Genomic DNA, 57,671 nt, shown 5'->3' with positions numbered 1-57,671 from the left:
CTCCACTTGCCATCGTGAAATGTGAAACGTATGTGGGCGTATTCATGTATTATAGTATACATATGAACTTTTCGGAGGAGGAACAAGTAATGGGAATCTTATCGAGGTTTAGAGACGTGATGAAGGCAAATGTGAACCACATGCTGTCTCGGGCGGAAGACCCGGAGGAGAGCGTGAATGAGTATATACGCAACCTGAGCAGTGATCTGGGTCAGGTAAAAGCGGAGACAACGGCGGTGTTGTCGGATGAGAGCCGGGCGAAGCGAGCATTGGATGAGTGCAGCGCCGAGGTTAAGAAATTACAGCGGTATGCTGAGAAATCAGCGGAGTCGGGAGACGAAGACAAGGCACGTAATTTTCTGGAGAAGAAAGTGAAGTTGGCTGACAAATTGAACGAATTACAAGCCGCCTATGAACGTGCTTCCGCCAAAGCCAAGATGATGAAGCATATGAACGATAAATTGGTTGCAGATCTGGGGCAATTGGAGGCACGGCATGCAGAACTAAAAGGTCGCATGGCAGATGCGAAGGCGCAACAACAGGCCAACGAACGGAATGCATCTGCGGGCAGAGCTGATGCTGCATTTAAGGCCATGGAAGACAAGGCGAATCAGGCGCTGAACGAAGCAGAGGCTTTGGCAGAACTTCGAGCTGGGGCACAGGAAGATGATTTGGACGAATTAATTGCCCAGTTGGAGAGGGACATGAACGCAGATGCGGGTAATAATGAGAATGCGTCGCAAGTGCAGAGGAAGAACTCGCAGCAATTCAGGAGAAGTTGAAGAATAAGTAACACGTTATATCATTTCGTTAACATTGAGGTGAGCAGATGCCGGTTATTGAATATAAATGTCCAAACTGCGGCAGTGGTATGATCTTTGACAGTGTGTCAGGTGCATTATCCTGCCCCAGCTGCGGCCGCCAGGACAACATAGAGCAGATTCCCGATCCCTTGAAAAGACAAGTATTCACCGAAAATGAGGTCAAGGAATACCACTGTAACAGCTGCGGAGCTGACATTGTGACAGAACCTGAGACCAGTGCGACGACCTGCAGTTTCTGCGGTGCAGCGGTTGTACTCAGTGATCGGCTGACGGGCAATCTGGCCCCTGCGATGGTGATTCCCTTTTCGATCAATAAGGATCAAGCCAAACAGGCTTTCAAAAAGTGGTGCAAAAACGGCCTCTTGACTCCAAGTGGCTTCATGTCCGCTGATCGGATTCAGAGCATTACCGGCATGTACGTCCCGTTCTGGTTGTACGAGTTACATAACAAAATCGAAGTGCATGGTCGTGGCACCAAGGTCAGATCCTACACCCAGGGCGACTACCATTACACGGAAACACAGCATTTCGATATATACCGCCGAATTCGGCTGAATTACGTGAACCTGCCCATCGATGCATCGGAGAAAATGAAGGATGAACTGATGGATAAGCTGGAGCCTTTCCCATATAACCAGCTGAAATTGTTCAAGACCCCGTATCTGGCGGGGTACATTGCGGAAAAATACAGTTATACAGACGAGGAACTTTTTCCACGGGCCAAGGATAAAACGAGATCGTACATTGATTCTTATATTGCCTCAACCGTATCCGGATATACCAGCGTGAGCTATACAGACAAACAGATTGATACTACGCTCAAAAATGCAGACTATGTGCTGCTCCCGGTTTGGATGGTCAACTATGACTATAATCGTGCACAATACACATTTGCCATGAATGGTCAGACAGGGAAAGTGGTCGGTAAACCGCCGATCAGCAAAGCCAAAGTGGCTGGATGGTTCGCAGGGGTATCTGCGGTTTCGTTGCTGTCACTGAAGCTGGTTTCCTGGATGATGGGAGGTGGATTCTTATGAGAAAAAGAACCTCTCTGGCCGTGATGGCTACGCTCATTTTACTTATGATAACGCTTGTTGCTCCGTTGATTCCCATGTCATCGGCATCCGCAGCGGAGAACAAAAATCTCATCTACGATGAGGCCAACCTGCTGAGTGAGCAGGATAAGGTTGAGCTGAATGCACTTGCGAATCAGTATGGCGCGGAACGGCAGACGGACTTTGTTATTTTGACAACAAATAATATAGAGAATCAGGATGTTGTGCTTTTAACAGAAGATTTTTATGATAAGCAGGGGCTAGGGTACGATAAGAAATTTGGCAATGCTGTCATATTGACGATGGATATGAATAATCGCGAAGTGTATCTGGCTGGATTTTATAAGGCAAAAGAATATCTGAGCGATCAGCGGCTGCATTCTATCCGTAACCGGGTTACCTCTGAATTGTCCAGTGGGGATTATAAACTTGCATTTGAGAAATATATTGAGCTTTCTTACGAATATATGGGGTATGAACCTGGTGTGAATCCGAACAATATTTTGTTTAACGGCTGGTTTCAGTTAGGAGTCTCGGTCGTTCTTGGGGGGATTGTTGTTGGTATTATGACCTATCGTTCCGGGGGGCGTGTCACGGTCAATCGTGCGACTTATGAGGATTCAAGTAATTCCAGTGTAATTGATCGGCAGGATCGTTATATCCGTACGACCGTAACCAAGCGCAAAATTGAGAAGAACAATAACAATGGAGGCGGAGGCGGCGGTGGAGGTACATCGCGAGGTGGTCATTCACACAGTGGGAGTAGAGGGTCGTTTTAATAAAGGAATAACCGGAGTACGTTAAATAGAAGGGATGGAAACGAATATGGGATTTTTCAAAAATCAATTTTCGAATGTGGTGGAATGGGAAGAGTTCAGAGATGACATGATATTTTGGAAGTGGAGCAACCGGGAGATCAAGAAGGGGAGTAAACTTATCATCCGTTCCGGTCAGGACGCCATTTTCCTGAATAACGGTAAAGTGGAAGGGATTTTCGAGGACGAAGGATCATTTAATATCGATTCCGAGATCATTCCATTCCTTTCTACATTAAAAGGATTCAAATTTGGATTCAACAGCGGCATGCGGGTCGAAGTCTTGTTTGTAAACACAAAAGAGTTCACCGTGCGCTGGGGCACACAAAGTCCGGTGTTGATTCCAACACCACAACTCCCGGGCGGGATGCCGATTCGGGCCAACGGCACATTTAATTTTAAAGTAAGTGACTATGTGACCCTGATCGATAAGATTGCAGGCATCAAACAAAGTTATCTGGTGGAGGATGTCAAAATCCGAATCACTTCTGTGCTGGATCAGCTTCTAATGAAGTGGATTAGCCGCGAAGGGAAGGATATGTTCAACCTGCAAGCCAATGCATCGGATATTGCCAAAGGAATTCAGGAAGATCTGGATATGCAGATGATGGACATCGGCATTGGGATTACCGGTTTCCAAGTGATGAGTTTCAACTATCCAAAAGAGATTCAGGATATGATTACAAAGACCGCTTCGCATGAGATGATTGGTAATCTGCAAAAGTATCAACAGGTCAGCATGACAGACGGCATCTCATCTGGTAAAGTACAGGGCGGCGGCGCAGCTTCGGATATGGCGGGCATGATGATGGGTATGAACATGGCCAATGAAATGATGAAAAACATGAACCAGAACCAAGGCCAAAACCAGAACAACAACAATGCCAATTCGTCTCAGAATCAGAATGCCGACCAGAAGCCAGCGGGCAATAGCAACGGTGATTCAACTTCATCTTCATCAACAGAAGGCAACAAGAAGCCAAACTTCTGCCCGAACTGTGGAGCCAAAAATGAAGGAGCCAACTTCTGTCCGAACTGTGGTCAAAAGCTAGGCTAATAAAATAAATACATGAGGGCTAGTCCACTGGTTTAGATATCACGGGGCTAGCCCTTTTTGTTTGGATTCTTATTCAAAGCAACATGACGTAAGGTGGAGAGCAGGTCCATTTATTTTAATTTTGATAAAAGAGTTGACAACCGATCACAAATAATTTATCTTTAACTTAAGATATTTAATTTAAATATAAATAACAACCAAAACAAATATCTTTAATCCATTACACAAGGAGAGATCAAGATGATTATCCCAACATTGACCAGAATTAATGAACTTGCAAGAAAAGCCAAAGAGGGCGGATTGACGGAGATGGAGAAAGAGGAACGGGTTAATCTTCGCCAGGAATATCTGCAAACTTTTCGCGGTTCGGTCAACGACATTCTCTTGAATGCAACCATCTATGATCCGAACGGCGATGACGTGACTCCTGATAAATTAAAACAAGAACAGGCCAATCAAAATAACAACTAGAATACAATTCGCTAGCTCATATATCTTAATTTAAAGATAATGCAAACTTACTATAAACCAATAAACTAACTCATTTAACCAACTCAAATATCTATAACACCTACTCAATTCAAAACATGCTTACCAAACCAAGGAGGAATTAATCATGACTATTCAAACAGCAGGTATTCACCATATTACAGCTTTCGCAGGAGACCCACAGGCCAACGTTGATTTTTATGCCGGAGTTCTGGGACTGCGTCTCGTGAAAAAAACAATCAATTTCGATGCACCTGATGTATATCATCTGTATTTTGGAGACGAACACGGAAGCCCAGGTACCATCATTACCTTCTTCCCATCCGCTGGATCACCACGGGGGAAAATTGGCGGAGGTCAGGTCGGCATCACTTCCTATGTCATTCCTCCTGGGTCGATTGGCTTCTGGCAGAATCGGCTGGAACAGTATAACATTGAGGTAACCAAAACAAGTCGCTTTAATGAACACCTGCTTCAATTCGAAGATGGCGAAGGCCTGCGGCTTGAGCTTGTTGAACGGGAAGAGGGAGCAACCAGCACTTGGTCACACGAAGGCATTCCAACAGATAAAGCAATCAAAGGCTTTGGTGGTGCTGTCCTGTTCAGTGTTAACCCACAAAGAACGATGGATGCGCTTGAGAAAATTTTGGGATTTGTCAAAGTGGGTGAAAATGAAGAGTATGCCCGTTTCCGGTCGAGTGGAGACATCGGTAATGTTGTAGATGTTCCAGTGACCCGTATGGCTCTGGGTATGGGCGGCGCAGGAACCGTGCACCATATTGCATGGCGCGCCAAAGACGATGAAGAGCATGCACAGTGGAGTGAAGCTGTACGTGATTACGGGTACCAACCGACTCCAGTTCGGGATCGTCAGTACTTTAATGCAATTTACTTCAGAGAAGCTGGCGGCATTCTGTTTGAGATTGCTACCGATCCTCCGGGCTTTGCCAAAGATGAACCTGCTGATTCGCTTGGACAAAAATTGATGCTGCCAGAGTGGTTTGAGAAATACCGCCCTCAAATTGAGGACAATCTGCAACCAATCGTGGTAAGAACACCCGAACCTGCTACAACTGCGAAATAATAAGAGTCCTATTACTATATAGGTTGAACTAGGGGATAACAGCGATTGGAAGGTTATTCCCTCATGCTGACGTTACAATATGAGAAAAACCTAAAGGAGCAACGAAGGATGATGGAGAAAAAGGTTACCTGGCTGGAGCTGTTTTACGATCTGCTCTTTGTAGCAGCGGTCTCCAAAGCGGGTCATGTCTTGTTACATGCCGAACATGGAGTAATTACGTTTGAATATTTAATGAAGTTTGTGCTTATTTTTATCCCTGTTTGGTGGGCATGGGTCGGTCAGACCTTGTTTATTAACCGCTATGGTCAAGATATTCTGATCCATCGAATATTCCTCATCCTTCAGCTTCTGTCCGTTATGGTCATGACGGCGAGCCTCTCTACCCATTTTGACCAATACTACCTGTCCTTCTTCATCGGATATATCGGCTCACGGGCATTTACGGCGATTCAGTATCTGACGGCTCACAAGTCAAAAGGCGAGCATCAGCAGCAAGCGGCTCGTTACTTGGGTATCTGTTTCCTTATTGGCATATTGATCTCATCAGGTTCATTGTTCTTCGATTCCTGGTTACGCTACGTGATTTTGTATGCGGGGATTGCTGTGGACATCATACTTCCGTTGATTGGACGCAAAAATCTGGTGAAAGTACCGGTTCAGACCCATCACTTGTTGGAACGTTTTGCGCTCTTTACACTTATCCTGCTGGGTGAATCGGTGGTAAGCATTATCGCTGTGTTGCAAGCCGATCATTGGGATATGAAATCCATTCTGTTTGCCGCCTTTACATCCATATTTGTCATTGCGATATGGTGGCAATACTTCGACAACGTGGAGAAAAAAGTCAGCAAAGAGATTCAGACTGCCGGGCAAGCGATCATATACGGTCATCTTTTCATCTACATCTCCATGAGTATGATTGCTGCTTCAATTCAGCTGTTATATCAGAATCAGTTAAACTATGTGTTCATGCTAGGGTTTGTATTTGGATCGGCGCTACTGTATTTCTTGTCGACCTCACTTGTGTTCCATCGTTACAGACACGCACATCTACGACTCCGGCCACGTCATCTGGCAGTCATGGTGGGGTTACTGGTGGCATTTGTCCTTGTTGATCTGGTCTACCGGGTTCCGGGTTATGTCATCATGGGCGAAGACATGTTATTCTTCCTGGTGTATGCGAAACTTACGACTTAATATAAGTAATATAAAATGAAGAAAAGTCACGGACAATAGGTGTCCGTGGCTTTTTATTATGCCACTAATCCTGGACAAGTTTTAATAATATAAATAAAGCACAAATCTAATTTAATTTCTTCTATAGAATCTGTTAATATGAGACTATGTACAAGTGAATCTACCAGATCTCATAGAATATCTTTTATATAAAATGAGCGTAAGAAACAAACATGAAAACGGAGAGGACAGAAATAACCTGAAGAAGCATAAGCGTTCGCCTTTATCAACGGATTTCTCCCTTAGGAAAAGGGGATCAAGAAATCGGGGGATAAGAGTGATCGAAGGGTTGTTCTGTCATAGTAGTGGCCGAGTGTACGTTTTGTGAGTTCATTTTATATATAGCGATTCGTAGATATGGGGATGACAATCAGGAGGGAAATCATTGAGCACACATCAAATCGGAGTTCCATTGGAAGGGTTTGCAGAGTTTAGTCGTACGGTTGCCGCAGAAGGAGCCGTTTTACTCAGAAATGAAGGCCAAGTGCTTCCACTTCGTGAAAACGAAAACGTTTCAGTTTTTGGACGGATTCAAGTGAATTATTATCGCAGCGGCACGGGTTCAGGCGGTAGTGTCCATGTAGCCTACACAACGAATCTGCTCGATGGTCTGCGCAGCAAAAAGAATATAACGGTGAATGAAGAACTGGCAGCTGTCTATGAGAAGTGGATTGAAGAGAATCCATTTGATGATGGCGGAAAAGTATGGGCGGCCGAGCCATGGAATCAGAAAGAAATGCCTTTGACGGATGAACTGGTTGCACTGGCTAGAAGCAAATCCAGCAAAGCCATTATCGTGATTGGACGTACAGCAGGAGAAGATCAGGATAATGCGGATGCGCCAGGAAGTTACCAACTGACAGAAGATGAGAAAGCGATGTTGAAGCAAGTTACTTCGCAGTTTGAACACACAATCGTTGTGTTGAATGTCTCAAATATCATCGACATGAGCTGGTTAAACGAAACGTATCTACATCCGATCCAAGGCGTAATTTACTCCTGGCATGGCGGTATGGAGGGTGGTAATGCGATTGCCGATGTGCTGGCGGGGGACGTTACACCAAGCGGCAAACTGACAGATACGATTGCTTATTCCATTGAAGATTACCCTTCGACAAGCAACTACGGCAATGAGTTCAAGAACCTGTATCAGGAAGATATCTATGTAGGTTATCGTTATTTCGAAACGTTTCGACCTGAGCGCGTTCAGTTTGAATTCGGTTACGGCCTGTCTTATACGACGTTTTTGGCCCAGCACGAAGAAGCAAAATCCGTGTCCAAAGACGGCGAAACCTACATTGAAGTTCGTGTAAATGTGACTAACTCAGGCATAACATACGCGGGCAAAGAGGTTGTGCAAGTCTATTATGAAGCACCACAAGGCAAACTGGGACAACCGGTAAAGGCTTTGGTGGCTTTTGGCAAAACAGGATTGTTGCAGCCGGGCGAGTCAGAACTTCTGACGATCAGCTTCCCGATCCATGCCATGGCATCCTATGATGATGCAGGTGTTACAGGTTTTGCTTCCGCGTACGTATTGGAAGAAGGCACATACCGACTGCATGTAGGAACCAGTGTGAAACAAGTGCAGCACGTCAGCGTTGATGGCCAGGATGGCTATATTATTGAATCTCTTCAATTGGTGGAGCAACTGCAAGAAGCGATGGCCCCAACTGAAGATTTTACACGGATGAAACCAGGTTTGCGCAAGGAAGATGGATCTTATGAACTGACTTATGCAGAAGTACCTAAACGTAAGATATCCATGGCGAACCGGATTGAGCAGAAGCTCCCGCAAACGCTGGAGCAGACGGGTAATCAGGGCCACAAGCTGAGTGACGTTAAGGCTGGCAAAGTGAGTCTGGAAACCTTCATCGCTCAACTGAGTGATCAGGATCTGGCGGCGATTGTCCGTGGAGAAGGCATGAGCAGTCCGCTCGTTACTTCGGGGACGGCATCTGCATTTGGTGGTGTCAGCGACAGCCTGTTTAACTACGGTATTCCGGTAGCATGTACGGCAGATGGCCCGTCCGGTATTCGTATGGATAGTGGCGAGAAGGCAACACAGGTATCCATTGGTACGTTGCTTGCGGCGACATGGAACAAGGATCTTGTTGAAGAGTTGTATGTGATGGAAGGACAGGAATTGCTGAGAAATCAGGTGGATACCCTGCTCGGACCTGGACTCAATATCCGCCGGAGCCCGCTCAATGGTCGGAACTTTGAGTACTTCTCCGAAGATCCACTGATCTCGGGTGTATTTGCCGCAGCATGTACAAAAGGTATCATGAAGGGTGGTTCCAATGCCACACTGAAACACTTTGCCTGCAACAACCAGGAGAAACACCGTAGCAAAGTAGATGCCGTTGTCTCTGAGCGCGCACTGCGTGAAATTTACCTGAAAGGGTTCGAAATCGCTGTAAAAGAAGGCGGAGCGAACTCCATCATGACTTCCTACAACCCGGTTAACGGACACTGGGCAGCATCAAACTACGACCTGAACACCACGATTTTGCGTGGCGAATGGAATTTTGACGGAATCGTAATGACCGACTGGTGGGCGATTATGAACGATGTGACCGAAGGTGGAGAAGCTGATCGTAAATACACCAACTGGATGATCCGTGCGCAGAATGATCTCTACATGGTTGTACCGAACTACGGCGCAGAGATCAATGGCTGGGACGACAACACGATTGAATCCTTGGAAAATGGAACATTGACTCGCGGAGAGCTGCAACGCTCGGCGATCAACATCTGCAAGTTCATCATGAATGCACCGGTGTCCGGCAGAAAACATGAAATCGTGGAGAACGTCGCTTCGTTCCAAGCGAATGCATCCCTATCTGCTGCAAAAGCCCAGGCTCTGGTTGAGAACGCACAGGTGAAACCTGCGGTTACTGAACCCGTCTACATGAAAGTGAGCGAGGCCGGCCATTATCGGATTATCGTACAGATCATGTCCCCTGAGCCGGAACTCGCTCAAAGTGCATGTAACCTGCTCCTGAATGACCAGTTGGTAACCACCATTCAAACAAATGGTACGGAAGGCAAATGGATCAGACAGAAGCTTGTCAAAGTAGACCTTGAAGCAGGTCTGTATGAATTGAAACTGGACTTCACCAAACCAGGTCTCCAGATTGATTGGATCGAATTCAAGCAGGTTTAGAGGTAATCAGAAATATCTTGTGATAGCAGCAATCGAAAGGTTGTTCTGTCATCAAAAGCAGAATACGTTGCGAATGACAAAGGACACTGTACGCGGGTGTCCTTTGTTGTAACACAGAATAGCTACTGTTATGATAGTGTTATGAGATTCGTAGTTCTGAACAATGGGGTCAGGGGTGTTGCTAGGAATGAGAAATTATAATTTTTTGAGTCCAATCCTGCTGGTTGTGGTGGCGCTGATTGTAAGAGGCCTGGTGACTAACCTGGGAGTTCTTTTCGGCTTATCACAAGAAGTGGCCAGTAATATTGCCATGATAGCCATGATTATTGCTGCACTGATTATGTTTAATCGAATGACGAAGGCTCGGCGTAAAAAATAGAAAAAGCTCGGATAACGAGAAGGTTATCCAAGACACGAAGACACCCTCCGGGTGTCTTTTTTTGTATTGACGTTCTGATCCTAACGTTTTAGACTATTGCTAATAAATAATAACACTATAAATAACAAAAATAACAAAATTCATTAGATGAAGTGATGAAATCCGTTGCGCTCTCTATTTGCTAGCCCATTTCGGTCCCCAAAGGAGAATCCAATCATGAAGATCATTGCCGACAAACCATATATCGCTCAGGAAGGTCAGCCTATGCAGATTGCGATCTGGAAGCTGACCATCGTCAAATAATAATGAAGAAGGACCGCAGGAGCGCTGATGAAGCATTCAGTCGGTCCTTTATGTCATGGATCAGGCTGTGTGCAGTTCGAGTGATGTCTATCGATACGGGTTAACAGTTCTAGAATATTCAATGATGAAGTGAAGGGAGCAATCCTCATGAAGAGACAGCCTGTATTGGAAGTCATTGCTGTGGATGTGGAAGATGCCAAGGCAGCTGAGGAGGGAGGGGCCGATCGGATTGAGCTGGTGTCTGCGATGTCCGAAGGAGGGCTTACCCCCAGTTATGGCGTCATGGAGCATGTGGTGTCCCAGGTATCCATTCCGGTGTATGTCATGATCCGTCCGCATAGCCGCTCGTTCCGCTATAGCGTAGATGACATCCACGCCATGACCCGGGACGTACGCGTGGCGAGGGAACTTGGAGCCGCTGGCATTGTGATCGGCGCCCTCACAGGAGCTGGTGAAGTCGACCTCATATCCTTGCAATCATGTATGGCCGAAGCTCAGGGTTTGGGCGTTACGTTTCATCGTGCAATTGATGTGAGCACAAGCCTGACTGAGGCGCTCAAGACCATTAACACATTGGGCAACGTGGAGCGTGTGCTTACATCGGGAGGGAAACAGACAGCGCCTGAAGCGATGCTAGAACTGAAACAACTTCAGCAATTGGGGCAAACCCTGAACATCGCTGTCATGGCTGGCTCTGGGGTAACCGTAGATGGGATTCAGACCCTCGTCCAACAAACGGGTATCACGGAAATCCATATGGGATCAGGCGTGAGGTACGAAGGCAGCTTCGAACATCCCATTGATCCACATTTGGTTGAAGAAGCCCAGCAGCAGTTATTGCTTGCATCACAGCCATTCATGGACAGTAGTGTACTGAGTAGTGGTCCAAGCAAGGGTGGTCCTATGATATAGGGATGCGCTAAATAAAAGGAGTGATACGCCATGAATTATGAACTGCAACCAGCCGAATGGATTAAGTCCGCAGCACAGGTCAGCCCATCCGAACGCCAGCTGAGATGGCAGGAGATGGAGTTCTACGCGTTTATTCATTTTACGGTAAATACATTTACGGATCAGGAATGGGGCACTGGGGAGGAAGACCCGTTGATCTTCAATCCTTCTGAACTGAGCGCAGCGCAATGGGTGCAGGCATGCAAGGCTGCCGGGATGAAGGGGCTGATTTTGACGTGTAAGCATCATGATGGATTTTGTTTGTGGCCAAGCCAGTTTACAGCGCATACGGTCGCGGCCAGTCCATGGAGGAACGGTGCGGGGGATTTGGTTCAGGAAGTCGCCGATGCCTGCCGTGAGGGTGGATTAAAGTTTGGCGTGTACCTGTCTCCTTGGGATCGGCATGAAGCCACTTATGGAGATTCCGAGAGGTATAACGAGTTTTTCCTCCATCAGTTACGCGAGCTGCTTACGAATTATGGCGACATCTTCTGTGTATGGTTTGACGGCGCGTGTGGTGAGGGTCCGAATGGCAAAAGGCAGGTCTATGACTGGTACGCCTATTATGCGCTTATTCGTGAACTTCAGCCCGAAGCTGTCATCTCGGTATGCGGCCCGGATGTACGTTGGTGTGGCAATGAAGCGGGACACACACGGGAATCGGAATGGAGCGTTGTGCCAGCGCATATGCAGGATAATGAGAAGATTCAGGAGCAATCGCAGCAGGTGGATGATGGTGAGTTTGCAACAAGAGTCAATACACAGGACAGTGATTTGGGGAGCCGAGAGGTCATTCGTTCCCAAGGTGACCAACTGATCTGGTACCCTGCCGAGGTGAATACCTCAATTCGCCCAGGATGGTTCTATCATGCCAGTGAAGATGATCAGGTCAAAACACTGGAAGAACTGCTCGCCGTTTATTACGGCGCAGTGGGGGGCAACGCCACCTTTTTACTCAATCTGCCACCGGATACGCGTGGTCTCATTCATGAACGGGATGTGGAGCGACTACAGGAATTGGGAGATTCACTGCGCACCATTTTCAGGGAAAATTTGGCCTTGCAGGCGCTAGTAAAAGCATCGGAGACGATGGATGAACAACATGCCGTATCGGAAGTGCTGACGGAACGCCGGGAAACGTATTGGTGTCCTCACGAAGGAACGGAGCAGGCTTGGATCGAGCTGGATTTGCACCAAGAAACAACGTTTGACCGGGTGGTGCTGATGGAACATATCCAGACAGGCCAACGGATTGAGCGTTTTACACTGGAGTCGCAGAGGGCAGATGGTGGTTGGGAAGAGTTTTACAAGGGGACGGTGGTGGGGCATAAGCGAATTTGCTGTTTCCCACAGGTCACATCGAGAAAGATGCGTTTAAGCATTCATGAATCCAGATGGTATCCTACGTTGTCGGGGTTAGGCATATATCTGAGCGAGCGGGGAGGGTTGTAAAATGGCGGTGCTAACGTATAAAGGTTCACAATTTATGTATGATGGCGAGCCTATTCGGATTTTGTCGGGTGCCATCCATTATTTTAGAGTGGTCCCCGACTATTGGGAGGATCGGTTACTCAAGTTAAAAGCCTGCGGTTTCAATACAGTGGAAACGTATGTGCCGTGGAATGTTCATGAGCCGCAGCCCGGGCAGTATTGTTTTGAAGGCATGGCTGATCTGGAACGATTTATTCGCATTGCGGGAGATGTGGGTCTGCATGTGATTGTTCGTCCAAGTCCTTATATATGTGCCGAGTGGGAGTTTGGCGGATTACCCGCCTGGCTGCTTGCCGATGATGAAATTCGTCTGCGGTGTAATGATGCAAAATTTCTGAAGCATGTGGATCGTTATTATGATGTGCTTTTGCCCAAATTGAAACCTCTTCTGAGCACCCATGGCGGGCCGATCATTGCAATGCAAATTGAAAATGAGTACGGCAGCTTCGGGAACGACGCGAGTTACCTGCAATATTTACGTGATGGCATGGTAGCACGCGGTATGGATGTGCTTTTGTTTACTTCGGATGGACCGACAGATCACATGCTACAGGCAGGGTCGGTACCAGGGCATCTGGCTACGGTCAATTTTGGATCAGGGACGCAAGGAGCGTTCGTCAAGCTGCGTGAATATCAGGCAGAAGAACCTTTGATGTGCATGGAGTACTGGAACGGCTGGTTCGACCACTGGGGAGAGTCACATCATACCCGAGAAGCCGCAGATGTAGCTGTTGTGTTTGAAGAGATGCTTCGGGCAGGTGCTTCGGTTAACTTTTATATGTTCCACGGTGGAACAAACTTTGGATTTTATAACGGGGCCAACTGTCAGCAGAAGGATCAATATGAACCCACCATTACAAGTTACGATTACGATTCACTGCTCAGTGAATCCGGGGAGCCGACAGCGAAATTTCATGCCGTACGTGATCTTATTGCTCGGTATATCAACGAAGATCTGGGTGAGCTTGTGCTGCCAGAATCAAAGGGAACCATCGCCTATGGGCGAGTTGAGTTGAACCAGCATGCGTCATTACTTACACAATTGGACCGGATATCAGCCCCGGTGCAACGCACGAATCCAGAACCGATGGAGAAGCTGGGTCAGGATTATGGATTTATTTGTTATCAAACCCGAATATCCGGGCCCAGGGAGCGACAGGAACTGGTGGTTCAGGAGGTGCATGACCGTGCGCTTGTGTTTATTGATGGGCAATTTCAAGGTGTGCTCGAACGGGGGAATACAACATTGTCGGTATCCTTTGAAGTGCCGCCAGAGGGCGCAGAACTATTGATCTTTGTCGAAAATATGGGGCGAATCAACTATGGTCCATACCTGAGAGATCCGAAGGGGATTACGGAGGGGGTGCGACATGGCTTTCAATTTCTATATGATTGGACGATTCATTGTCTGCCTTTAACTGATCTGTCTGGCTTGCATTTCAGCGATGTGATTAGCGAAGCAATTAACGAAGCCCAGGGACCGGCATTTTATCAAGGAAAGTTTCATATCACGGATGTAAGAGATACTTTTCTGCGACTGGATAACTGGACCAAGGGAGTTGTATTTGTAAACGGATTCAATCTGGGTCGTTACTGGAATAAAGGACCGCAAAAAACGTTGTACGTACCTGCCCCGCTCCTTCGCAAAGGTGAGAATGAAATCATGGTATTTGAGCTTCATCAGACGTCAGAACTGGCCGTAACGTTTGTGGATACACCGGATTTGGGCTAGAAAAGGAAAATAGTAGAGCCAAACGATTATTGAGAATTGTCGTGTCCGCCGGAAAAAGGTATACGTTGGGTATGGACATTGACTAGGGCGTGTCTGAAAACTCCGAAGGACGCAGATTTTGCCGAATTTTCGTTCCAAGCAAGGAAATTTTCCGCAGGCGTGCCGGGGCACGTCAAGGGAAAGTGACGCAGCAGGGGGCGAAAAGGTGGTAAAAGATGCACTTCAGTGAGTTTTGAGACACGTCCTAAAGGAGAGGATGAGGAAAAATGAAAGTTGGACTCAGCACCTACAGTCTGCAACAAGCACTGGATCGTAAAGAATTAACCGTACCAGATGCCATTCGTTGGATCGCCGATCAGGGCGGGGAACATGTGGAGATTGTACCGATGGGATTCAGTCTGATCGATAATCCGGAATTAATTGATGAGATCAAAGCTGTGGCAAAAGAGGTAGGGATCGACATTTCCAATTATGCCATCGGCGCTAACTTTGTTGTGCAGGAGGACGCCGAAGCGTTGGAGCAAGAGATCCAGAATGTGATGCGACATGTGGATGTGGCTGCCGCGTTAGGTGTGAAGCTGATGCGTCATGACGTGGCTTTCCGCCCTGCACCAGAGGGAACTGTAGCACAGTTCGAGATCGACCTACCGGTACTGGTGAAAGCCTGTCAGCGGATAGCCGATTATGCAGCGGGTTTTGGAATCACAACAAGCGTGGAGAACCATGGGTACTATGTGCAGTCGAGTGAGCGAATTCAGCGTTTGTTACACGAAACGGCGCGGAGCAACTTCAAGACCACACTGGATGTTGGCAATTTCCTCTGTGTGGATGAAGATCCGGTGAGTGCGGTGAAAAATAATATTCCCTACGCGTCGATTGTGCATGCCAAAGACTTCTATTGGAGACCTTCCTACCGAAATCCCGGTGAAGGCTGGTTCCAAACCTCGCATGGCAATTACCTGCGCGGTGCCATTGTGGGCCAAGGCGATATCGACATGCCTGAGGTATTCAGTGTGTTGAAACAAACCGGGTATGACGGATATATCTCGGTAGAATTTGAAGGCATGGAGGATTGCAAAACCGCCTCACGTATTGCTATGGATAACGTCCGCCGCCTATGGGAAGAGGCATAGGGCTGAGTACTTGTTTTAAATGAATAAAATTGAATCAAATTCTAAAGAAGGCGTGAGTAACAGAGGGGAAGCTTGGAACTGTAGGAGCGTTAGCGACCGCCTTTGTCTGCGGATTTCAACCGCTAGAGCGGTCAATAAAAGAAATTTGCAGACAACAGCGGCCGAAAGCCCAAGCATTCACCGTCGTTACATTAAGCCGAATATTATAAATTCTTGAGTCAATTCATATGAAAACGATGGAGGAATCAGCACTATGTCCAAATTGAAAGTCGCCGTCATCGGTGCCGGATCAATATCCGATTGCCATTTGCAAGCCTACGCCAGTAACCCGGACGTTGAAATATACGCGATCTGCGACCTGAATGCAGAACGTGCCGCAGAAGTCGCGAAGCAATATAATGCACCTCATGTGTTTACCGATTATAAAGAACTACTGGCAATGCCCGAGATCCATTCCGTCAGCATCTGTACATGGAACGATTCCCATGCCGAGATTAGTATTGCTGCCCTGGACGCGGGCAAAAACGTGTTATGTGAGAAACCACTCTGCCAAACGGTGGAGGATGCCCTCGAGGTAGAGAGAAAGCCGTTCATCGCAGTGGGAAGCTGCTGCAAGTTGGTTTTGTTCGCCGCTATAGTGACAATGCACAGATTCTGAAGAAGTTTATCGACGAGGGTGAACTGGGTGAAATCTATTATGCCAAAGCCTCCAGTCTTCGTCGTCTGGGCAATCCCGGTGGCTGGTTCTCGGATGTCAAACGCTCCGGCGGTGGCCCGCTGATTGATATCGGGGTGCATGTGATCGACATTTGCTGGTATCTGATGGGCAGACCGAAGGTGAAATCCGTCTCCGCCAACGTGTCCAACCGATTGGGGAACCGCTCGAACATTAACAATCTGTCGTTCTACAAAGCAGCGGACTATGATGCGGAACAGAACACCGTTGAGGATATGGCAAATGCCCTGATTCGTTTCGAGAACGGCGCGAGCCTGCTCGTGGACGTCAGCTTCACGCTACATGCCAAAGCGGATGAGACTTCGGTCAAACTATATGGCGACAAAGGCGGTGCCGAGCTGGAGCCGGAAATTTCGATCATCGGTGAGAAATTCAATACCATTTTGAACATGACGCCACAGGTAGATTTCAAATCTTTCGACTTTATGGGATCGTTCCGCAATGAAATCAACCATTTTATCGACAGCACACAGGGCCGCAAAGAAACACTTAGTCCCGTCGAAGACGGCGTCGAAGTGATGAAAATGCTCTGTGCCATCTACGAATCAGCCCGTCAAGGCCGCGAAATCACGCTGTAAAGGTAGGATTGTATTGCGTTGTTACGCTACGTTGTTACTTTACTGCTCCCGTGGCATTGAAAGTTATGAGCACTTCGCTCCTTTTCAATGAAAAGCTCCGCTAGGGGCGGGATTCGGAGCCGTTCTCTCCGCTCGCCGTTAGAGCAGAGCATGGAGCGAGCGCTAACGAATCTGAGGCGTCTTATTCAAGGATTCGAAGCACTAGCAGAAATCTAAGGAACCTAGCACAAGATATATAAGAATAAACAGCAGTTTACAGCGCTTTTACCACCTAATTTCGGGAAATAACGTGTCTGATGTTCCTTACAATTTAAAAAGAGGACCAAAAGGCTAAATAAGACGCCCTGTGTTTCCTTAGATAATTTTCTACCCATTTGCCAGGAATCAGCCGCTTGGATTTCGAGACGTTATAAACGCGCTGACATCCATCATCGTAAATCTTCCCTGAACTGAGTTGAAGACACATCCTATAGAGACTTACCGTTTACGCCATAACAGAGAGTGCAGAACCAATCCGAAACAACGAATCGCACTCTCTCTGCTCTTGTATTTCCCTATAGAAACGAGGGAAATAAGGAATCCATAGTAATTGGAGAGGGCACCGCACTCGAAATAACAAAGTTACTACGCCCCTTAACAGTTAAACTAAGCGTTTACGCCAAAACGGAGAGTACAGAACCAATCTGAAGAAGCGAAGCGCTCGCCTTTATCACCGGATTTCCAACAATTATAAAGTGAAATAAAAGAAATCCGGGGATAACAGCGATCGAAAGATGGTACTGCACTCGGAGTGACCAGGCGTAACATACAAGGTCTATCTTTTATCTAATCCAGAGGAGATGAAACAGGATGAGCGAAACCAAAGAAACCGTACTGGAGCAGGAAGAGCAGATTGTCGAAGCCGGCGTGCACAATTTTAGCAAAGAGGAAGAGTGGATCAAACCGGAGGATCCGCTGCTGAATGAGCGGTTGGAGTGGTTCAAGGACCAGAAGCTGGGGCTGATGATGCACTGGGGGCCGTATTCCCAGCTTGGTCTCGTCGAGTCCTGGGCGCTGAGTGACGAGGATGGCGATTGGTCGCGCGATGACATTGACTGGACGGATGACATGGAAGACTTCAAGCGGGAATATTTTGATCTGAACAAAACCTTCAATCCGATTCGTTTCCAGCCTGAGGAATGGGCACAGATGGCGGCAGATAACGGGTTCAAATACTTCCTGTTCACCACCAAGCACCATGACGGTTTCTGCATGTGGGATACCAAAACGACGGATTACCGGATCACGGGTAAGGACACGCCTTTTCATACCCATAAGTATGCGGACATCTGTCGAGCATTATTTGACGCTTTCCGGGCCAAAGGACTGGGTATCTCAGCGTATTTCTCCAAAGCGGACTGGCATACCCCTTATTACTGGGCACCGGGCATGGAGCGTGGACGTCATATGTGGCGCGGCCCTTCGTATGATCCCCATAAGTATCCGTGGCTGTGGGAGAAATTCGTGGAGTTCACACATGAGCAGATCATGGAACTGCTGACCAATTACGGGCGGATCGAGTGTCTGTGGCTGGATGCCGGTTGGGTGCGCGAAGGTCGCCATGGTCAGGATATCAGGCTGGGAGAAGTCGTGGAACGGGCGCGTCAGACCACACAACCTTGGCTCCTGTCTGCAGATCGCACCGTGGGTGGACCGTATGAGAATATCGTTACCCCTGAGCAGACCATACCGGAACATCCGATGAACATTCCATGGGAGAGCTGTATTACCGTGGGGAACTCCTTTGCCTTCGGATTCGATGATCAATATAAAACGGGAAGACAGCTGGCACATATTCTGCTTGAAGTCGTGTCCAAGGGCGGTAACCTGGCGCTGAACGTAGGACCACAACCCGATGGGCGTCTGCCAAAAGGGGCAATTCGAGGCATCAAGGGCCTCGGTGAATGGTTAGGTACTCATGGAGAAGGTGTCTATGGAACCCGGATCTGCGGGCCATATTTTACGAAAGATTGGGCTTTCACACAGAAAGAAGAGATCAACACCGTATATGCCTTCCGTTTGTACCGAAACGAGAATGAGACCGTACAACTACAGTTAATCATTCCTTATCTGGAAAAGGTAGAGCGGATCGAACTCGTCGGTAGCGATGACGTACTTTCGTATCAGCAGACGGAAGACGGACTTCTCGTGGAACTGCCACAATCCGCTACAACCGGTGCATTACCCATCACACATACGTTCAGATTGATCACAAGCGCATAGAGATTGTTCCAGTGTGTTCCCCTTCTCGGTGCTGAATCGGTAACTTTTTGAACATGCATGCATAGAATGCCATGTCAATTCCGGGGGAGATATAACCACCTCCGGGATTTTTTTATTCATACATAAGGAACATAATTCCCACCAAAAACAGCTCGTAATCGCTTGCCACACAAGGGTTTATGGAATAAAGAGTAGTCGGAGAAAATTGCAAATTGATAAAAGTTTACCGGGCGATGTATTATCAAATCAAGAAAGCGCTACCTGGTATGAATGTTTACATCGTTTATGTTTAACAAGGAAACGAGAACAGAAAAAAGGATGTTTAAGGGATGTAAATGTAATGTATTATTACACTCGAGGTGTAGGAGGAGTGACGCAAATGAGTCGAGCTACGGAAAGCATACCCGCCAAGATGGAACTCCAGCAGAGGAAACATGTGGAGCCCAAGCGGCAGCATCCATTCATCAAAAGCCTCAAGAAACACTGGGAGCTCTACCTGCTCGTGCTGCCCCCGGTGTTGTATCTGTTGATCTTCAAGTACATCCCTATGGTGGGTGTCCAGATTGCCTTCAAGGACTTCAGTGTGGTCAAAGGAATCTGGGGAAGCCCGTGGGTTGGATTCAAACATTTTGAAGCCTTCTTCCAATCTCCAAACTTCTGGCTGTTAATCAAAAACACGATAGGCATTAGCTTCTATTCCTTAATTGCGGGTTTCCCTATTCCCATCCTGCTGGCGCTGGCGCTGAATGAGATTCGAACGGGTTACTTCAAGAAGACCGTGCAAATGGTCACTTACGCTCCGCATTTTATCTCAACCGTTGTCATGGTATCCATTATCATTCTGATGCTCTCCCCACATGTGGGCGTGGTAGACAAGTTGTTCTCACTGCTCGGCTTCCCAATGACCAACTTCATGGGCATTCCGGAATACTTCAAATCGATCTATGTCTGGTCAGGTGTGTGGCAGGGCATGGGATATTCATCCATCATATATATCGCAGCTCTTGCTGGTGTTGATCCATCCCTGTATGAGGCAGCGAAGATGGACGGCGCATCAAGACTTCGGAAAATCTGGCACATTGACCTTCCAACACTCGTTCCAGTCACCGTCATCATGCTGATTCTGAGTCTGGGCAGCATTATGGGCGTGGGCTTCGAGAAAATATACCTGATGCAGAATCCGCTCAACACAAGCGCTTCGGAGGTCATCTCCACGTATGTGTACAAGGTGGGTCTGATCGGAGCGAATTTCAGCTTCTCCTCGGCAGTAGGGTTCTTCAACTCCATTATCAACCTGATCCTGCTGGTTATCGTCAACGGCATATCGCGCAAAGTATCCCAGAACAGTTTGTGGTAAAGGAGGAGCTTATCCATGTTCAACCTGATTAATCGTAACCGGATCAAGGACCCGCTTGGTGACCGCATTTTTATGACACTTAACTACATCTTTCTGTTCGCCATACTGCTAACGGTGTTTTACCCGCTCTTGTATATCATCAGTTCTTCGTTCAGCTCTTCACGAGCCGTGACATCCGGCCAGGTGTGGCTGTTCCCGGTAGACTTTAACATTAAGGCGTACATCTCCATTTTCAAAAGCCAACAGCTTATGCTCGGTTTCTATAACACGATCATCTATACCGTGGTGGGCACGTTCATTAACGTGGTGCTGACCGTCATGCTGGCGTATCCCTTGTCACGAAAATCGTTCTATGGACGAGGGGTCATCATTATTTTCATGATGATCACGATGTTCTTTGATGGTGGTCTGATCCCCACCTACCTCTTGATGAAGGATTTGCACCTGCTGGATACACGCTGGGCGATGTGGCTGCCCGGGGCGCTCGCAGTATTCCAGGTCATCGTGGCAAGGACTTTCTTCCAATCTTCCATCCCGGAAGAACTCGGGGAGGCCGCCGAAATGGACGGTTGCCGGGATATCCGGTATCTGATCAGCGTAGTTCTTCCCTTATCAAAGCCCATTCTGGCAGTCATGACACTCATGTATGCCGTAGGTCACTGGAATGCGTACTTTGATGCACTGATCTACCTGCGTTCCGAGAAATTGTTCCCTCTGCAATACGTGCTTCGCAATCTGCTCATCCTGAATGCGGCTGATCCGGCGATGCTTGCCAATACCAGCCAACAGATGCGGGACCAAGGTTTCGAACAGGTGTTGAAATATGCACTGATTGTTGTCGCGAGCATTCCAATTCTGATCATGTATCCATTTGTACAGAAGCATTTTGTTAAAGGGGTCATGGTTGGGTCCCTGAAAGGTTAATCCTTGTGAGTTAAGCCCGGTTGCCTCTTGAAAGGAGGTGGAAGGAACACGCCGGCTTCCGGGATCGATTTTTATACACGTGCAGTACAAGTCAATAATTTGCCGTTATGAACAAAAAGGAGGAGTCAGATTGAGAAAATCTTGGATTTCGATGTTGTTTCTGGTCTTTGCTTCGATGGCTTTGTTGTCCGCATGCAGTTCATCCGAGGAATCGGGTGGAAGTAGCGACGGTAGCGGGGAGAGCGGCGGTCCTGTAACCATGACCCTCTTTGCTCCGCAAGGCAAAGCGTCCATGGAAGAGAATGAATTCACCCAATTTATCGAAGACAAGTTCGACGTTACCCTGAAATGGGATCTGGCCCCAACGGACGCCTTACAGGATCGCAGACAATTGCTGCTAGCCAGTGGTGATTATCCGGAAGTGTTTCTTCACGGCAAGTTCACCACTTCAGATCTACAAACCTATGGAAAACAGGGCGTGTTCCTTCCGCTACAGGATCTGATTCAGGAGTATGGTCCGAATCTGACCAAGATTATGGAAGAGAAGCCATACTTCAAAGAAGCCATCACGGCACCGGATGGCAACATCTATGCTTTGCCGATCTTCAATGAATGTTACCACTGCACGTATGCACAGAAATACTGGATCAACACGGAGTGGCTCGATAATCTGGGTCTGAAAATGCCAACCACAACCGATGAACTGTATACCGTTCTGAAGGCGTTTAAGACACAGGATCCAAACGGTAACGGGAAAGCGGACGAGATTCCACTTACAGGCGCACCGAACAAGTATGTATGGAATGGCAACATTGATGCCTACCTGATGAATAGTTTTATATACAATGATAACGACAAGTATCTGATCGTGAACGATGGCAAGGTGAGTTTTGCCGCCAATCAGGAAGGCTGGAAGAAAGGGCTGGAGTACATGAACAAGCTCTATGCAGATGGCCTGATTGATCCGGCTTCCTTTACACAGAACGATCAGGCAATCGGACAACTGGGCAACAAAGAAGGCGATGAAGTGGTAGGTTCCATTACGACGGCACTGGTCAGTTATCTCGTAAATACCTATGACAAAGACATCACCCGTCACCAACACTGGGAGATTGTCCCTCCGTTGAAAGGGCCGGATGGAGTGCAGACGACAGGTGCCACGCAGAGCGTCGGTGAGTTTGAGTTTGCCATTACCAACAAAGCGACAGAAGCACAGCAGATTGCCGCCATCAAAATTGTGGACTACATGTTCAGTGAAGAAGGTGCGCTGTACGCAGAGTATGGACCAACCGAAGGCAAGGGCTGGAAAAAGGCAGATGCCGATGAGAAAAACATCAATGGCGAGCCTGCCAAATACAGTTACTACAACCTGCCTGAGCGTGATCCAAACGTTGTTGTGAACGAGAGTTGGTCACAGATCGGAGCGCATGACTTGTCCAACACATTCCGTAATCTGTTTGCCGAAGGACAGAATCCTTTGGAAGCAGAGGGTTATGGTACACGTCTAGCTCAAGCTACCAATGTGTATGAACCCTATGCACCAAAAGAAGTATACCCTGCGAACGTATTTATCCGTCCAGAGGATACGGAATCAGCTGCACAACTGACTACGGCCATCAAGGATTATGTGCAGACGAATATGGCACAGTTCATTATTGGCAGCAAGAGCATTGATAAGGAATGGGATTCGTATGTCAAAGGCTTCGATGGTCTCGGACTGAGTAATTACCTTGAGATCTACCAGCGTGCCATTGAGAAGAATCAATAATTGAAGGATTGAATATAGAGGCTGTCCCGTCTGTCACCCGTGACCGGGATGGTCTTCTCCTATGACAACCCCACGTCATCCGATATAATGTACTGAATATTTATGGAAAATTAGCGATCAGCACAGATGTTTGTCGTCATTCAGCATGAACAGTAATGGTGGGGGGATCTCGGAGATGAACAACAATTGGTTTAGACGTTTGCTGTTATCGTATCTGCCTGTTTTTTTTATTGTGACGACCATTCTATTCTTTATTTTCTTTCAAGTATTCAATGAACAGAACCGTAGAGAAGCGCTCAAGGCCAATGAATTTCTGGCCTCTCAGGTCACGCAATATCTGGACAACTCCCTGCGCTCCATCGACTTCAAGGTACTGCGTGAGATTTTGACCAACCCTAACTTGAAGAATTATTTCTCGGTATCTGGCAGCGATGATGTGTATGCCGGCATTCAGGCGGTCCAGGTGGTTGATGAATTGAAAATAGAGTATCCGCTGATTGATTCTATTTATCTCGTTCGATACGGGGATGGCACGGTCTTCAGTAACGGGAAGGCTGTTCCGATTGAAGAGTTCCCGGATGCAGACTTTATTGCAGATAGCCGGTCAAGGGATGAACAGAAGTGGGCAGGAGCACGAGCGTTCCGAGCTTTTCCTTCGCAAGCAACTGAGCAGGTGATTACGATTGTGCGAAGTGTAGGAAACGGCAAAGGACTTGTGGTGACAAACGTGGACCTGAGTACCCTGAGAAAATCCATTATGCAGATGTATGATCCGGAATTTACGTTTGTGAACATCTTCAACCGTTCGGGCGACAATCTGTGGGATAGCAGCATGCCAGGAGGGGTTGCAGCTTCTACTAAAACCACATCGGGAGAAGTCTTCTCCGAATTTACGTCGAGTTATAGTGGTTGGAAAGTGCAGACAGGTCTCAATAATGGAAAAATCGTCAAATGGACTCTGCAATTTTATAATATCTGGTTTGCCTTTGCTGTAGTGGTTGTGTTGATCGGGGTGGTGTGGGTGATCTACGTGACCCGTAGAAATTACAAGCCGATTCAGCAGATTGTCACGTTAATTCAGACCGTCTCTTCACAGAAGCAATCCGGACTGAACTATGGCAAAGAGAATGAATTCCGATTCATCCATACAACGTTGGAACGCATGATTGATCAGACGAGACAATATCAGGAGGAGCATGAAGAGAATTTGATTTTGCAGAAAAAAATGTTCTTTCAGGAGTTGCTGGAAGGCACACGAGACTTTACGAGCACAGAGCTGACAGCAGAGATGAAGAAGTTCAAACTGCCTGAGTTGGAGCATCGTTGGGCCGTCATGGTAATTGAAATGGATCGGTATGATGCATTTGTGACGGAGTATCATCATCAGGACCAATCCCTCCTGAAATTTGTGTTATCCAGTATTCTGCAGGAGAGTGCACGTCATGAAGGAACGGAAGTATGGGCTGAATGGATCTCCGATCAGCGTCTGTACGCCATCCTCTGGATTCCGGAAATGGAACAGGCCGATGAGACTGAGCATCGATTACTCGCTGGTTATCTGGACAGAATCGATCAGTATCTGAACTTCACAGTCACCATTGGTGTGGGTCGGGTTGCTGTCGATATTCGGGGGTTGAGAGCTTCATTGAAAGAAGCTGTACACGCGCTGGAGTACAAGGCTGTACTGGGCATAAATCGCATCATTCCGTGTAGCGATGTGCCGAATTCGACCAATGATGTGTATGAGTTCCTGAAGACCATCTCACTGCTGGTACAGGCAATGCGTTTATCGGACGATGTCTGGGAAAAACATTTTGAAAGACTGTTTGAACAAATCAGTGAGTCCGTCCTGTCCCGTCAGGAGATTATGAATACGATCCAATTGTTATTTCAACATTACAATCGGGAATTCGCCGAACTTCCACGGGAGTATCAGGATTCGTGGGCCGCTATATTCACCCCGCTTCTCCCAAGGCTTGAGGGCTGGGAGACTTTAGACGATTTGCGCGAGCTGTGCTGGGAAGGGTTCCGGGAACTGGCCCTGCAGATGAAGACGCTGCAATGTTCGCGAAAACACAGATCTCATATTCTCGAGATTCGAAAATACATTGAAGAGCATTACAATAATCCCGATCTGTCGCTGAACTACCTTAGTGATCTATTCGATATTAATCCGAAGTATCTGAGCAAGCTTTTCAAGGATGAGATTGGGGAGAAGTTTGTGGATCTGCTCATTAGTCATCGCATCGAAAAAGCCAAATTGCTCATGCAGGAGACGGATAAGGCCATTCAGGAGATCAGTGAGGAAGTGGGTTACACGAATTATAATTCCTTCAACCGGGCCTTCAAGAACGTGGTGGGTGTGGCACCAAGTGACTACCGCAAAGCCATGTGATGTAAGTGCACCCGCCTAACTAATTCCGAACGCATAAGGAGAATGTGCATATGGACTATAAAGATGCTTCGCTTCCCATTCAGGAACGGGTTCAGGATCTGATCGGACGGATGACAACGGCAGAGAAGATTGGTCAACTCATTCAGCCGATGGGATGGAAGACGTATGATAAAGCAGCTGATGGTACAGTACAGGTGACGGAAGAGTTCAAAGCGGACATGGAACAGGGCGGTGTCGGTTCTCTGTATGGTGTGCTTCGGGCCGATCCATGGACTGAAGTGACACTTGAGACGGGGCTTACTCCACGGCAGGGAGCCGTTGCCACAAATGTCATTCAACAGTATGCCATGGAGCATTCCCGGCTGGGCATTCCCATTTTGTTCGGAGAAGAATGTTCCCACGGGCATATGGCAATCGGGGCAACAGTTTTTCCGGTACCGTTAATGGTGGGCAGCACATGGAATATGGAGTTATACCGCAAGATGTGTGAAGCGATCGCTGTGGAGACCCGGAGTCAGGGGGGAGCGGCAACGTATTCCCCGGTGCTGGATGTAGTGCGTGACCCGAGATGGGGACGAACGGAGGAATGTTTTGCCGAAGATCCATACTTGATTGGTGAATTTGCAGTAGAAGCCATGAAGGGACTACAGGGTGACCGCCTCGATTCCAACCAGACAATTGTGGCGACACTTAAGCATTTTGCGGCTTATGGCAGCTCAGAGGGTGGACGTAATGCTGCTCCAGTTCATATGGGATTACGTGAATTGCATGAAATAGATCTGTTGCCGTTCAAAAAGGCAGTGGAAGCCGGGGCTTGCTCCGTCATGACCGCGTATAACGAGATTGATGGCGTACCGTGTACGTCCAGTACGTATCTGCTGAATGACCTGCTGCGCGAGCAGTGGGGATTTGATGGGTTTGTGATTACTGATTTTGGTGCCATTCAGATGCTCATCCATGGACATAACACCGCTGAGAACGGGGAGCAGGCCGTGGCACAGTCCCTTCAGGCAGGAGTAGACATGGAGATGTCCGGGTACATGTATCGCAAACATCTCGGTCAGGCGCTTGAGCAGGGATTGATCGAAGAGAAGGATCTGGACTTGGCTGTGTGGCGGGTGTTGGAGATGAAATTCAGACTCGGGTTATTTGAACAGCCTTTCGTAGATCCTGACTTTGCAGAGCAGATCATCGGATGTGAAGACCATACTCAGCTGGCGAGGGAAGTTGCACAAGAGGGGATTGTTTTACTGAAAAATGAGGGAAATACTCTTCCGCTTGCCAAAACAGGTACGAAGTTAGCTGTCATTGGTCCGAACGCGAACCATATCTATAACCAACTTGGGGACTATACCTCGCCACAGCCAAGAGAACAGATCGTCACCGTACTGGATGGCATTACGCGCAAGCTTGGCGCGGATTCGGGTCAGGTGCTGTACGCACCTGGCTGCCGGATTAAAGGCGATTCCAGAGAAGGTTTTGCGCAAGCGCTCGCCTGTGCGGAACAGGCGGATGTCATCGTGATGGTGATGGGTGGTTCCAGCGCCCGCGATTTTGGTGAAGGCACGATCGACTTGCGGACAGGAGCGTCTGTGGTAACCGATGACCCATGGAATGATATGGAGTGCGGCGAAGGCATTGACCGGGCTTCCCTGAATCTCATGGGTGTTCAATTGGAGCTGGTGCAGGAGCTACATAAGCTGGGAAAACCGGTTATCGTGGTCTATATTAACGGCCGTCCCATTGCTGAACCTTGGATTGATGAGCATGTTCAGGCCATTGTGGAGGCGTGGTACCCAGGACAGGAAGGTGGTAACGCAATCGCAGATATTCTGTTTGGCGACGTGAATCCATCTGGCCGCCTTACCGTTTCCATTCCCAAGGATGTTGGGCAACTTCCCGTCTACTATCATGCCAAGCGTACGCGTGGCAAGCGGTATCTGGAGATGGATCTTGCGCCGCAGTATCCGTTCGGCTATGGACTGAGCTACACCGAATTCACATACGAGAATGTAAGGGTATTGCCGGAAGTGATCGGTCCGGAAGATGAAGCGCAGGTGATGGTTGAAGTCACGAATACTGGAACGGTTGCGGGAAGTGAAGTTGTGCAGTTGTACATCACGGATGTGTCGGCTTCAGTCACCCAGGCTGAATTGTCGTTGAAGGGTTTTCGTAAAATCCATCTGGAGCCAGGAGAGACCCAAACCGTTACATTCCCTGTGCAAAAAGAACACCTCGTACTGATCGACTCTCGTCTCCAGTCTGTTGTGGAACCAGGTGAATTCAGACTCATGGTTGGCCGTAATTCGGCTGACTGGACCGCTTGCAGTCTGCACATCCAGAAGGTGGGGGTGGAGGTATGATTCGAATTCAACGATTTATTGAGGATATGAACCGGTCGCAATGGCTGGATACGATCGAGCTTCCAGCGTGGGAGATGCAGAAGGCCAGATACATTCGGCCAGGGGAATACGAGTACGAGCAGGCGGACAAGGCAGTGCAAAGCTTGAATCCGCTGAACAGTGTACACGGAACGACGTATTTTCTGAGTAAATGTGTGGAGATTCCGGACAGTTGGCAGGATCAAGCCATCGGGTTGATTTTTGAGACCGGAGGAGAAGGGCTGCTGAAGGTGAATGGCATGCCTTATCATGGACTGGATCGGAATCACGGATTCGTACCCCTGCCGAGAAGTCGAGTAGGGAATAAGCCGCAGTTGGAGATTGAACTCTACGATCCGATCCCGGAGCCACATGATCCACTCAATCGACAAGCTGTTATTCAGCCGCCTATTCAGGGCATCCGTACAGCATTGGTTCATATCAATCAGCCATTGCAGAGCCTGATGTATAGCGTGACGGTACTCGCCGAGTCGCTCCGGGCATATAACGAGAAGGAGCCCAAGCGGATGGCACTTGTTCAGGCCATTCACCAGGTGATGGATGAGATGTACAATAATCCGGATCGCTGGACTGATGCAGCATGGATACAGAATTTTGAACATGGACTGGTACAGTCGGTACAGCAGGAAGACCCGGAGGAATATCGAAGTGGCTTCATGCATCTGGTTGGACAATCCCACATTGATATTGCCTGGCTGTGGCCTGTGCGAGAGACGGTTCGCAAGTCCAGTCGCACGTTCTCGACCATGTGTACCTTGATGGACACGTATCCGGATTTTGTGTATTCCCAGAGCCAGCCGCAGCTGTATGCCTTCGTGAAAGAGCATTACCCGGAGCTGTACGAGCGAGTTAAAGCACGCATTGCTGAAGGCCGCTGGGAGTTGGTCGGAGGCATGTGGGTGGAGCCGGATCTGAACATTCCGAGTGGCGAGTCGTTGGTCCGGCAGATTCTGTATGGACAGAACTTCTACCAGGCGGAGTTTGGCAGACGCTCCAACATTGAGTGGCTGCCCGATACTTTTGGCTACTGTGCTTCCTTGCCGCAGATGCTGAAGCTTGCGAATATTCCTTATTTTATGACCACCAAGCTGAATTGGAATGACACCAACGCGTTTCCTTATGACCTCTTCGACTGGGTAGGCATTGACGGTACTTCAGTGCTGGCCTATCTGAATCATGGGGTGAACGAGCATACGCGGCCCAAAGATGTGGATGAACATTGGCAATCATTTAAACAAAAGGATGTACATCCTGAGCAGATGTTGCTTTACGGACATGGCGATGGTGGTGGTGGCGTAACCAATGAAATGGTAGAGTTTGCGGAGCGATCCCACTTGATGGTCGGGCAGCCAATCAGCAAATTCAGCACGGCAGGCACTTTTTTTGAAGACATATCGTCCAATAATCCAACGTTGCCAAAGTGGCACGGGGACTTGTATTTGGAACTGCATCGCGGAACGTACACAACTCATGCGAGGAATAAACGTAGTAACCGAAAGGCAGAGGTATTGTACCGGGAAGCGGAGATCTGGGGGCAATTTGCCGGAGCTTGCGCTGCACACACGAAGAATGACCTGGATGAAGGCTGGAAGCTGATCATGCTCAACCAATTCCATGACATTATTCCGGGAACGTCGATTCCTGAAGTATATGTAACGTCCACCGAAGAGTACACGAAGGTATTTACATTAGGTACATCTGCACTGCGGGAAAGGCTGCATATCCTTGCGGAGAACATTGCAACAGATGAAGTCGATGGTCTTCCCTACATTATATTCAACAGCCTCGGCTGGGAACGTGGAGAGAATATCACCATTACAGGCGATGCCCACCTCGCCGGGATGGCTGCATTCGATCGTCAAGGAAACCGTCTGGCTAGTGATCTGGAGCAAAAAGAAGACAAGTATACGTTGCTTGTGCATGTTCCATCGATTCCTGCTTTTGGGTATACAACCATATGGCTGCGCGAGGCATCGGATGTTATCCTTCCAGTAAGGGAAGAAGAAACTTTCCCTTCCACATGGGAAACCGAATTTTACACGCTTGAGTTCAACGACTTGGGAGAGATCACCCGATGGTATGACAAAACGGTAGGACGCGACTGGCTGAAGCCCGGTGATCGGGCGAATGAGTGGCAGTTTTTCCATGACAAACCGACGTACTGGGATGCCTGGGATATCGATCCACGGTTTGAATCTCAGCGGGCAGGTGCGGTGCAGTTGATCTCCAGAGAGGTTGTACAGCGCGGAGCTACGCGAGATGTGCTGCGTTATGTGTGGAAGCTGAATCAATCGGAGATCAGCCAGGATATCATTTTGCATCACCACCAGCGGCGTGTTGATTTCCATACGAAAGTGAACTGGAATGAGAGTCATAAGCTGCTCAAGGTGGCATTTCCGGTGGATCTGGTGGCAGCCAAAGCAGCCTATGAAATCCCGTTTGGAGCGTTGGAGCGTCCAACCCATAACAACACCAGTTGGGAGAAGGCGCAGTTCGAGGTCTGCGGTCATCGCTGGGCGAATATCTCAGAGGGTAACAGTGGTGTGAGTTTGCTGAATGATTGCAAGTACGGATACGACATCAAGGATCGGACGATCCGCCTGTCCCTGCTTCGTGCACCCAAATGGCCAGATGAACATGCCGATCAGGGCGACCATGAATTCACATATTCGTTCCTGCCACATCAGGGAGATTGGCGACAAGCTGCTGTCATTCGCCGCGCGATGGAGCTTAATCATCCGGTAGAGCTTGTGACAGCAAGTCCGTCTTCGGGGCACTTGCCATCTGAACATGCTTGGGTTCAGTTCCATAGTGAGCATGTCATTCTGGATGCAATCAAACCCGCAGAAGATGGATCGGGAACGGTGCTGCGTTTCTATGAGTCATCAGGAGGTAGAGAAACGGTACAGGTCGAATGGGTTAAAAGGGAAATTGAGGCGTCTGTCATTAATCTGCTGGAGGATGAGATCCATCCGTTGGCTTGTCCGAACGGCACATTCGAACTGACATTCAAACCGTATGAAATTAAGTCAGTGAAACTTGTTCCAGTGAATCCAAATACGTAATCTTCAGGAGGTATGACATGAAATTAACGAATAAGATCGGTGTCATCGTGGATAGCTTTGGCGTAGGTGTGCGGGAAGGGTTAAACAAGGCGAAGGACGTAGGTGCAGAAGGTGTGCAGATATACGCCGTCAAGGGAGAGATGGACCCTGAAAATTTGTCACCTGCGGCGCGCAAGGAGCTGAAGAGTTACATCGATTCGCTGGGTCTCGAAATTTCAGCACTGGTTGGTGACCTTGGCGGACATGGTTTTCAGGTCAAGGAAGATAATCCGTGGAAAGTGGAGAAATCGAAGCGGATCGTGGATCTGGCCCTCGATCTGGGTACCAACATCGTCACAACACATATCGGCATTGTTCCACATGACCCTTCATCGGAGGTTTATGCCACGCTGCATGCTTCTTGTGAGGAACTGGGCCAATACGCCAAAAGTGTTGGCGCATACTTTGCCATTGAGACAGGGCCGGAAACGGCTGCTGACTTAAAAGGATTCCTGGATACACTGTCGACCAACGGAGTATCGGTGAATTTTGACCCGGCAAATATGGTGATGGTGACTGGAGATGATCCGGCGGAGGGCGTTCGTCTGCTTAAGGATTACATCGTACATACCCATGTGAAGGATGGTGTGCGGTTGAAGGAAGTCGATCCACGAGACGTATACGGAGCGGTCGGTTATGCGCCTATGGATCACGAAAAAATTGCCGAGATGGTCTCGTCCGGAACGTTCTTTCGTGAGGTGCCACTGGGCGAAGGTGGTGTTGATTTTGACGGATACTTTGCAGCGCTTCAGGAGATTGGTTACACCGGTTATCTGACGATTGAACGTGAAGTAGGCCATCAGCCGGAGCAGGACATTCGTAAGGCGGTTCAATTTATCCAACAATATCGATAGGGAGCTGAGCAGATGAAAGTGGGCCTGAGCACGTATAGTTTGTTGAACGATTTGAATTCGGGTGCGATGACGGTGCTGGATGTGATCGACTGGGTTGCGGCGAACGGTGGAGAGCATATGGAGATGGTACCTTACGGTTATACCGTGGAGGATAATCACGATCTGGCGGATGCGATTCGGGAACGGGCAGCGTCTGCAGGTATTGAACTGTCCAACTATTCGATGCCAGCCAATTTCGTGCAGGAGACGGAAGAGGCGTTTGAAGAAGAGATGGCCCGGGTCAAAAGGCATGTGGATGTGGTACACCGGATGGGTGTAAAACATATGCGTCATGACGTCACGGCGTTTACCCTGCCAAAGGAGAAGATGACCATCGCCTGGTTCGAGGACCATCTGCCGCTGATGGTGCGGGGAAGCCAGATCATTGCGGACTATGCTGCGCAGTTTGGTATCACCACAACCATTGAGAATCACGGCTTCAGCGTGCAGGCGAGTGACCGGGTGCAGCGTGTGCTGCATGCTGTGGACCGTCCGAACTTCAAAACAACACTCGATATTGGCAACTTCATGTGTGTGGATGAGAATCCGATCATCGGTGTCATGAAAAATCTGCCGTACGCTTCTCTGGTCCACTTCAAAGATTTTTACTTCCGTCCTTATGATGAGCATCCGGGTGAGGGTGAATGGTTCACGACAGCCTACGGCAACTTCCTGCGTGGGGCAATCGTTGGACAAGGGGACATTCCGATTCGTAAAATTGTAAAGCTGATCAAAGATTCCGGCTATGATGGCAACATTACGGTGGAGTTCGAAGGCATGGAGGAATGCAAATCCGCATCCAAAATCGCCATGGACAACCTGCGACGCTTCTGGGAAGAGGCGTAACGAAGCATACTAAGGGAATGGATCAAGGGCCACTTTTCGAAGTGGCTCTTATTGTTGATCATCAGGATTCTGGACTGCCCATCGATCCAGGATCATTTCGATGTAACGCATGGTTTCCGTTGTCATACCATATACACGAGCTGACTGATCATCCTCTGGAGTGATATAATCCCAATATTTTTCTGCCAATTCTGCATTCCCTTGAAAAGTCCTTTCAGCATAATCAGAGATTCGGATGGCCAGTAGTCGTGAGGCTTCGGAATCCGGAGGTTCCATCTTGCATGTATGAATATCTTTAAGAATATCGGCCCATTCCATGGATAGTGAATTGTTCTGATTATTCAGAGGTAACGATTCCATTTCTTCAGGTGTAAAAACATCTTGACGGAACCTGCTCGGAGGCTGATCCAGTTCACGGATGAAACCCAACATCTCATCCAGACTGATTGTACCGGAGGCTCTGATGGCATATATGGTTGAAAAAAGAAGATGTTCGACCTTGCTTAATCTCTCCTGCTGTTCCTTGACGACGGCCAGTTGTTGTTCCAACGTATTATTCCATAAAGTGAGGGTACTCTCTGGTTCGGAGCGAGCAGCATCCTGATCGAGGAATTCTCCAATCTCATTCAATTTAAAATGCATTTTCTTCAGAATGGTAATCTGCTGAAGCCGTAAAATATCCTTTTCACCATATAAACGATACTGATTGATCTCGTTACGGGCCGGTCGCAGTAAACCCAGCTTCTCATAATAATGCAGTGTTCGGATGGATACTCCAGTATGTTTGGATAGTTGTCCAACGGTATACAACAGGCAGAGCCCTCCCTCATGATTTATGTATTCTCCACCAGCGCCATGCATTGAGCACCGCCAGAATGATTCCACCGACGAAGATTATCATCATATACAAAATAAATATTTCGGCCAACCCATTATCTTGCGCAGTATAACTTAACAATGCCGGTCTATCACCTGGCACAACAACGAATCGGGCTACTTCCAGGTAAGCGATATGAAATCCGATGGAGGCCCATAAAGATCCGGTCAAACTGCGCAGAAGCTGTAACGTAATACCATAGGTCAAGAGCAGGATCATATAATCCAGGGTTATCCGGTTTCCGGCATCCATACCGACGAGCTCTTGCAATAGGCTGACACTCATCGGAACCAACAGAAAGAGTATGATTTGAGTTACATAAGCGAAAAACACAGGAAGTCGCAGTCTGAAGCGTAATCCATCATAGACCATGCCTCGCATGGATAGTTCCTCTGGCAAAGCTTCATACAAGAAAGCAATACAACTATTAAGTACGACTGCAAGCAAGAACTCGGCTGAAAAGTGCCACGCCGTAATCGTAATCCAGTTGTTCATACTAGCTATCGCTAACCCAATGAAGGCCAGAGAAGTGGCAAATAATGCGCCAGAGAGCAAGTGAATTATGCTTTTTCCTGTCAGAGGAAGAAGAACGGACTTCATATGGAAGTGTCTTCGAATGACGAATAGTAAGGGCAAGACGATACTAATAATGACAACAGCTTGGGTGAGATGAACCATCCAATCAGCAGCACCAATAGTGCTGACAAACTCCCCTGCGAGTGTAGCAAAAAACAGACCCAATGTCATCGTCAACCAACTCAATCCGATAATGGCTATTCCACTGCTGCGTCGTTTCTTGGTTACATGTTCAGGTGACATACTCATGCTAATCCCCTCCTGAAGCCAGTATAAACCCTCGAGTTAGCGTCAGGGTCAAGCAGGAAATATGCCTATCAGAATATGGTTCTGCGCAAGGATTAAGTTACGAGCAGCACAAGTGTGGTATACTGGATATATTCAGCCTGATAATAACTGGCTATGGATAGGAGATGTCACTGATCTATGCAGGTATTCGAGGACTGGAATCAGAAAGTAAAGAGGACGTTTAATGCTACGAACCCCGAGGTAGTGTTGACGGTATCGGAAGCTGGAAGTTTGCTTGGTTTGACCAAAGACCAGATGAAACTGTACGTGGACAAGAACAAACTAACGAAGGTCCCGATCATGAGAAGTGTTCACCGATACCTCTTATTGAAAAGTGAAATAGATAACATCGTTCAAGCTCGATAACTTCATAGGATTGAACACAACCATTTTACCGATAGGATTCGGGAGAGTGGTCTTTTTTTTATCGGAAAGGGGACGGAACATGCTGAATAAAGTGTCAAATTGGTTCTATCAGCGGGTAAATTGGAAATGGGTTGTAGCTGCGGTTGTTGTATTTGCCTGTTTTATTGCATTTATTCTGCCCCGGCAGGCGGCAAAGTCGGAGAAAGCGACAGGTGGCGGGCAGTCCCCGGACACCTCTTTTTTGTACACCGCGGATGAACTTTATCAGATGGCTGAGCAGTATGGTGAAGCAGGGCGGAGCGCCTATATCTATGCACGGTTCACATTTGACCTCATATGGCCGTTGGCCTATCTGTTGTTATTGGTCGTTCTGTTATCAGTACTCTATCGCGTGCTTCCGGTGAAGAGTCGCTGGCGCTGGGTGAATCTTATTCCAGTCGTAGGTTGGGCTATGGATATGCTTGAAAATATAGGTGCGTCTCTGATCATGTATCGTTATCCTGAACGTACGCCTGTGCTTGCTGAACTCACTCCGATATTTACCTTGTTGAAATGGTGTCTGATCTATGCCAGTTTTGCAGCACTGGTTCCGGGTGTTCTGATCAGTATTCTCTACTATATACGCAAGCGAAAGAACTAGTGGAGAGAGGGATGGATTAAGAATATGTTGGTAACCCTAATCGTGTAAAAGTCCGCAGAGATGAGTGCAGAAATATATGCTTGTCAAAGGACAACCTGTTCATATATACTCATGTCGCAAGTGGCGTGAATCGTATAATTACATGAGCCCAAGGAGATGAAGAACGCATGTCGATCAGCTTGAATGTGTATCTGATAACAGACGGTAATGGACGTGAAGCGGTAGATTTTTATCAAAAGGCATTTGGAGCGGAAGTGCTCGCGCTTCAAACATTTGGTGACGGTCCATCTGACCCGAATCATCCCATCCCGCCAGAAGCGAAAGACCGTATTATGCATGCTTCTTTGCAGATTGGCAGCTCGGTATTAATGTTGTCCGACACATTTCCAGGCATGCCGTACACCATAGGTAATCATGTTAGTATTACTGTGAACACGGATACTGTGGATGAAGCCAAAGCTATTTTCAGCCAACTGGAAGATGGCGGCGTAGTGGAAATGGCGATACAAGAGACGTTCTGGAGTCCAGCCTACGGCACGGTTGTCGACAAATTCGGCGTACATTTTCAGATCAGTGCTAAACCGGGACAAGCTTAAGAGCGTACTCTTCGCTAATATAGCCTACAAACGGCAAAACCTCCGCGATCTGCTTTGAGCAGTTCTGGAGGTTTTTGTTTTTCCCTATACGGCGTGGGATTACCCTTCCTTCTGAATTTTGGAGGGGTTGTTGATTTTATAAGGAACCGGGTTACGTGTCAGCTTCTTCTTGATGATTTTGGCTTCAAACGTGATAACGTCTCCCACTTCCAGTTCTTGTTTCTTAACAGTAGCACTGTGGCTCGACCAGGCTTCCCCAACGTCGATGACATCTGGCTCCGTGATGGTAACTGCTTCATAGATGATGACTTCATCGTCATTGTCAGAGAAGTGATTCGGTACGGTGGTGAATTCTTTGACAACGGCACTCATCTTCACTTTACCTTCGGGCAGATCAATCTTAACGCTCTTGGCTTTGCTCGCTGTTTTGGCTTTAGGTTTGGCTTCACTGGCTGCCCCGGACTGAGGTCCAACATACTCTTCTACTAGCCCATCCGGATCACCCTTCAGCCCAGAGGAGAATTCATCTGTGTCCGTATCGTCCGAATCATCCAGATCCGCCGGAATTTCATCCGGATTAACCAGGGCATCTGGAGTTGACGTAACATCAACAGAGACTGGTGCGACTGTATCCGAAGTTGTCGATTCTGTGCTTCGATCTGACCCGGCATTACTTATGCTTCTGGCGCTGTAACTGGACGCTTGCATTTCCTTCAGATACGCCGGGTGAATGCAATGTTTTTGTCCATTATCCAGTTGGATAACGGCCGCCATGTGATCGACATATCCAATGATGGTGCACGGCATGTTTAATCCGTTTCCTTTATAATAGAACGTTTTGAGTTTGGTCGCTTTACCAGAAAGCAGGCCCCACTCCTGACATTTCTCAATCAGCTCATCTTCGTTATCCAGCGCAATAAAATCCTGTGGTTCAATCATAAACGCGTATGTCATATGGAATTTCCGCCCTTCCAATCCATTCTTCATGTTCATCGTTTCCAAATTACAACCAGTGTATCACAAATGAGCATTTTGCATAAATCGAAACGCTGAAATCTGTACTCGGAGATGAAGATTATCAACGCCTGCTCACAGAGGCCTATGCTATAATTTGATCAGAATGTAAGGTGAGAAGATATAGCCTTGATATACATATTTCGTGAAGGGAAGATCTGTATGGATAAAAAAGTAAATCATCAAGCCGTATGGCTTGCTATAGGTGTTGCCATGGGAGTCAGCATTGGTACGGCTACACAGCAGCTTGGACTCGGGATTGCTTTTGGCTTGGCACTTGGCATTGTGATTGGTTCGGTGGTTAGCAAACGTGCAGGGTCAGACTCGGAACATATGCTCAGCGAACATGTCCGTGAATTGCATAAACCAGATGACTGGGAAGACGCGCTGCATCGCTCGCAGGATCATCCGGTGCTTATCCTGAAACACAGCACAACTTGTCCGACCAGTGCGAGAGCGTACAGAGAGTTTATGGCGTTTGTAGGCACCAATGCATCAGATCCCAAACAACCTATGGACTACCGCATCGTTAAAGTAATTGAAAATCGCTCATTGTCCCGCCATATTGCGGAAGAGACAGAGGTTCACCATGAGTCACCTCAGGTACTTCTGCTCGATCAGGGACAAGTCGTCAAACATACCTCACATGGCAAAATTACAAAAAAGAGATTATTGCAGTGGGCACAGAATCCATTTGGATGAAGTAAGACTTAAAATGCCCTTACAATTTCATCAAGAGTGAACATTAATGGGTTCTTGCTTGATATGAAGGATGCGGTTCTATTCGGCATTCATTATGGTATTTGACGAATTAAAGTACAAAACACCGTCCCCTTTAACAGCAAAGGAAACGGTGCTTTTGTATTATGACGTGTATTTTGGCAACCAGTCGCCGTGAGCTTCAATCAGCTCATCACACATCGCTACGATGTCATCGATAGACAGCTCGGCAGCCGTGTGTGGATCAAGCATGGCGGCATGATAGATATGTTCTTTTTTGCCAGTGATTGCCGCTTCAATGGTCAGCAGTTGCGTGTTGATGTTTGTCCGGTTCAATGCCGCGAGTTGTGGAGGCAGATCCCCAATGTACGTAGGGCTGATCCCTGATCCATCGACCAGACAAGGTACCTCGACACATGCCTCACGCGGCAGGTTTGTAATCAGTCCGTTGTTCATGACGTTGCCGCCAATCTTGTAAGGGGTATTCGTCTCCATCGCTTCAATAATATGCGATGCGTATTCACGGCTGCGGGTATGTTCAATATTTTCGCTGGCAAACAGCTTGGTACGCATTTCTTTCCAGCCTTCAATCTGGTTCACACAGCGGCGTGGATACTCATCCAGTGGAATATTGAAGCGTTCAATCAGCTCCGGGTAATTCCGTTTGATGAAGTAAGGATGGTACTCGGCATTGTGCTCGGAGGATTCCGTTACATAATAGCCAAATCGCTGCATCAACTCAAAACGCACCATGTCGTCATGCTGTTCCTGCTGTTTTTCCTTCGCCAGACGTTTAATCTCGGGGTACAGATCCTGCCCGTCTTTGGTAACTTCGAGCAGCCAAGCCATGTGGTTGATCCCTGCAATCTTAGCCACAACACCTGTCTGATCGATCCCCAGTGCATCAAACAGATGTGGTACACATACCTGCACACTATGACACAAACCTACGGTTTTGATCCCACCATGCACATTCATGATGTTGGTAAGCACGGCCATCGGGTTGGTATAGTTCAGGAACCATGCATCCGGACATACTTCCTGCATATCCCGGGCAAAATCCAGCATGACCGGAATCGTACGCAGATTACGGAAAATTCCGCCGATGCCGAGTGTATCTGCAATTGTTTGACGCAATCCGTATTTCTTCGGAATCTCGAAGTCTGTAATGGTACATGGATCATATCCACCGACCTGGATAGCGTTGATGACATATTTGGCCCCGCGCAGCGCTTCTTTGCGGTCATGATATACGTTCACAACGCAACGACTTCCGAGTGAACGGGCCAGACTGGTCAGCAAACGCTCTGAATCGCTCAAACGTTCAGCATCGATATCAAACAATGCCAGCTCAAAATCCTGCAGTGCTTCGGTCATCATGACATCACCCAATACATTTTTGACAAAGACGGTGCTTCCCGCACCGAGAAACGTAATTTTGTTCATCTTAAGTTCAGCCTCCCTGAAAAATGTTGTACCCCAACTATAGGCCGATTCGGCATATATAACTATGGCTCAACCCCTTTCAAACATGGCATAATCCCATTTTTGTTGCCGTTTTCAACTAATAATGTTGTACTTTAGCTGTTATAATTTAATTAGACATACAGATGGTGAGCCTTCGGGAGGAAACAAGGAGGGAGGGCATAAAATGAGAAAAATAGAGATGAATGTGGTTCCCGCAGGCTGGACACAGATGGAGCTGATGTTGTTGTTTTTTGGGTGGGAGGCATGTGACCCTGCGCATTATTGGGGACCGGGTGTACGTGATTCTTACATTGTGCACTACATTCATGAAGGACGGGGCACCGTGTACATGGGGGATCAGGAGTACAAGCTTAGCGAGGGACAGGGTTTTATCATTTTCCCGGACACGCTTATTCATTATGAGGCAGATTCGAAGGAGCCCTGGACGTATTCGTGGTTCGGCTTTAAAGGGGTACAAGCCAAAGCATTCATGCAACGTGCCCAACTGAGCCCGGAGCGCCCGATATATGATGCCCATGATACGATTACGATGGAACAGTTGTATACGGAGATGGTCCAAGCTTCCACGCGACCGGAAGGCGATGTGTTGAACCAGAGTCTCTTGTACCGCTTGATGGCAGAACTAATCTCTTCTTCACCTGTGGAGGAAGAGATCGGGCAGCTCCTTTCGAACAAAGAAACGTACATCCGGCAGGCGGTGCAGTTTATGGAGAACAGGTACAGTCAGCGAACTTCCATTCTGGATATTGCCCAAGCTGTGGGGCTGGATCGCACGTATCTATCAGGATTGTTCAAAGAGCGATATGGCATGTCGCTACAGTCCTTTTTTCTGGAGTACCGTATGAATAGGGCTGCCGACCTTCTTCAGAATCCAGGGCTGTCGGTCAGTGAAGTGGCCCATTCTGTTGGTTATACGGACCCATTATTGTTTTCCAAGATGTTTAAGCGTGTGATGGGCGTATCTCCAAAGGGTTCGAGAATTGGCGGTTAGAGGTATGTAATTGAATATGTGGAACTTGGTGCTTTGCCCGTCAGGGTGGAAGCTTAATAGGGAAGTCCGGTGTAATACCGGCGCGGTCCCGCCACTGTAACAGAGGAGTCAGGTAGCGATAATCCACTGGTTTAGACCGGGAAGGAGCTGCAAGTGACGATGATTCTGGAGCCAGGAGACCTGCCAGATTTAACAAACACAGTAGTACCTTACGGGAGATAGGAAGGTGTTTAGAGAGCATGATTTTTTCTGAAAATCTGTTTATCTAAGGCATCCTCATCCAGAAACACGGAGAGGGACGCCTTTTTTGATAGAATTTATAAGTTTTCAGCGGAGCTGTGGACGAAGAACATCATGGCACATACATACAGTTGTGGGGAAGGACGTTAGAGCACTTGAGCAGATATATCGTTAAACGATTATTACAACTAGTAGTCGTATTGTTCGGCATCACGTTCCTGCTAACCTACCCGTCTCCTGGAGAAAGTCTGTCAGGATAATACTGATGTGCGGGTTTTCGTTATAGTCTAAGTAAGGTTATAAAAAGAGAATGATGCAAGAAGGGTTACCCCAGAAGTCCATAGATGACTTTCAGGATAACCCTTTTGTTGTATAACAGGTATGTTGTGTGTAGTTGGAACTTGATACAGCAATACAGCAATAGCTTGTGAAAGCTTTATTGTATGTGGTTCAGTGCACCTATGTCATTCAGTACACCATAGTTTTGCGCAGGCTGTATAGTACTTAGTCTGGCACTTCATGGCTATTTCATCATACAATTATTGATTGCTTCATTGGGTGATTATCACTATAAGGACAGTCAGTCTTATTTTGGAGAGGTACTCCGCATATAGACTCTTCTGCCCATATGTGGTTGGCTACATCTGCTTAGCCAGTCGTACTGACATGAGAGATTCAAACTATTGTGGTACTTGGGATTGGAAGTCGTTCCGGTTGGACTGATCAGCATGGTAAAAGACAATATCGCCATCCTTCAGAGGCCAGGTTCTGCCGTGACTGTCTGTTGGCGTTTTGTTGGAACCTTCCATCTGCCATTGATTCATCAGCGGTGCATGAATGTATTGCAAATGGGGTGCTTCTGTATTTCCATTTCGCAGGCTCTCCATGTTGAAGTTGACCACGATATAACCATTTTTCAGAAAAACATTCGATTTCTCATCCAGCTGATTTTGTCGGGCGAGGGGTTCAAGATCCGTACCTTTTGGTACGGCATATACATCGGCCGGCAAGCTGTACTCCCCGTACCAACGCTGGATTGCTGCATTGGCCCGGTCCACGTTGACCCCGGAAGGAATGTCCGTTTTAGGTCCAATGAGTGTCCGAATCGGAGCGGACAGGATCATCCAGTCATAACGACCTACCCATGTTTTTTGATGAGATGTCTGATCGACTAGGCGAACCATATGTTCTGCCAACGTACGCTGGCTGCGTTCTTCCGCTGTCAGTTCATAAGTATACTGATAACGCGCTGTATCGCCTAACTCTGTACCGGGTACATTTCGAAGACGTGAGTTAAGGACAACAGAGCGTTTCTCCAGATCCTGAGCCGATCCGATACGGATTAGGCGTTCCTGGCCTCGATGGTAGTACAGATCCACTTCTTGCCGCGAGGACCCGTCTCCAAAAAACACAAAAAAAGGCCACAAATCCGCAGATTCATAGCCTTATGCTTTAAGGTCTCCAACATATGTAGTTCCATCAATAGTCAATTCAATAATCAATAAATCAAGAATACTCGATTTCCAAACATTTGAAAAGCCCATATTCTTTTTACTCAAAATAAAGTCAGGCTATCGGTGTTCCATTAGGTAATGGGCTATCCGGTGAGAGCAAGACAACATCGCCTTCACCAGGCACGCCGCCAAGCACAAGTACTTCAGAGACAAAACCGGCAATCCGCCGAGGTGGGAAATTAACTACAGCAACGACCTGTTTGCCAATGATCATGTCAGGCGTGTATCGCTGAGTAATCTGAGCACTGGAGCGCTTAAGACCAAGTGGTCCGAAGTCAATCGTCATTTTAATAGCGGGTATGCGAGCCTTGGGGAAGGGTTCGGCTTCCACCACGGTACCAACCCGGATGTCATGCTGCATGAACTCTTCTAAAGTAGCCATAGGGGTAGATCTCCTTTCAACTATTGGGGACTATTATAAATGAAAAATCAACAAAAAATCCAGATTACGCTGTATCGTAACCTGGATTTCTGTTGTGTTGCATTGCAGCAAATTAAGCGCCGTTCCAATTTTCCCCGGTGAGGTATTTCTCAGTGAGGATGGATAACATCTGAATACCTACTTCATTATGTCCGCCTTCTGGAATAATGATATCAGCATACTTTTTGGATGGCTCGATAAAAGCATCGTGCATTGGTTTTACCGTTTCGAGGTATTGTTTGTACACGGATTGGATCGTGCGTCCGCGCTCTTCAATATCCCGCAGGACTCTCCGTAGAATCCGAACATCGGAATCAGTATCAACAAATACTTTGATGTCCATCAGACTGCGAAGATGTTCATCAATCAGCACATGCAATCCTTCTACAATGACAATATGGTTCGGTGCCAGTTCAACCGTCTCATTGGCAGCACGGTTATCTATGGTGAAGTCATATACGGGAGCATACGCCGCTTGGCCTTTTTTCAACAGGGTGAGATGCTCAATCAACAGATCATTATCGAATGCAAACGGGTGATCGTAATTGGTGAGTCGGCGTTGCTCAGGTGTGAGCTGCGACTGGTCTTTGTAATAATTGTCTTGGGATATAAACGTAACTTTAGCTGATCCCAGACGGTCTATGACGGAGCGAGCTACCGTCGTTTTACCGGAGCCGGTTCCTCCGGCGATACCAATAATGAGCATGGTTGTTCCATAAGCCTCCCTAAAATGGCAGCATGATGAATGGATAAAAGCGCATCAGAAATCCTTCGTTCATGGCCTTTATCCACATGTCTGTCTCTGAATACACAATTCTTTCATTGTACCATAGCAGGCGACTTTTTTCATCTTGGTGTATGGACCATGTTTTGCCTTCAAGGGGCGTTATGCATGCTCATATTCATTTTACTGTATATCTTTGGATGATACTCCCTGTGGTGACTCCCACAGCGTCATGAGGCGCTGTCCGATGGAACTTTTTGTAAACAGATTCAGGATGACAATACCAAGTACACTTCCCGTTGTATTGGCTATTATATCGTTCAGATCGGTACTGCGACCGTTGCCCAAGGTTACTCGGAGCAGCAACTGTGTTATTTCAATAAGGATACTTAAAGCCAATCCCGCTAATGCTGCTGTTTGCATCGAATGAATCCAAGGCTTTATGAAAGGAAGCATGAACCCCAGTGGCATAAACAACACAATGTTGAGGAGAAAGCTTGGTGCATCTGCAGTCAGAAGCGGAATCCATTGAATGCTCTGATACCATGGGGTCTGATTGGCATAGATTCCGATGTTCACGTCGATAGGGAAAAATACAAAGTGCATAACGCCCAACATATATATGGCAAATGCGAGCATCGACACATAATGTCTTACCGTATACCTGGTTTTGCTCACCCTGACATGGAGCAACAGGGCGAGCAGGATCAGAACGATTAATGGACCAAGTACGATGGGAGATGAGATTGAATATTGGATGGACATGGGATGGCTCCTTCACAAGGAAATGAGATCAGGCTATTGAAGCTGAATCTTCATTTCCATTCCCTTGATGAATTGTGTATCTTTAACCTCTTCAGCGAAGTCATCCTTGATCTCGAAAGGTTTCACTATCAGGTATTTCACATCTTTGGAAGTCGTAGCATACATGCGTTCGGATGTTATTTGGTTTCCCTCATAGATGCCCTCGCCGCTAAGTGAGGTCAGTTGCCGCCCTTGATCATCATAGACGGCAAATCCGATGTGACTCAGCTGTTCCTGCTCTTTTGCCGTAAGAGTACTCTTATCGTTCAAACTGATAACAGTAGTTAGACGAGTAGTGACAGGGGTAACCACAGCTTCCGTAACAGCGGCAGTATACAGATCGTTGGTCATGGCTGTGTTGGGCAGAACCTGATGAATGTTTTCTGTTGATTTGGCAAATGGAACCGTCAGCTCGAACTCATGATCGATGCCCTGCAACGTCAATTGAACTTGAGCGTCGAACTGATCCGGCCAATGTGCCGTTCCCTGATCGGAGGAAATGACCTGCTCAAAGAGCAGTGTATTTGGCTGCGTTTCTCCTACCGAACTATAGAACAGTCCACTATTCGAAAGGGACCCATCGACTTTGAAAAAGACATTCTCAATTCCGCTGCTCAGTTTCACGATGTCCTTGCCATTGTCATATTCGCCTTGATTCAGATTAGGCGCAGTGAAATGAACCAGAAACGCAGCACGGGTACCATCATATACCGCTTCAAGCACTTCCAGCTTCACATCCTGGTAAGCGACCTTGCTGTTAACAGGGGTAGTCAAGCCTTCGTTGCCCGCCGTTCGCAGACCCATATCGGCTTCTATCGAGCTGAAGAGGCTGCCCACGAGTGGGATGTTGCGCAAGGAGGCGGCCATGGCCGGTGATACAAAGCCGGATGCAAATACGGTCACGCCCAATACTCCGGCTGCGATCGTCGCAGCTGCAGCCTTGTGCCATCGCTTGTTCCGGCGACTGGAGCGCAAAGTTTGTTCGGTTTTCAATGTGTTTGGGGACGCCGGCAGAGAATCCAGTGTGGCATCAATCCGGTTACGCACAAGTTCAGACATCAGAGGACGCTCCTTCGCTTGGTTCTTTAATTCCTGATCGATATTAAACGGGTTTGACATGTAAGTTTACCTCCCGAAAATTTTTGAATTTCTGATATAACTCCTGCCTTGCCCGAGTAAGTCTCATTTTCACTGCACTTTCGGAAATATTGAGGGCATCGGCGACTTGACGGAGAGACAGGTCTTCAAAATAATGCAAAACGACTACAATTCGTTTCGATTCCTCCAGACGGTCTACCGCTTCTCGCATATCGACCTCATCATAGGGACTGGAATGCTCCCGCTTTTCTGAAGGTACCTCCGCAAAAGCGGTGGAGAGAGAGCGGCGGGACAGCATCGTGTTGCATTCATTGATGAGGATGCGAAACAGCCAGGTTTTGAAATACCGGGGTTCCCGGAGTGTATGCACCGATTTGTATGCGTTCAGGATTGTCTCCTGAATGGCATCGGCCACGTCCTCCTCTTTTCGCAGCATGGATTTTGCCGTATTGTACAAAGAGTTTTCAATGTCTCGAATAAGCCGGATAAAGGCTTCACGATCTCCTTGGATGGCCTGGTTAACGAGATCGGTTGAACCCATGGATAACAGCTCCTTTCGTATTGGAGGGATTAAGCCAGCACATGGCTGGTTTTTATATGAATTAGACTGGCGGGTAGGGCATATGGTCACATTTTCTTTTTGTAGTTTTAAAAAAGGGCGTTGTTATATATGACGTATCAGGTCTCTGCGTTCCCTTCAATGATAAGATTGGATGATTTTTCCCTAAGATTGGATGATTGACTTTTTCTAAAACAGCACTATAATAAACTTATATTCATAACACGGACTGTTACTGGGGAAACCAGGCATGACCGAATTCGATTGCTTTACTGTAATCGCTTTCGGTCTTTTTTTATTTTTGTTGGGGGGTGAGAACATTGAAGGTTATCAAGAAAGTAAACAATAACGTAGCCATCGCTATTAATGAACATAACGAAGAGGTTTTTGTCGTAGGCAAGGGTGTAGGATTTCTGAAAACGCCCTATGAGCTGACGGAGACGGACTTGGTGGAGAAAATATTTGTAGCACCAAAGAACATCCGTATGTATGACCTGCTGAACAGTATTCCGATTGAGGATATTTATCTCGCGGAGGAAGTCATCAAGCTGGGCAGTCAGATCCTGAATAAAACATTTAACCCGAATCTGCTTCTCACCCTGTCCGACCATATCAGTTTTGCATTAACCCGAACCAGAGAAGGTATCCGTATCAAAAATCCGCTGGAATGGGAAGTGCGGACACTCTATCCGGACGAGACCCGGGTGGGGGAGGCTGCGCTGAAGCTGATTCAGGAAAAAACGGATATCGCTTTGCCAACAGCCGAAACAACACTGATCGCATTACATTTTGTTAATGCACAGGTGGGCTCTGGTGAGATGACGGATACCACCAAGGTAACCACAGTTACGGGCGAGATCCTATCCGTGATCAAATATGCGCTCAAAATTGATTTCCAGGAGGATTCCATTCATTTCATGCGCTTTGCCACACATATCCGGTATTTCATTCTGAGGCAGATGAGCGGTAAGTCGCTCAAAGATGAGAATGAATCGCTTTTCCTGATGGTGAAGGAGAAGTTTCCGAAAGAACTCGCTTGTGTGGAGAAGATTGCTGATTTCCTGAAAAATAATTATGGCTGGACCTGTTCGGATGATGAAAAATTATATTTGATCTTGCATATTCAACGATTGATCTCAAATGAACCAACGGAATGAACCAGTGAAGGAACTAACCGAATAATCCATATTGGACTGTTACTGATTCGATCAGGCATGACCAAGCGTAGGGAATGACGATTCCCCGGCTTGGTCATTTTTTATATATCCATTTTATTCATGTAGAGGAGAAGGGTCATGAACAACAAAGACTTGGCTAAAAACGTACTTGATCTCGTTGGCGGCGAGCAAAATATATCGGGTCTGACACACTGTGCAACCCGTTTGAGATTCGTATTGAAGGATGATAACAAAGCAGATCTCAAAGCGTTGGATCAGCTTGAAGGCGTGCTCAAGGCACAAAATTCCGGTGGACAGGTTCAGGTTGTTATCGGTGCCAAAGTAGACGCGGTATACAGTGAAGTGAAGAATCTAACTTCTGACAAGATTGGCGAGCTTACGGAGTCTACAGACAGTGGACCGAAAAAGAGACGTAACCCCATCAATGTCGTGCTTGAGACCATCGCAGGTATATTCACGCCTGTTCTGCCAGCACTTGTTGGTTGCGGTATGATCAAGTGTTTGGCCACTGTTATAACTGCAATGGGTTACCTGGAAGGCTCCGGTTTCCTGACGATCATTAATATGATCGGGGACTGCATTTTCTACTTCATGCCATTCTTCCTGGCTGTTAGTGCAGCAAACCGTTTCAAAACCAATCCCTACTTGGCGGTAGCTCTTGCTGCGGGATTAATGCATCCAACCATTTTGAACGCTGCGGCTCAGATTGCTGAGACGGGTGTAAACAGTATTGATTTTCTCGGCATGCCGATTCTGTTGATGAAATATTCTTCTTCCGTCATTCCAATCATTCTGGCGGTGTGGATTATGAGTTATGTGTATCCAATCGTCAATCGAGTGATTCCCAAGTTTCTACAGGTCCTGCTTACTCCAATGATTGTTTTGTTCATTATGATTCCACTGGAATTAATCGTGCTTGGTCCAGTAGGGTCATATATCGGTGACTGGTTGACCAATGGCATTAACTCTTTGTTCTCAACCGCAGGTGTTCTTGCTGGTGCGATTCTTGGATTTTTCAAACCGATTATGGTCATGTTCGGTATGCACTATGCCATCATGCCTATTCAGGTTCAACAAGTGGCTACACTGGGTGCAACCGTGCTGTTACCAACGGCACTGGCAGCGAATTTGGCTCAGGCTGGAGCAGCCTTCGGTGTGTTTGTACTGACGAAGAGTAAAACGATGAAATCAGCGGCTGCTTCAAGTGGATTCACCGCTTTGTTCGGGATTACCGAGCCGGCGATCTATGGTGTAACGCTGAAATACAAACGTCCATTTTTCGCAGGTTGTCTGGCAGGCGGATTAGTCGGTGGATTCTACAGCTTGGTGCATACCACAGCGAATGCCATTTCACTTCCAGGTGTATTGGCAATTGGCACGTATACCTCTGATCGTTACATGTATGTCGTTATTGGTTGTATTGCCGCAGTTGTACTCGGCTTTGTGTTCACGCTGTTGGCGGGCATCAAGGAAGATACAGATGGAAGTAAATCGAAGCAGCAAGCTACGAATAAAGTAAATAGCAATCAAACAGTCGTTGCCACAGAGGTGACTCCGGCGTCCGTATCATCACAGACATCCACTTCTTCTGACATGCTTATCGTTAGTCCAATGACAGGGGAGATCAAACCGATCTCTGAAGTGGACGATCAGGCATTTGCTCAAGAGTTGATGGGTAAAGGCATTGCGATTCTTCCAACAGATGGCAAGGTATATGCTCCCTTTGACGGAGTAGTCGAGGCGCTCTATCGTACCAAACATGCTATCGGATTGAAGGCGGCTAATGGTGTCGAGATCCTCATTCATATCGGGGTGGATACCGTCAGCCTCAAAGGCAAATATTTTACCGCCCATATCGAACAGGGACAGACAATCAAGGCTGGCGATTTATTGGTGGAGTTTGATCCAGAAGGTATTACGACAGCAGGTTATAACACCATTACATCTATTGTTGTTACCAACATGCAACAGTATGGGGACGTACTGACTACAGCGACCAGCGGCCCGATCCGGGAGAGTGAAGCGTTGATCAAGCTAATCCCCTGAAACCTTAAATAAGACCATTTAAATAACACGTAATAACAGGAGGAAACTAAAATGAAAAATTCCAATTTTCCAAAAGATTTTTTATGGGGCGGTGCACTGTCTGCCTGTCAGGCCGAGGGAGCTTATAATGTGGACGGCAAGAGTCTGACCATTCCAGAAGTGATGAAATTTAACGAGAAGAACGACCGTAAAGTGACCAAGCAGATCAGGGTGAATTGGGAGATGATTGAAGAGGCGAGGAATGACCCGGATACCGTGAAATATCCGAAGCGCCGGGGGATCGATTTTTATCATAACTTCCGTGAGGATATCGCCTTGTTTGCCGAGATGGGCTTCAAAGTATTCCGTTATTCCATTTCATGGGCTAGAGTATTTCCAGGTGGCGACGATGCCGCTCCTAATGAAAAGGCATTAGAGTTCTATGATCAAGTTATTGATGAATGTCTTAAACAAGGTATGGAGCCCCTGATCACCATCAGTCACTTTGACACGCCAATTGTGCTGATGGACAAGTTCGGAGGATGGTATAACCGCAAGCTAATTGATCTGTATGTGAACTATTGTGATGTGTTGTTCAATCGCTACAAGGGCAAAGTGAAATATTGGGTGACGTTCAACGAGATCAACATGAGCGTGAAAGCATCGGCCAAAACGCTGGGAATCATTGATTATGATGCTCCGAATTATGAGGAGATGCTGTTTCAGGGGTTGCATCACCAATTTGTAGCTGCGTCCAGAGCAACCAAGATGGCCCATGAGATTGATCCGAATAACCAGATCGGAAGTATGGTCGCTTATTTTACAACGTACCCGTACACATGCAAGCCGGAGGATGCACTTCAGATGCAGCAGGATGATCAGATGAAGAATCAATTTTATCTCGATGTGCTTAATAAAGGCGAGTACCCTTACTATAGTAAAACGTATTTCAAAAACAAGGAGATCCAGTTGAACATCGAGGATGGAGATCTGGATAGCATTCGCGCACATACGGCTGATTTCGTGGGGATGTCATATTACAACTCGATGATTTCCAGCAGTGATACGGAGCAGCTCGAACTAACGGCAGGCAATGTACACAGTGTATATAAAAACCCGCATCTGCCCGCTAACGAGTGGGGTTGGCAGATTGATCCGATTGGCCTGCGTTATACGCTTAATCTCGTCTATGATCGGTATCAAAAACCTGTCTTCATTCTGGAGAACAGCTCAGGCTTCTACGACAAGCTGAATGAGGACGGAACGATCAACGATCCCTACCGGATTGATTTCCTGAGCAAACATATCGAACAGATGGGACTCGCCATTGCTGATGGGGTCGAGGTGTTGGGGTACACGATGTGGGGGCCAATCGACATGATCAGTTCAGGGACTTCCGAGATGAGCAAACGGTACGGGTTTATCTACGTGGATCAGGATGACTATGGCAATGGTACGCTGAAAAGATATCGGAAGGATTCGTTCTTCTGGTATCAGAATGTGATCCGCACCAACGGAGCAGAACTGTAACGAACCATGAACATTCTGGGTCGTATCAAAAAAATCCCAGGCGGCTTGCTGATCGTTCCTATGCTGGCCGCCGCGGTTATCAACACGATGTTTCCATCTTTTTTTCAGATCGGAGATCCAACAACAGCGCTGTTCACATCGAAAGGTACCATGGTGCTGATCGGTATGATTTTACTGATATCTGGAATACAGCTTAACTTGTCACAGCTTCTGGTGACTTTGAAGAGAGCAGGGGTGCTCTGTATTTCACGTATCCTCATCAGCTGCCTGTTCGGATGGGCGTTTGTACATTTTTTTGGCATAAGTGGGGTCGGGGGAGTTTCTGCGGTAGCCTTCATTGCCGTTCTGACCAGTTGTAATCCGGGATTATATCTGGCCCTGATGAACACATATGGAGATGATGTGGATCGTGCTGCGTTTGGCATTCTGAATCTGATCGCCGTACCGGTTATTCCGGTTATGATATTGAATTCGGCTAGCGGTGTTGGTATTGATTATCTCAGTGTACTTGCTACGCTAGTACCTTTTTTCATCGGCATACTTCTTGGTAATCTGGATAGTAACATACAGAAGATGTTCGCTCCGGGAACACTGATTCTGCTTCCTTTTCTAGGTACCAGTTTCGGGTCCAACATTGATCTGCGTATTGCATTTCAGTCTAGTTTATCCGGTTTATTGGTCACGGTGTTATTTTTACTGATCTGCATGCTGCCGCTCATTGGAATCGATCGCACGATATTAAGACGGCCCGGTTACGCAGCGGCTGCGACATGTTCGGTTGCTGGATTGTCCATGGTGGTACCATCGATGGCTGCCGGGTTCAATCCAGCGTATGCGCCTTATGTGGACACAGCTATCGCTCAGATTGCGTTTGCCGTGATCCTGACGTCGGTGACCGTACCTTATATCGTGAAGCGTCTGGCCGGAGGAACAGCGACGGAAGCTTCTGCATCAACAAATCACTAGAAAAAACAGCCCGTGTTCTGTCAGATTATGACGGATCACGTGCTGTTTTGCTTTGTACATCTATATTTTACAGACCAAGCAATTGTTTAACACTTTCAGCTACAGCTTTGCTGGATTGCGGATTCTGTCCTGTGACCACACGGCCATCTGTTGTGACATAGGAGCTGAAGGCAGCCGCTTTATCGTATTGTGCAGCACGTTCTCTCAAAGCATCTTCCAACAGGAAAGGAACATACTCGGTTTGTTGAGCCAATGTTTCTTCTTCATTCGTGAAGCCGGAAACGGTTTTGTCGTTGATTAAGAGCAGACCATTGGACAGCTTCACGTTCAACAGAGCTGTAACCCCGTGGCACACGCCGGATACAACGCCGCCTTTTTCATAGATTTCACGAGAAAGCTCTTGAAGTTCGGCATTGTCCGGGAAATCCCACATTGTACCGTGACCCCCTGTGAAATAGATCGCATCATAATCGCTTGCATTCACTTCGCTGGGTTTCAACGTATTTTTCAATTGGTTCATGAACGTTTCGTTCTCGAAATAGGCTTTGGTGCTCTCATCCAGAGAATCGCCGAGACTTTTCGGATCAAGAGGTACGTTACCACCTTTAGGGCTAACCAGATCGATCTGAACATTGTCATTATGGTCAAACTCTTCAATAAAGTGAGTTGCTTCGCTCAGCCACAAGCCGGTAGGTTCGTCCTTCGTTGCGTATTTATCTACATTTGTTAGAACAACCAGTATCTTTTTCATATAAAAACCTCCCGTAAAGTGTATAACATTCATTTATATTAAATATTACAAAATTAAATTGTGTAAAATTTTTTATTAAACATAACATAACCATGTTCTAAAGTAAAATCATGAACGTATCTTCGATCTCCATTGTTACTTTCAAGCGTAGGAGTAAAGAACAATCTAGTATTAGTAAATATGCCCTTAAGAATGCACGTTTACTTATAATGTTCTTTTTAATTTACTCAATTTGTAAGCGGAGGTAGGCATGTGTAAGGGCTATCAAAATTATTTCAAATTTGATGTTAATTTGATTGAACAACTAGTTCTTTTGATTTAGAATGGCGGAAGATGCCAACATAAAACTGGTACATATTACATAGGGACTCGGAGGAACACAAATGAAACGTTCAGGTAAATTTTTCGCTTCAACAGCAGTTGCTGCTGTCGCTGCAGTCTCCATCGTCTCTTCAGCCTCAGCAAGCCCAATCTCTAACATCTCTAGCGTAACACCTATCAACATCAGCAGTATGGATATCGAAACGGCTTTGATGATGGTTCAGAGTGAACGCACCAAATTGTTGGATGCTCAACTGCAAACGCAAATTCAAGAGGTACAGAACCGCAATCAGCTGATCGCGGAGTTGAACTCTCAATTGCAGGTAGCCCAGCAAAACGGAGATGAAGCAGCTGTTCAGAAGCTGAAAGGCCAAATTGATGCTGCGAGCAATTCCCAGCAGATGGACATGCTTCGTCTGCAGTCCATGTCCAACAAGCGTAATGAAGCATTTGATGTAATGACAAACTTTATCAAAAAAATGCAGGAATCAAGATCATCCATCATCGGTAACATGCGTTAAGAACGGATGATTAACTGCAACAATACAAAAAGAGCGGAGCCGGAATTTTAATTCCGAAACTTCGCTCTTTTGTATTTCTCTTCAATTCAAGTTAGCCCGACCAGTCACGACGCCGAGTGAACAGATCCTTCAACTCATCCGTCGACAATTCGGTAATCCAGTTCTCGGAGCTTGTGATGATGTTATCGCTGAGCTGCTGTTTGCTCTCCAACATCTCGTCGATTCGCTCCTCCAATGTGCCAAGAGAGATGAACTTATGCACCTGAACATCCTTGGTCTGACCCATCCGATAAGCACGGTCGGTAGCTTGATTCTCAACAGCCGGGTTCCACCAGCGGTCAAAGTGGAAGACATGATTGGCTGCGGTCAGATTCAATCCCACACCGCCAGCCTTGATGGACAGAATAAAGACGGATGGTTGCTTATCCTCAGGCAATGTACGGGATTGGAATTCCTCAATCATACGATCCCTTGCTGTCTTGGATGTGCCTCCGTGCAGGTAAAGCACAGGCTCTTGCAACTCCTGACGCAGTACCTGCTGCAGCATCTGTCCCATACCGATATATTGGGTGAAAATAAGGCATCGCTCGCCCTCGTCCCTTAATTCCCGGACAAGCTCCATCAGTCGTTCCAGCTTTGCGGAGCGGCTGATCAGCATCGCCATATCCTGCGGGCTGTACACGTCATAAGCAGATGTCAGTGCGCCGTCTTCGGGAAGTTCCTCCGGCAAAGCTTCTTTTGTCAGCAGCAGAGGGTGATCACACAACTGTTTAAGCTGGGTTAACGCCGATAGAATGGCACCTTTGCGCTTAATGCCTTCCAGCTCTTTCATTTTATCCATCAGGGCCTGCACGGATTGGTCATACAATGCACTTTGTTCGCCCGTAAGGTGAATATAGGTTTTCATCTCGTTTTTGTCCGGCAGATCGAGCTGGATATTGGGATCTTTTTTCTTACGGCGTAGCATGAATGGTTTCACCAATTGCTGCAGATCCTGCATCCGTTGCTCGTCCTTGTCTTTCTCAATGGCACTGATGAAGCGAGTCTGGAATGCCCGGGCGTTGCCCAGATATCCTGGATTGATAAAGTCATAGATCGACCACAGCTCGGACAACCGATTCTCGATCGGCGTACCTGTCATGGCAATGCGGTGTTTCGCAGGGAAGCTGCGGACAGCCAGCGACTGTTTGGTCTGGGCGTTTTTGATATTCTGTGCTTCATCGAGACAGATGCATGACCACGTATAGGTTTGTAACATCTCCTGATCCAGTGTAGCCGTAGCAAAGGACGTGATAATAATATCCACCTGCTCGGTCTGCTCCCGGAATTCTTCTCCACTTAATCGGCGTGCGCCATAATGCAGACTGACATGAATAGAGGGTGCAAAGCGGCTAATTTCCTTTTGCCAGTTGCCCAGTACGGAAGTTGGGCAGATCAGAAGTACCGGGGCTTGTCCCGGCTTACGTGGTTCATGATCCTTGATGTGTAACAGATACGTGATGAACTGAATGGTTTTCCCGAGACCCATATCATCGGCAAGACATGCCCCAAGGCCGAATCTGCGCAGGAAACCAAGCCATGCAAAACCTTCCTTCTGATAGGATCGCAGCTCGGCATGAAGCCCTGTCGGAATGGGCAGGGAAGGCGCGCCGCCTTGTCCGCCCCCGAGTTGTGCAATAACCCGGTTCAGGTGCTCATTCAGCTCTACTTCCAGCCTAATGTTCTGATCATCCTGTGGTTGCTGCTCTTCCTCGGTCTGTTGTCCTTCCTTCCATTTCTGGTTGCGATATTCCCTTTGCTCATTATGCAGCAGATGCAAGTGCAGAATATCCTGGAATGAGAGTCCCTGTTCCCGATCTACACCGCCCATGGCACGACGTATCTGTTCCAGCAGGTCGGGGTCAAGTGGAACCCATTCTCCACGGAAGCGAACCAATCGTTCATTACGGGCCACAAGATCGGCGAATTCATCTTCGCTGAGATCCGTGTCACCAATCGCAATTCGCCAGTCAAAATGAATAATCGAGTCCAGTCCAAAGAACGACTGTCCCCGCTCACTGCCTTCCTCCGGCTGCACCTTAGCACGCAGCTTTGGCTTCTTCTTACGGGCTGCTTCCCACCAACCAGGCAGCAGAACTTGCCAGCCCGCTGCGAGTAACCTGCCGCTATCCTGCGTCAGGAACTGCCAGGCTTCCTGATCTCCCAAAGGGTCACTCAGCACATCCCGCCTGCCGCTAATGGAGCTTCCGAGACGCGGCAAATGTGCACGCAGTTGATCCAGCCATCCGGCGGAGCGATCCAGAATGAACGGAGTCCATACCTCTGGCCATTCGCCTTCAAGCCGGCCCCGTGAATCCAGCATGACGGGCACCAATACAGCGGCATCCAGCTTATTCTGCAATACCAGTCGCAGCCGCCAAGATGGCTCATCCTCGTCCGGTTCCTGCAATTGCAGCATGGGTCTGAATGGTGCGGCATCTGCTTTCCAGCCAATGGATACGAGCCAGGACTGAGCATCCATCCCGGCTGTCTTGGGTAGAGTGCCGCGCTCTGGGAACAACTGCGGGAATTCACGTCGCAGATCGGTTGCCGCTTCCTCCGAACTGTACCAGCGCTGGAACACAAAGGCGGAGTAGGCCGCCCCAAGTCCTTCGGCATAACTCTCGTCGGTCTGTTGAATCGCCTTGGTAAGCGATGCCCGCTCCTGCTTTTTCAAGCTATCCGGGTCCCAGGTCCACTGAAGCTGTCCTGTACGGTAGGCCTCGAAGCTAGGTACGTATTTGCGTTTTTCGATAGATGCTGCGAGCGCGGGAGCTAGTCGAATCAGATATTCCGCTTGCTCGTCCCACTTCCATTCAATATGAAGCAGGGTATGCATTTCGGCAAAGAAGGGAATCACTTCTTCCGCAGGCAGAACAACCAGCTCAATCTCCTCAATCTGCCGAACTTCCAGTTCGGTACCGTAGAAGGAAGGTGCATGCCAAGCGAACAATCGCTGCTTAAGCGACTGTCCCGGTACAAAGTGGTGTGTGTTGAGTGCTCCGTAAAACAAAGCATCGCCATATCCGGTTAAAGCGACGTGAACCTCAATCGTTTCAGTGTATGGATGAATTAAGCTCATGAGATCAGTTTACCTTTCCGAAGCTCTTCCTGCAGGGCACGCAGCCGACTGTTACGAACGGCGAGTGTGGTGATGAACTGCTCCCAGTGCACTTCTTGCTTCAACTTTTTATAGATTTTGGACAGGCGTTTCAACAGCTTCACCGCGGCCTTGTATCCGTCCCTGTTCTTATGTCCGATATAACGCTCCACCGCCTGATGATAGAAGGGGAGCAGCAGTTCAGGTGCCTCTTTTTCAATCGGTTGCAGCACCGCTACGCGGAATTCGAGAGGCTCCGTCCCTGTACTTAGCTGAAAATCAATCCACCTGCGCCACTGCCCACGCGAATGCATGGCATCCTCATAGGCTGGGCGGGAGTGGGGGAGCATGCTGACAAGCGTGTCCCACATACGGTTCTCTGTATCGGGCAGATGTTGAATGGCCGTGTCCCACAGATGCATGTAATCATTCAAAGGTGTATTACGCCGATTCGCCAGAAGGGGGCCAAGTTGTACCAACCAATCCCCGAGCCTTTTCCATTCAGCCCAATCTGCGAGTACATGGAGAAAATGCAACAGATGTTCTGGCGGGAAACCGTAGGCCGAGCTTCCATGGATGAGTCGCTGCCATGCCTGATCATCTTGCCCTACATGGAAGTACATCCAGCTCTGCGCGAGTACCAGTGGTAAAGGCAGTGTCACTGCTTTGCTTGGTCTATCAATACTACTTTCATTACTCTGAGCGCTACCCAAGACACTCCCACCTGACTGGGAAGGTGGCGAAGCGGCGGTTATATTGCGTTCTATATCATCTAAGATGGCCTGTTCCGACACTAACATGTCCCGCGACCCTTGCAGCTCAGGTACGATCCAGTTCAACCACAGTTGTCGATAGATCGGAGTGAAGAACATCATGCTGGCTGTCTCAGGCATCATCTGTTTACGTAAATAAGCTGAGGTTTCAGACAGTCTGTTCCAAAGTTGTTCAAGCTTGTTTACCTTTAGACCCGACAGGTCTAGTGGATGGTTAAAGATCCGTTCAATGTCTTTCAGAAGTGCATCCACCGCGAGCTGGGCAGGGTAGCTCAAGTACACGGGGGTATGCGTAATTGAGTTACGAGCCGGCGGTATGCAGAATCGTATGAGGTGCAGCTGCACATGTAGTTCAAAAAGTTGGTCCATCGCAGCGGTCAGCCTTGGTTTAATGGCATATAACTCGTCCGTTGCTTCCTGCACGTAGGATGTGCTTGGTGTGCCTGTACCCAGCCGTCTCAGACAGGAGTGGAATAGCTCATGCCATTCCGAGATTTCGAGATCAGCAAGCTCTGTTGCACGTTCCTTGATCTGGCTGTATTGGTTGTCCGGAATGTCCAAATCCTGC

The 57,671-nt window shown here is 47.6% G+C and carries 45 protein-coding genes, 1 pseudogene and 1 riboswitch (1 of these 47 cut by a window edge); of the genes and pseudogenes, 33 read left to right on the top strand and 13 right to left on the bottom strand.

What is annotated here, in order from left to right:
• The first annotated feature begins 89 nt into the window (after positions 1 to 89).
• The 23 genes and pseudogenes from QF049_RS22335 (at position 90) to QF049_RS22225 (ending at position 32,983) form a co-directional block, all read left to right on the top strand.
• Positions 90 to 782, top strand: a complete 693-nt coding sequence (locus tag QF049_RS22335) for a PspA/IM30 family protein (RefSeq protein ID WP_307540686.1) — start codon at positions 90 to 92, stop codon at positions 780 to 782.
• A 47-nt stretch (positions 783 to 829) separates the two neighbouring features.
• Positions 830 to 1,861 carry a TFIIB-type zinc ribbon-containing protein gene (locus tag QF049_RS22330; protein WP_036616300.1) on the top strand — a complete coding sequence of 344 codons (1,032 nt, stop codon included), beginning with the start codon at positions 830 to 832 and terminating at the stop codon, positions 1,859 to 1,861.
• Positions 1,858 to 2,658 (top strand): TPM domain-containing protein, encoded by an 801-nt coding sequence (locus tag QF049_RS22325; protein ID WP_307540683.1) that lies wholly within the window; start codon positions 1,858 to 1,860, stop codon positions 2,656 to 2,658. The genes QF049_RS22330 and QF049_RS22325 overlap by 4 nt, the downstream gene beginning before the upstream one ends.
• A 46-nt stretch (positions 2,659 to 2,704) precedes the next feature.
• A complete protein-coding gene (locus tag QF049_RS22320) occupies positions 2,705 to 3,751 on the top strand; it encodes an SPFH domain-containing protein (protein ID WP_307540681.1) in 1,047 nt (348 codons plus the stop codon).
• Between the two features lie 240 nt (positions 3,752 to 3,991).
• The gene (locus QF049_RS22315; protein WP_307540680.1) at positions 3,992 to 4,222 is read left to right on the top strand and encodes a DUF896 domain-containing protein; all 231 of its coding nucleotides are present in this window, start codon (positions 3,992 to 3,994) and stop codon (positions 4,220 to 4,222) included.
• Between the two features lie 145 nt (positions 4,223 to 4,367).
• Complete coding sequence (locus QF049_RS22310; RefSeq protein ID WP_307540678.1) at positions 4,368 to 5,324, top strand: ring-cleaving dioxygenase; 957 nt, start codon at positions 4,368 to 4,370, stop codon at positions 5,322 to 5,324.
• 108 nt (positions 5,325 to 5,432) lie between these two features.
• Positions 5,433 to 6,521 (top strand): low temperature requirement protein A, encoded by a 1,089-nt coding sequence (locus QF049_RS22305; RefSeq protein WP_307540675.1) that lies wholly within the window; start codon positions 5,433 to 5,435, stop codon positions 6,519 to 6,521.
• 424 nt (positions 6,522 to 6,945) lie between these two features.
• Positions 6,946 to 9,729 carry a glycoside hydrolase family 3 C-terminal domain-containing protein gene (locus QF049_RS22300; RefSeq protein WP_307540673.1) on the top strand — a complete coding sequence of 928 codons (2,784 nt, stop codon included), beginning with the start codon at positions 6,946 to 6,948 and terminating at the stop codon, positions 9,727 to 9,729.
• Positions 9,730 to 9,916: 187 nt separating this feature from the next.
• Positions 9,917 to 10,108 (top strand): hypothetical protein, encoded by a 192-nt coding sequence (locus tag QF049_RS22295; protein ID WP_062837718.1) that lies wholly within the window; start codon positions 9,917 to 9,919, stop codon positions 10,106 to 10,108.
• 450 nt (positions 10,109 to 10,558) lie between these two features.
• Positions 10,559 to 11,323 carry a copper homeostasis protein CutC gene (locus QF049_RS22290; RefSeq protein ID WP_307540671.1) on the top strand — a complete coding sequence of 255 codons (765 nt, stop codon included), beginning with the start codon at positions 10,559 to 10,561 and terminating at the stop codon, positions 11,321 to 11,323.
• Positions 11,324 to 11,353: 30 nt separating this feature from the next.
• On the top strand, positions 11,354 to 12,814 hold the full coding sequence (locus QF049_RS22285) for an alpha-L-fucosidase (RefSeq protein WP_307540669.1): 1,461 nt from the start codon (positions 11,354 to 11,356) through the stop codon (positions 12,812 to 12,814).
• Position 12,815: 1 nt separating this feature from the next.
• Entirely contained in the window at positions 12,816 to 14,585 is a 1,770-nt protein-coding gene (locus QF049_RS22280) for a glycoside hydrolase family 35 protein (RefSeq protein ID WP_307540667.1), read from the top strand.
• A gap of 266 nt (positions 14,586 to 14,851) precedes the next feature.
• On the top strand, positions 14,852 to 15,718 hold the full coding sequence (locus QF049_RS22275; protein ID WP_307540665.1) for a sugar phosphate isomerase/epimerase family protein: 867 nt from the start codon (positions 14,852 to 14,854) through the stop codon (positions 15,716 to 15,718).
• A 253-nt stretch (positions 15,719 to 15,971) separates the two neighbouring features.
• Positions 15,972 to 17,032, top strand: a pseudogene (locus QF049_RS22270) (Gfo/Idh/MocA family protein).
• A gap of 849 nt (positions 17,033 to 17,881) precedes the next feature.
• On the top strand, positions 17,882 to 19,294 hold the full coding sequence (locus QF049_RS22265) for an alpha-L-fucosidase (RefSeq protein ID WP_307540663.1): 1,413 nt from the start codon (positions 17,882 to 17,884) through the stop codon (positions 19,292 to 19,294).
• Between the two features lie 379 nt (positions 19,295 to 19,673).
• Positions 19,674 to 20,651, top strand: coding sequence for an ABC transporter permease (locus tag QF049_RS22260; RefSeq protein ID WP_373428286.1), 978 nt, complete (start codon positions 19,674 to 19,676; stop codon positions 20,649 to 20,651).
• Between the two features lie 15 nt (positions 20,652 to 20,666).
• Positions 20,667 to 21,575, top strand: coding sequence for a carbohydrate ABC transporter permease (locus QF049_RS22255; protein ID WP_307540661.1), 909 nt, complete (start codon positions 20,667 to 20,669; stop codon positions 21,573 to 21,575).
• Between the two features lie 130 nt (positions 21,576 to 21,705).
• On the top strand, positions 21,706 to 23,343 hold the full coding sequence (locus tag QF049_RS22250) for a type 2 periplasmic-binding domain-containing protein (RefSeq protein ID WP_307540659.1): 1,638 nt from the start codon (positions 21,706 to 21,708) through the stop codon (positions 23,341 to 23,343).
• 175 nt (positions 23,344 to 23,518) lie between these two features.
• On the top strand, positions 23,519 to 25,738 hold the full coding sequence (locus QF049_RS22245) for a helix-turn-helix domain-containing protein (protein WP_307540657.1): 2,220 nt from the start codon (positions 23,519 to 23,521) through the stop codon (positions 25,736 to 25,738).
• Between the two features lie 50 nt (positions 25,739 to 25,788).
• Entirely contained in the window at positions 25,789 to 28,101 is a 2,313-nt protein-coding gene (locus QF049_RS22240; RefSeq protein ID WP_307540655.1) for a glycoside hydrolase family 3 N-terminal domain-containing protein, read from the top strand.
• Positions 28,098 to 31,205, top strand: coding sequence for an alpha-mannosidase (locus tag QF049_RS22235; protein ID WP_307540652.1), 3,108 nt, complete (start codon positions 28,098 to 28,100; stop codon positions 31,203 to 31,205). Before QF049_RS22240 ends, QF049_RS22235 begins: the two co-directional genes overlap by 4 nt.
• A gap of 17 nt (positions 31,206 to 31,222) precedes the next feature.
• Entirely contained in the window at positions 31,223 to 32,098 is an 876-nt protein-coding gene (locus QF049_RS22230) for a sugar phosphate isomerase/epimerase family protein (RefSeq protein ID WP_307540650.1), read from the top strand.
• A 12-nt stretch (positions 32,099 to 32,110) separates the two neighbouring features.
• Positions 32,111 to 32,983 (top strand): sugar phosphate isomerase/epimerase family protein, encoded by an 873-nt coding sequence (locus QF049_RS22225; RefSeq protein ID WP_307540649.1) that lies wholly within the window; start codon positions 32,111 to 32,113, stop codon positions 32,981 to 32,983.
• Between the two features lie 48 nt (positions 32,984 to 33,031).
• Here QF049_RS22225 and QF049_RS22220 read toward each other — a convergent pair whose 3' ends face one another.
• A complete protein-coding gene (locus QF049_RS22220) occupies positions 33,032 to 33,793 on the bottom strand; it encodes a MerR family transcriptional regulator (protein ID WP_307540647.1) in 762 nt (253 codons plus the stop codon).
• Positions 33,794 to 33,809: 16 nt separating this feature from the next.
• Positions 33,810 to 34,685, bottom strand: a complete 876-nt coding sequence (locus QF049_RS22215; RefSeq protein WP_307540645.1) for a CPBP family glutamic-type intramembrane protease — start codon at positions 34,683 to 34,685, stop codon at positions 33,810 to 33,812.
• 177 nt (positions 34,686 to 34,862) lie between these two features.
• Between QF049_RS22215 and QF049_RS22210 the strand changes: the two genes are divergently transcribed.
• The 3 genes from QF049_RS22210 to QF049_RS22200 all read left to right on the top strand — a co-directional run bounded on the left by QF049_RS22210 (position 34,863) and on the right by QF049_RS22200 (position 36,326).
• Positions 34,863 to 35,090, top strand: coding sequence for a hypothetical protein (locus QF049_RS22210; protein ID WP_017691180.1), 228 nt, complete (start codon positions 34,863 to 34,865; stop codon positions 35,088 to 35,090).
• Between the two features lie 79 nt (positions 35,091 to 35,169).
• Positions 35,170 to 35,730 (top strand): hypothetical protein, encoded by a 561-nt coding sequence (locus tag QF049_RS22205; RefSeq protein WP_307540643.1) that lies wholly within the window; start codon positions 35,170 to 35,172, stop codon positions 35,728 to 35,730.
• Positions 35,731 to 35,897: 167 nt separating this feature from the next.
• Positions 35,898 to 36,326 carry a VOC family protein gene (locus QF049_RS22200; RefSeq protein ID WP_124118268.1) on the top strand — a complete coding sequence of 143 codons (429 nt, stop codon included), beginning with the start codon at positions 35,898 to 35,900 and terminating at the stop codon, positions 36,324 to 36,326.
• A gap of 99 nt (positions 36,327 to 36,425) precedes the next feature.
• Here the strand turns inward: QF049_RS22200 and QF049_RS22195 are convergent, their stop codons facing one another.
• Positions 36,426 to 37,280: a hypothetical protein gene (locus QF049_RS22195; RefSeq protein WP_307540639.1), complete on the bottom strand. Its 855-nt coding sequence runs from the start codon at positions 37,278 to 37,280 to the stop codon at positions 36,426 to 36,428.
• A 222-nt stretch (positions 37,281 to 37,502) separates the two neighbouring features.
• On the opposite strand from QF049_RS22195, the gene ytxJ reads away from it, so the two are divergent.
• Complete coding sequence (ytxJ, locus tag QF049_RS22190; RefSeq protein ID WP_223199823.1) at positions 37,503 to 38,042, top strand: bacillithiol system redox-active protein YtxJ; 540 nt, start codon at positions 37,503 to 37,505, stop codon at positions 38,040 to 38,042.
• A gap of 162 nt (positions 38,043 to 38,204) precedes the next feature.
• Here the strand turns inward: ytxJ and melA are convergent, their stop codons facing one another.
• A complete protein-coding gene (melA, locus tag QF049_RS22185; protein WP_307540637.1) occupies positions 38,205 to 39,506 on the bottom strand; it encodes an alpha-glucosidase/alpha-galactosidase in 1,302 nt (433 codons plus the stop codon).
• A 205-nt stretch (positions 39,507 to 39,711) separates the two neighbouring features.
• Between melA and QF049_RS22180 the strand changes: the two genes are divergently transcribed.
• On the top strand, positions 39,712 to 40,539 hold the full coding sequence (locus QF049_RS22180; protein ID WP_307540635.1) for an AraC family transcriptional regulator: 828 nt from the start codon (positions 39,712 to 39,714) through the stop codon (positions 40,537 to 40,539).
• 9 nt (positions 40,540 to 40,548) lie between these two features.
• Positions 40,549 to 40,741, top strand: a riboswitch (cobalamin riboswitch).
• Between the two features lie 718 nt (positions 40,742 to 41,459).
• On the opposite strand, the gene QF049_RS22175 is transcribed toward QF049_RS22180, so the two are convergent.
• The 6 genes from QF049_RS22175 to QF049_RS22150 form a co-directional block, all read right to left on the bottom strand.
• Positions 41,460 to 42,191: a hypothetical protein gene (locus QF049_RS22175; protein ID WP_373428285.1), complete on the bottom strand. Its 732-nt coding sequence runs from the start codon at positions 42,189 to 42,191 to the stop codon at positions 41,460 to 41,462.
• 154 nt (positions 42,192 to 42,345) lie between these two features.
• Positions 42,346 to 42,675 carry a chaperone CsaA gene (gene csaA / locus QF049_RS22170; RefSeq protein ID WP_307540633.1) on the bottom strand — a complete coding sequence of 110 codons (330 nt, stop codon included), beginning with the start codon at positions 42,673 to 42,675 and terminating at the stop codon, positions 42,346 to 42,348.
• A gap of 112 nt (positions 42,676 to 42,787) precedes the next feature.
• Positions 42,788 to 43,420, bottom strand: a complete 633-nt coding sequence (gene udk, locus QF049_RS22165; RefSeq protein WP_036616377.1) for a uridine kinase — start codon at positions 43,418 to 43,420, stop codon at positions 42,788 to 42,790.
• A 201-nt stretch (positions 43,421 to 43,621) separates the two neighbouring features.
• Complete coding sequence (locus QF049_RS22160) at positions 43,622 to 44,203, bottom strand: VanZ family protein (RefSeq protein ID WP_307540630.1); 582 nt, start codon at positions 44,201 to 44,203, stop codon at positions 43,622 to 43,624.
• 33 nt (positions 44,204 to 44,236) lie between these two features.
• Positions 44,237 to 45,361, bottom strand: coding sequence for a DUF4179 domain-containing protein (locus tag QF049_RS22155; protein WP_307540628.1), 1,125 nt, complete (start codon positions 45,359 to 45,361; stop codon positions 44,237 to 44,239).
• Positions 45,345 to 45,881: a sigma-70 family RNA polymerase sigma factor gene (locus QF049_RS22150; RefSeq protein ID WP_307540626.1), complete on the bottom strand. Its 537-nt coding sequence runs from the start codon at positions 45,879 to 45,881 to the stop codon at positions 45,345 to 45,347. Before QF049_RS22150 ends, QF049_RS22155 begins: the two co-directional genes overlap by 17 nt.
• A 338-nt stretch (positions 45,882 to 46,219) precedes the next feature.
• Between QF049_RS22150 and QF049_RS22145 the strand changes: the two genes are divergently transcribed.
• The 4 genes from QF049_RS22145 to QF049_RS22130 all read left to right on the top strand — a co-directional run bounded on the left by QF049_RS22145 (position 46,220) and on the right by QF049_RS22130 (position 51,598).
• On the top strand, positions 46,220 to 47,056 hold the full coding sequence (locus QF049_RS22145; protein ID WP_036616378.1) for a PRD domain-containing protein: 837 nt from the start codon (positions 46,220 to 46,222) through the stop codon (positions 47,054 to 47,056).
• 138 nt (positions 47,057 to 47,194) lie between these two features.
• Complete coding sequence (locus QF049_RS22140; protein ID WP_307540622.1) at positions 47,195 to 49,123, top strand: beta-glucoside-specific PTS transporter subunit IIABC; 1,929 nt, start codon at positions 47,195 to 47,197, stop codon at positions 49,121 to 49,123.
• Positions 49,124 to 49,174: 51 nt separating this feature from the next.
• On the top strand, positions 49,175 to 50,632 hold the full coding sequence (locus tag QF049_RS22135) for a glycoside hydrolase family 1 protein (RefSeq protein ID WP_307540620.1): 1,458 nt from the start codon (positions 49,175 to 49,177) through the stop codon (positions 50,630 to 50,632).
• Positions 50,633 to 50,638: 6 nt separating this feature from the next.
• A complete protein-coding gene (locus tag QF049_RS22130; protein WP_307540618.1) occupies positions 50,639 to 51,598 on the top strand; it encodes a 2-keto-3-deoxygluconate permease in 960 nt (319 codons plus the stop codon).
• A 67-nt stretch (positions 51,599 to 51,665) separates the two neighbouring features.
• Here the strand turns inward: QF049_RS22130 and QF049_RS22125 are convergent, their stop codons facing one another.
• Complete coding sequence (locus QF049_RS22125) at positions 51,666 to 52,349, bottom strand: type 1 glutamine amidotransferase domain-containing protein (protein WP_076329657.1); 684 nt, start codon at positions 52,347 to 52,349, stop codon at positions 51,666 to 51,668.
• A 383-nt stretch (positions 52,350 to 52,732) separates the two neighbouring features.
• Here QF049_RS22125 and QF049_RS22120 point away from each other — a divergent pair, with 383 nt between their 5' ends.
• On the top strand, positions 52,733 to 53,191 hold the full coding sequence (locus QF049_RS22120; RefSeq protein ID WP_307540616.1) for a hypothetical protein: 459 nt from the start codon (positions 52,733 to 52,735) through the stop codon (positions 53,189 to 53,191).
• 91 nt (positions 53,192 to 53,282) lie between these two features.
• Here QF049_RS22120 and QF049_RS22115 read toward each other — a convergent pair whose 3' ends face one another.
• Both QF049_RS22115 and QF049_RS22110 read right to left on the bottom strand, forming a co-directional pair.
• On the bottom strand, positions 53,283 to 56,303 hold the full coding sequence (locus tag QF049_RS22115; RefSeq protein WP_307543379.1) for a DEAD/DEAH box helicase: 3,021 nt from the start codon (positions 56,301 to 56,303) through the stop codon (positions 53,283 to 53,285).
• A 5-nt stretch (positions 56,304 to 56,308) separates the two neighbouring features.
• Positions 56,309 to 57,671, bottom strand: the 3' portion of a protein-coding gene (locus QF049_RS22110; protein ID WP_307540614.1) for an SWIM zinc finger family protein. Its footprint extends 395 nt past the window's final position; only the last 1,363 of its 1,758 coding nucleotides appear in the window; its start codon lies beyond the right edge, outside the window; its stop codon occupies positions 56,309 to 56,311.

It is taken from the genome of Paenibacillus sp. W4I10 (assembly GCF_030816325.1).
Classification (GTDB): domain Bacteria; phylum Bacillota; class Bacilli; order Paenibacillales; family Paenibacillaceae; genus Paenibacillus; species Paenibacillus amylolyticus_B.
This window is presented reverse-complemented; position numbering and strand designations above follow the sequence as displayed.

What these genes read in the sequence shown, in the direction of transcription:
- QF049_RS22335 (WP_307540686.1), top strand. Translation starts at nt 90, where the DNA reads ATGGGAATCTTATCGAGGTTTAGAGACGTGATGAAGGCAAATGTGAAC.
- QF049_RS22330 (WP_036616300.1), top strand. Translation starts at nt 830, where the DNA reads ATGCCGGTTATTGAATATAAATGTCCAAACTGCGGCAGTGGTATGATC.
- QF049_RS22325 (WP_307540683.1), top strand. Translation starts at nt 1,858, where the DNA reads ATGAGAAAAAGAACCTCTCTGGCCGTGATGGCTACGCTCATTTTACTT.
- QF049_RS22320 (WP_307540681.1), top strand. Translation starts at nt 2,705, where the DNA reads ATGGGATTTTTCAAAAATCAATTTTCGAATGTGGTGGAATGGGAAGAG.
- QF049_RS22315 (WP_307540680.1), top strand. Translation starts at nt 3,992, where the DNA reads ATGATTATCCCAACATTGACCAGAATTAATGAACTTGCAAGAAAAGCC.
- QF049_RS22310 (WP_307540678.1), top strand. Translation starts at nt 4,368, where the DNA reads ATGACTATTCAAACAGCAGGTATTCACCATATTACAGCTTTCGCAGGA.
- QF049_RS22305 (WP_307540675.1), top strand. Translation starts at nt 5,433, where the DNA reads ATGATGGAGAAAAAGGTTACCTGGCTGGAGCTGTTTTACGATCTGCTC.
- QF049_RS22295 (WP_062837718.1), top strand. Translation starts at nt 9,917, where the DNA reads ATGAGAAATTATAATTTTTTGAGTCCAATCCTGCTGGTTGTGGTGGCG.
- QF049_RS22290 (WP_307540671.1), top strand. Translation starts at nt 10,559, where the DNA reads ATGAAGAGACAGCCTGTATTGGAAGTCATTGCTGTGGATGTGGAAGAT.
- QF049_RS22285 (WP_307540669.1), top strand. Translation starts at nt 11,354, where the DNA reads ATGAATTATGAACTGCAACCAGCCGAATGGATTAAGTCCGCAGCACAG.
- QF049_RS22280 (WP_307540667.1), top strand. Translation starts at nt 12,816, where the DNA reads ATGGCGGTGCTAACGTATAAAGGTTCACAATTTATGTATGATGGCGAG.
- QF049_RS22275 (WP_307540665.1), top strand. Translation starts at nt 14,852, where the DNA reads ATGAAAGTTGGACTCAGCACCTACAGTCTGCAACAAGCACTGGATCGT.
- QF049_RS22265 (WP_307540663.1), top strand. Translation starts at nt 17,882, where the DNA reads ATGAGCGAAACCAAAGAAACCGTACTGGAGCAGGAAGAGCAGATTGTC.
- QF049_RS22260 (WP_373428286.1), top strand. Translation starts at nt 19,674, where the DNA reads ATGAGTCGAGCTACGGAAAGCATACCCGCCAAGATGGAACTCCAGCAG.
- QF049_RS22255 (WP_307540661.1), top strand. Translation starts at nt 20,667, where the DNA reads ATGTTCAACCTGATTAATCGTAACCGGATCAAGGACCCGCTTGGTGAC.
- QF049_RS22245 (WP_307540657.1), top strand. Translation starts at nt 23,519, where the DNA reads ATGAACAACAATTGGTTTAGACGTTTGCTGTTATCGTATCTGCCTGTT.
- QF049_RS22240 (WP_307540655.1), top strand. Translation starts at nt 25,789, where the DNA reads ATGGACTATAAAGATGCTTCGCTTCCCATTCAGGAACGGGTTCAGGAT.
- QF049_RS22235 (WP_307540652.1), top strand. Translation starts at nt 28,098, where the DNA reads ATGATTCGAATTCAACGATTTATTGAGGATATGAACCGGTCGCAATGG.
- QF049_RS22230 (WP_307540650.1), top strand. Translation starts at nt 31,223, where the DNA reads ATGAAATTAACGAATAAGATCGGTGTCATCGTGGATAGCTTTGGCGTA.
- QF049_RS22225 (WP_307540649.1), top strand. Translation starts at nt 32,111, where the DNA reads ATGAAAGTGGGCCTGAGCACGTATAGTTTGTTGAACGATTTGAATTCG.
- QF049_RS22215 (WP_307540645.1), bottom strand. Translation starts at nt 34,685, where the DNA reads ATGAGTATGTCACCTGAACATGTAACCAAGAAACGACGCAGCAGTGGA.
- QF049_RS22210 (WP_017691180.1), top strand. Translation starts at nt 34,863, where the DNA reads ATGCAGGTATTCGAGGACTGGAATCAGAAAGTAAAGAGGACGTTTAAT.
- QF049_RS22205 (WP_307540643.1), top strand. Translation starts at nt 35,170, where the DNA reads ATGCTGAATAAAGTGTCAAATTGGTTCTATCAGCGGGTAAATTGGAAA.
- QF049_RS22200 (WP_124118268.1), top strand. Translation starts at nt 35,898, where the DNA reads ATGTCGATCAGCTTGAATGTGTATCTGATAACAGACGGTAATGGACGT.
- QF049_RS22195 (WP_307540639.1), bottom strand. Translation starts at nt 37,280, where the DNA reads ATGACATACGCGTTTATGATTGAACCACAGGATTTTATTGCGCTGGAT.
- ytxJ (WP_223199823.1), top strand. Translation starts at nt 37,503, where the DNA reads ATGGATAAAAAAGTAAATCATCAAGCCGTATGGCTTGCTATAGGTGTT.
- melA (WP_307540637.1), bottom strand. Translation starts at nt 39,506, where the DNA reads ATGAACAAAATTACGTTTCTCGGTGCGGGAAGCACCGTCTTTGTCAAA.
- QF049_RS22180 (WP_307540635.1), top strand. Translation starts at nt 39,712, where the DNA reads ATGAGAAAAATAGAGATGAATGTGGTTCCCGCAGGCTGGACACAGATG.
- csaA (WP_307540633.1), bottom strand. Translation starts at nt 42,675, where the DNA reads ATGGCTACTTTAGAAGAGTTCATGCAGCATGACATCCGGGTTGGTACC.
- udk (WP_036616377.1), bottom strand. Translation starts at nt 43,420, where the DNA reads ATGCTCATTATTGGTATCGCCGGAGGAACCGGCTCCGGTAAAACGACG.
- QF049_RS22160 (WP_307540630.1), bottom strand. Translation starts at nt 44,203, where the DNA reads ATGTCCATCCAATATTCAATCTCATCTCCCATCGTACTTGGTCCATTA.
- QF049_RS22155 (WP_307540628.1), bottom strand. Translation starts at nt 45,361, where the DNA reads ATGTCAAACCCGTTTAATATCGATCAGGAATTAAAGAACCAAGCGAAG.
- QF049_RS22150 (WP_307540626.1), bottom strand. Translation starts at nt 45,881, where the DNA reads ATGGGTTCAACCGATCTCGTTAACCAGGCCATCCAAGGAGATCGTGAA.
- QF049_RS22140 (WP_307540622.1), top strand. Translation starts at nt 47,195, where the DNA reads ATGAACAACAAAGACTTGGCTAAAAACGTACTTGATCTCGTTGGCGGC.
- QF049_RS22135 (WP_307540620.1), top strand. Translation starts at nt 49,175, where the DNA reads ATGAAAAATTCCAATTTTCCAAAAGATTTTTTATGGGGCGGTGCACTG.
- QF049_RS22130 (WP_307540618.1), top strand. Translation starts at nt 50,639, where the DNA reads ATGAACATTCTGGGTCGTATCAAAAAAATCCCAGGCGGCTTGCTGATC.
- QF049_RS22125 (WP_076329657.1), bottom strand. Translation starts at nt 52,349, where the DNA reads ATGAAAAAGATACTGGTTGTTCTAACAAATGTAGATAAATACGCAACG.
- QF049_RS22120 (WP_307540616.1), top strand. Translation starts at nt 52,733, where the DNA reads ATGAAACGTTCAGGTAAATTTTTCGCTTCAACAGCAGTTGCTGCTGTC.